This is a genomic window from uncultured Cetobacterium sp. (assembly GCF_947072685.1).
GTDB lineage: Bacteria > Fusobacteriota > Fusobacteriia > Fusobacteriales > Fusobacteriaceae > Cetobacterium_A.
The window spans coordinates 1-55039 of the sequence record NZ_CAMTIK010000013.1; the positions used below are offsets into that span (position 1 = coordinate 1).

Below are 55039 nucleotides of genomic sequence, written 5' to 3' on the forward strand. Positions count from 1 at the left end.
CATTACCAAAAAATGGACAAGCCGTCAAAGAGAGTGGGGACAAATGATTTCACAACTCCAAATATATTTTGAAGGAAGAATTTAAAATTAATAAAATTAATTTTACACCAAAATATTTAAAAATTGATATTTAAAAAGGGATGACTTAAAAAAATCATCCCTAAAAATATAAAAATCACTCTAATTTTTTAGAGTTTACACAAAATTTGAAGAAGACTCTCATTTTTTGCGTAGGACTTTTTAGTCAGCCTCTTTATTTTAATAACAACAAATCTCCTTGTGTTGGAAATATATAATTAACTTTATATATATTACTTTCATTCAATTCTTTTTTTATACGTTCTCTCATATCATCATTCTTTTTTAAACTTGGTTTTATATGTGTTATAATAATATTTAAACCTTCTAAATTTTCAATTCCAGAATATTTCGCTAAAATATCTAACTCCTTGTTTATCCACATCGGTGTTAAATGCCCAAATAAAGCCTCATCTTTTTTTGAATTGTCAAATGATACCTCTATCATTATTCCTTTGATTTTTTTATTTTTCAAAAGTGGGCCCAAAGCTCTATATGTCTTCTCTAACTTATCTGTTCTTTCTATCTTATCAGGTCCAACATCTCCAAAATAAGCCAAGTAATCTCCTTCATTTTCGATTAAAAACATTGATGATTCATAATTACTATGACTTAACGGAAATGTTTTAACCTTTAACTTTGTATTTTCTAAAACATATTCCTTGTTTAAGTCTAATACCTTATAAGTATACTGATTTAATTTAAATCCTTCTCCTTCATTCGCAAAATTTGGCCAAATTTGCCAATTAAAAATATTATTTTTCATTGTTTCAACGGTACTGTTTAGTCCATATATATTTTTCTTGGTATCCTCTGTTGAAGATATCACCAATCCTGAAATATGATCAAGATGAGCATGAGATATTAAATATCCTTTAACTTTTTCTCTAAATATATAACCAATATCATTCCACTCTGTTTCTTTTGGAATAATCGTATTTTTAAAACTTCCCTTCTCTAAACCCACTTTTATTCCCGGAAGAATCGTCCCTGCATCTAAGGCTATAAAATTTTCATCCCCTTCACCTTTCAAAAGATATCCTGACACATTCCCATCCATAACCCCACCATCACTTCCTAAAGTTACCAATTCAAACCCTTGTCCATAAATTGATAAACTCAGTATTAGTTGCGATATCAATAATATTTTTTTCACAAATTCCCTCCATTTTTTTATCTTTTTATTTTTCACACAATTCTGTAGACAAAATATTTTAACATTATTAAAGGAAATTTCAAACCTTTTAAGAAGAATAACTCTAGAAAGATTATTAAACTAAAAGTGAGGTGTTTTATTATGGAAAAAAAAATCCCTGAAACTAAGATTCCAGATATATTAGAACCAAATGTTGAGGCTGAAGCTAGTGAAGTTCGTGATGAAGAAGATAGAGAAAACGAAGAAAAAGAATAGAAAAAAAAGAGTGGCATAAATTTTGCCGCTCTCTTTTTTTAATAATATATATCTATAATATTTATTTCACTTGTACTGTTCACTCTATACGGTATTAACCATGAACTAAATCCTGAACTTACAACTGTATGAGTTCCACCAAAGTTTTTATATCCATGATAATTTTTATACATTCTTTTTACAATTAAATTATACGGAAAAAACTGTCCTCTATGTGTATGCCCACAAAGTTGTAAATCTATTTTGTTGTCTATTGCCTCATCTATAGATATCGGATTATGATCCAATACAACTGTTGGAAAATCCATATCTATTTTTTTTGTCAAATATGCCAATTTTTTTCTTTTTTTATTTGTAATATCATCTCTACCTATAATATTTAGACCTTCTACATTAAAAACATCATCTTTCATGACTTTAATTCCTAAAGATTTTATGTACTTTATATTCTCATGAATTCCACCATGGTACTCATGATTTCCTACAACTGCGTAGATACCCAATCTTGGAGTAATAGCCCTAAAGCTATTTGTAAAATCTGATTTAATGTCCCTACAACTAAAATCTATTAAATCTCCTCCTATCAGTAATATATCTACTTCCTGCTCCTTTATTTGTTCTAAAGAGCTCTCTATTTTTTTTTTATTTGTCAGTGCCGAAAGATGTATATCTGAAATAAAAGCTATCCTCATTTTTTTGTTTTCTGATTTTTTTTCTAAATGTATTTCTTCTTTTATAATTCTAGGTTTAGAAAAATTATTATATGCATATATAAAAAATATAGGTAAAATAATTAAACTTAAAATCAATATATTTAACTCAGACAACTCATAAAAAAAATAATTTACTATCCCCAATACTATCAATAAAAAAAACATATAATGTGCTAAAAATATATAATTTCCTAAGAATCTTCCTAAAAATATATTTCTTCTAAAAAACGATCGTCTAATATACAGTATTGGAAGTATAGCTAATAAAAAAGCTAAGTTTATCAAAAACAATTGTTCCATATTTATCTACTCCTTATATAAAATGACCAACTAAAGATTTTAGACCCATAAGAACTAAAATCCCACCTCCTAAATACTCTGTTTTATAACTTATTAAATGCCCCACTCTATGCCCTAAATATACTCCTATGGAAGCTATTAAAAATGTAACAGCACCAATAACCTGTATTGAATAGTATATATCTAAGTTTGAAACCAATGAAAATGAAAACCCTATAGCCAATGCATCAATACTCGTTGCAAAACCTAAAATTAATAGATTTGAATTTGAACTGCACTTCCCTTTAACTTCACACTCTTCATCTTTCCATCCGTCATAAATCATTTTTCCACCTATAAGTAGAAGCAATATCGTTGTTATTATATAATCATATTGTGATATTTTATCTGCAAAAACTCCTCCTACTCTCCAACCTATGTACGGCATTATTGCTTGAAATCCTCCAAATATCAAAGCTATTTTCAAAATACTTCTCTTCCGTAATTTTTTTATTGCTAACCCTTCAGTTAAAGAAACAGCAAATGCATCCATTGCTAGTCCAATTGAAATTAATATTAATGATATATTATCCATCTCTCCTCCAAAATTTATTTGTGTATATTATACTCTCATTTTTTATTTTCTCAAATCAATTTTTTACCAAACAAAAAAACTTCCCTTGGAATTAATTGAGAGAAGTTTTTTTGTTATTACTCTAATTTCACAAAACTAAATTTATTACAGATAGCATCCCTATTACCCATAGAGTAGTATTTATTTGTTTAATTTCACCCGCTGCTATGTGAGTTACTATATATCCAACAAATCCAAAACTTAATCCTATACTTATACTATAAGTCAATGGCATCATAACTATCGTTAAAAAAGCTGGGGCCGCAACCTTTATATCATAAAAATCTATCTTCGCTATAGACTTAAACATAAATACTCCCACAAGAACAAGTGCTGGAGCTGAAGCATAACCTGGAACAATTCCAACTATTGGTGTAAATAGCAGTGCTAATAAAAACAACATACTTGTAACTACCGATGCCAATCCTGTTCTTGCTCCCGCTGCAATTCCTGCTGCTGATTCTGCAAATGAAGTCACTGTACTTGTTCCTAGAACTGCTCCTATCAAGGTGGAGGATACATCTACTTGCAACATTCTTTTTAGCCCTTTTGAACCTTCATCTCCCTGTACAAGCCCCATATTTTTATAGCAAGCCATCATGAATCCCAACGAATCAAACAAATCTATAAACATAAATGAAAATATCGAACCTATCAAAGATATCTTTAAAGCTCCTAAGATATTAATTTTCATAAATATCGGATTTATAGATGGTGGCATTGATATTATTGATGCTGGGGTATCGACTATTCCAAAAAACATTCCCAGAACAGTTGTCACAGCTATGCTTATAAGTATACCCCCATTTATTTTTCTAACCTCACATATCACCATAATACACAGACCTAAAAGACCCAAAACTGTAGGTAAAGAAAAGGCTCCCAATCCAACAAATGTAGCTGAGTTACTAACTATAACGCCCATGTTTTTCAAACCAATAAACGCTATAAAAAGTCCTATTCCAGATGTCGCTGCAGTAGATACTACTGTTGGAATTGCATTCGCAATTTTTTCTCGTATTCCACCAAGAGTCATTATTAAAAAAAACAATCCTGATAAAAAAACAACACCTAACGCGTCTTCCCAAGGTACACCTTGACCTAGTACTAAAGTATATGTGAAAAATGCATTTAATCCCATTCCTGGCGCCAAAGCAAATGGCGCGTTTGCCCAAAATGCTGCAATACCTGTTCCTATTGCAGTTGCCAAGCAAGTTACAGTTATCAATGCCCCTTTGTCCATCCCTGTTGCTGAGAGTACTTCTGGATTTACAAATACAATGTACGCCATTGTTAAAAACGTTGTAATTCCACCCATTATTTCGGTTTTTATGGTACTTCCTCTCTCCTCTATTTTAAAAAATTTATCAAAAATATCTAACACTGTATTTTTCTTAATTCCCACTTTATCCATCTTATATTTCTCCTATCCTTATAATATCTCTACAATTGGAAATCTATTCGGTAAATTTATATTTGCTCTCTCTTTAATTTCAATCGATTTTTCTTTTACTTTTTCTAATAGATCTTGTTCATCTATAACTAAAAGTGTTCTCTCCTTCATAAGCCATTTCCCATCACAAATTGTTGACTCAACATTTTCACTAGACATTGTATAAACTATATTTGCCACTGGATCATGCAAAGGTAAAGAATGCAATGAATTTGGATTTAAAATTACTAAATCTGCCTTTTTTCCAATCTCTAAACTCCCAATCTCCTTATCTAAAAGTGCACATTTAGCTCCATTGATTGTTGCCATTTCTAAAACTTCTTCAGCTGGAAGAACTTTTGGATTTAATGTTCTTCCTTTATGTATAAGCGATGTTAAATACATCTCTCTCATCATATCCATTCTGTTATTAGATGGCGCTCCATCTGTTCCTATGGAAACTTTTAACCCTTTTTCTAACATTTCCGGAATTCTTGCAAACCCTAAAACAACCTTCATCGCTGCCGCTGGATTATGAGAAACTTTTACATCATAAAGTCTAAATAAATCAATTTCTCTATCAGTTAACCAAACCGTATGTACTGCAAGTAAATTTTTACCCAAAGCTCCTAATTTATGTAGATGTTCAACTGTTGAATTCCCTCTAGTCTCTTCTATAAAACTATTTTCGGCTGCAATTTCTGCTATATGCATATGTATACCTGTTTCTAACTCATCCGCCATTTTTTTAGTTTTAATTATCAAATCATCTGAATTATTAAATATTGTCCTCAGTCCAAACCATATTTTTATTCTTCCATCTGCTGTATTATGATATTTATCAAACAACTCTTTTTGAACATTTAATTCTTCATCAGCTGTCTTTACCCAATTTGAAGGTAACCCCTCTCCTTGATCCATTACAGACTTAGAAAGTCCAGCTCTAAGCCCCATAGTTCTCACAGCTTCTGCCATCGCTTCTACATATTGACCCCCAGCTTCTAAAAAAGTTGTAACTCCCGATTTAATCATTTCTGCACAACATGCAGTTGAAGATATTAAAGATGCTTCATAATCAAAATTACTTTCATATGGCCATACCCTCTCTCTCAACCAAGTAAGTAAATCTACATCGTCTGCGATTCCTCTTCCAAGTTGCTGAGATAGGTGAACATGTGTATTTACAAAACCAGGTAGTATAATTTTCCCTTTTGCATCGTAAATTTCCGCATCTCTTTCAATTAAATTTTGCTCAACTTTCCCAATTGCTTTTATTATATTTCCTTCAATTAATATTGAACCATTATTAAATATTTCTCTTCTCTTGTTCATAGAAATTATGTATGCATTTTTTATCAATATTTGTTTCACAAAACCCCTCCAAATATACTTAGTGTAATAAAAAAAGTGTAAACTCTAATCTAGGATAGAATTTACACTTAAATTAATTCACATAAAAATAGATACCACTTCTCTGTGACATTTATAGTATAAGTTCTACCCATAGCGTCTTTATTTAAGGCAAAGACGTAGAAACTATTGGACCATATCTCCAAAATATATGAGTAAACTTTTTTATTCTTTTAATTAATTTTATCACAACCTCATTAAAATTTCAATTTTTTTCATGTTTTGATAAGATTTTTTCTTTAAAAATGGTATAATCTACTTAGAATTTTACAGGAGGTTTTGTATGAAAAAAAAATCACTTCTTTTTATATTTTTTATTTCAACCTTTATTTTAAGTAGTTGTAGTGCACTTATGACCTCTATTGGAGATAATAAAATACACAACGCTATTGAAGTATATAAATATAAAGGGCTCACTACCGATGGTATGCTAGATCTTATCTCTGGTTTAGATTATTCTCCTAATTCAATTATTGGAATAAATGAATTTAAAAAGCAATACCAAGAGATTACTTCTATTAAAAATAAAATTTTAATTAAAACAAATTATACTGAAGCTGATATTAATGCCTTAAAATTATATTTACTTACAGTTGAAGAGTTTAAAAAAATTAATCCTAAAATTCCAACTATACATATTGATTATATATCTTTTAGCAACTCCAAATCTAATATTGTCAAAGTCTTTGAAAAGTATGTCGAAAAAGATGAACGTTTTGGACTTGATCGATATGCAAAAATCCAAAAAATTAATTTCTATAAATCTTTATTAAAGTATAATAATAGTTATACCATTTCCAGTATAGTTAAAGACTTCGAAAATCAAGTTAGTATAAATTTATACATACGGAGTTCTTTTAGAGGATTTTCACAACTTGATACACTTGTTAATAATTCGCTTATTTCTGCTGCTGATCGAAATCTCAATAGAGATCTTGGAAACTATACTTTCTTTAAAGGATATACCTATATTTCTCCTGTGAATTCTCATAATTATTTTATTGATATTGTCTTTAACGATATTGATATTGTAACTCTTGAAACATCTACAGATGAAATTAATGGAACAAAAATATTTTCTAAAAGAAAAAAAATATTCATAAGTGGTGTTTATAAAGTATTTAACAGTTCTCCATTCCCTAGTATAAAACCATTTGCTTTTAAAGAAACTTATACTATCAAAACAAAGCAAAATGATAACTCTACTTACTATGAAGACGAAAGAGATATTTTAAGAAAGATCTTAGAAAATAAATTTTCTGATATAATAAGATATGATATAAAAAATCTGAGGCTATAAACCTCAGATTTTTTTAAATTTTATTACTTTTCATTTTATTTTCTTCAAATTCTCTTTTAATCTCTTCAAAATATTCTTTATTTGTTATTATATCATATGCTGATCCTGCAAGAATTTTAGCTCCTAATAAAATAGCTGCATGTGCTTCCTCTGTCTTTCCAGCAGCTAAAAATTCATCTGAATGAGACGAAGTTCCTTGCGGTACAAAAGCAACTCTGATACAAGAACCTGGTACATGGTACATTACATTTCCAAAATCTGTAGACCCTGTCTTTTCTCTTGGTGGAGATATTCTAGGTGCCTTCATAATTTTAGCATTATCCATTAGTATCTGGTTAAGTTTTAATACAGGAATTTTATTATTTAATGATTTTGTTTCTATAACTTCAAATTCTGTTTCTGTCATTAAAGAAGCTCCTTGAACCACCTTTTTAAACCTTTCTATAACATGATTTAAATAAGCTCTATCATATGATCTCAAACTAAACTTTGCTTCTGCATATTTAGGAACAACATTGGCAGGTCCACCCGCATTTGTTATTGTATAATGCATCTTAACCTCTTCCCTAACATGTTCTCTTAAAAATTCTATCCCTTGAAATAGTATCAGAAGTCCATCTAATGCGCTTCTTCCTTTTTCAGGTGCCAGCGCAGCATGGGATCTTACCCCGTGGAATTTAACTGTAAAATTAGATAATGCCAACGATTTTATATCTGTTGTCGTATCTGGAGCCCCATGCATCATGAGAGCTACATCTATGTCATTGAAACAACCATTCTCTAACATCTTTACTTTTGCGCCTATTGTTTCTTCAGCGGGAGTTCCATAGACTACAATCTTATAATTTTCAACTTTTAAATTTTCCTTTAAACTCAAGGCTGCTCCCAGGACACTCGGGCCTTGAAGATGGTGTGCACAAGCATGACCCATTCCTTCCAAAGCATCATATTCACATAAAAGTCCTATTGATGCTCCATCTATCCCATTTTCATAAGTTGCTCGAAAAGCTGTTTCAAAGCCCCCGATTCCCATCTCTATCTTAAATCCATTTTTTTCCAAAATGTCAATTATTTTTTTTGAACTTTGAAACTCCTCTAAACCAATCTCAGGATTGTCAAAAATAAAATCACCTAAAGATGTCAATATTTTTCTTTCTCTATCAATATACTGTAAAATTTGTTGTTTCATTAATTTTCTCCTTCTTTAGAATGGACCATATCCAATCCAATTTGCTATAATTATTAGTACCGACCCAGTAGCTATCCAAATTAGAAATAACTTCCCCATATACTTCATCCAGTCTTCATAAGATACATTAGCTATTGCTAAAAACCCCATAAGTGCGGAAGATGTCGGTAATACATAGTTACTAAACCCATCTCCAAAATTAAATGCTAAAACTGCAGTTTGTCTAGTCATTCCAATCATGTCTGCTACTGGAAGCATTATAGGCATTGTTACTGCTGCTTGTCCACTACCAGATGTAACTAACCCATTTATAAATAGCTGCATCAATAACATTCCAATGGATTGAAGTATCTGTGGTAATGATGCCAACATATTTCCCAAGTAATAAACTGCTGTATCTAAAATTTTCCCATCGTCTAAAATTATTGATATCGTTCTTGCTATACCTATTATTAACGCTCCAAATACAAGTGCTTTCGCTCCATTTACAAATTCCTTTGCTATTGTGCTTGGTGAGAATCCATAAGCTAAACCTCCAAGTATTGCCATCCAAATAAATAATCCTGCACTTTGATTGAGTCCCCAATGCCAAGCTGCTCCACCATATATTAACACTCCAAACAACCCAACAACAATTCCTAGAACTAGATAATGTCTACTCTCTATTTCTGGCATAGGACCATTTGCATTCTCTATGCTGTTTTCTAATTTTTCTAAATCTCTAACTACACTAAGTTCAGGATTTTTTTTAATTTTTTTAGCATAGTTAATTATATAGATATTTGTCACCACTAAAAATACTAATAAACAAAATATTCTGTAGCCTAACCCAGAAAACATCGGTAGTCCTGCTAACGCTTGAGCTACACCTGTTGTAAATGGATTGAATGTTCCTGTACTAAATCCTATTGCTCCACCTAAAGCTACCATTGATATTCCAACAATTGCATCATATCCCATAGATCTTGAAAGAATAATCGCCACAGGGGCAAAACCAATAAATGTATTTACTCCCATGCTCATACAAGCTACTGCAAACACTGTTGTAAATGCAGGTATTATCATCTCTTCTTTGTCAGAAAAAACTTTTGTAACCTTAGAAGTTAATGCTTGAAACATCCCTGTTTTTATAATTACATGGAAAGCTCCTCCAACAATTAAAACTAAAAATATTATGCTACTAGATTTATTTAAAGCATCCACTATTTTGAATGGAATATCCAAAAAATTTACTGGTGTATTTTTTACAAAACTAAATTGATCCGCCACGATAACTGTTTTCCCCGTAACAGCATCTTTTATTCTCGGAAAGTGTCCCGCTGGAACTATCCATGTTAATAAAACTGCAAAAATTATCAAAGAAAAAATAATTACATATGTGTGTGGAAAACTCATCTTTTTTCCACTGTTTGATTTTTTAATCATTATACCCTCCAAAATGTTTTTCAATAAACAGTATTTTTAAAAAATGTTTATTTATATTTTAAATATACTTGTTTATTTTGAAATAGTCAAGTTTTTTTTGAACTTTATGTTCTATTTTTCGTTATTTTTAACTGAATTTTTTATATTTATATATTTAGAAAAATATGTTAAGCTATATAAAAAGAACATTTTAAGGAGATAACCTATGATAGATTCTTTAGAAAAAAGAATAACCAATAAAAATTTTACTAAAACAGAAATAGTTATCGCTGACTTTTTCTTCCACAATGAAAATCGTCTATATTTTTTAACATCTACAGATATTGCTCAAGAACTTAAAGTGAGTGACACTTCTGTAATCCGATTTGTAAAATCATTGGGTTTTAATAACTTCAAAGAGTTTAAAGATAGTTTAAAACAGCAAGTTAGTAATAAAATTTTAACCCCTTCTGAAAAACTCACCCTCAATGAAGAACTTTTAAAAAATAATAATTTAATGGAAAATTTTTTAGAATGTATTAATCGAAATATTCAAGAAACTTTGAATATAAATAATTCAAAAAAAATACAAAAAGCTATTGATATAATTTTAAATTCCAATAAAAAATTTATAGTTGGATTTAAAAGTACTTCTGGACCTACAGCTTTCTTTGGTCTAAGACTTGGATTTATTTTAAAAGATGTTGTCACACATAATGAAAATAATTCTGAGCTCATAAAAAATATAATCGATATCAAAGAGGAAGATTGTTTGCTTTTAATAGCTCATCCTAAATACTCTAAAACCTACACTCTTTTAATTGATTTAGCAAAAAAAACAAATGCTAAAATCATTGTAATTACTGACAAAACAACATCTCCAGTTGCAAACTTGGGAGACCTTACTTTATTTACTGATATAAGAGGTATTAGCTATTTTAACTCTATTATTTCTACACAGACACTTTTAGAATTTTTACTCACTTCAATTAGTAAAAATATTGATGAGAATGGAAAATCTCGATTAGCTTCTATCAACGAACTTTTAAATGAAAACAAATAACTATTATAATATAAACGGAGGATTAAATGAAAAAACTATTACTACTTGGACTTTTAATTGGAAACTTAACTTATGCTAATCACATCGGTATTTCTCAAAATTTTCTAAAAACCCAGTTGACTGATTCTTTAAAAAATAGTACTACATTTGAAAAATTCAAACCTATTCTTGCCAGAGAGGGAGTAATAGGAGAAGTTATCAAAACGTATACTAAAGATGGACTTGAAACCACAAATACTGTGACTGAGGCCAGTTATATTGTTAAAAATACAACTGAAGCAAAGGAAGAATATATTATTCCTAAATCTAAATTTGAAAAAAGATATAAATTTATTAAAAATAAAAATAAAAAATGGGACATATTTCAACCTATTGGGGAGATTAAAGCTGTTAAAGTTAAAAACAAAGATACTTTCTTCATTATTGCTCCTTGGGGTGAGGAAATGATTGTAAAAAATGGAGATTTCCTTGTTTCTCCTTTAGATTATTCCGAAATTTATAGAATTGCAAACAAAGAATTTTTTGAAACTTATCAGGAAAAAAAATAAATTTGATAGTTTTTGATCAATAAAGGAATTTAAAAAATTTAAAGTAGATATATCATAATCAACTATAAACTTTAAAGAGGTGGTCTTTATGTGGAAAAATTTAGGTCCTGTTGTAGCTCTGTATCCAACTCCTACTGTTGTTGTAGGAATGATGGATGAATATGAAAAGGTTAATTGGATCAATATAGCACATATTGGAATTGTTGGCTCAGATTCAATAATGCTAAGTATTCATAAGCTCCATTATAGCAATGAAATTATCAAAGATAAACTTATGGTCTCTGTTAATATTGTTACTGAAGAGATGCTAACAGCTACTGATTTTGTTGGTATGGTTAGTGGCAGAACTGTTGATAAGTCAAACGTCTTTGATTACACTGTTGGAATTAAAAACGTCCCCATGATCAACTTATCTCCTGTTGTTATGGAGTGTGAAGTTATTGATAATTATGAAACCCAAAACCACAACCAATATATTCTAAAAATAAAGCATACCCATGCAAAATCCGAAGTTTTAGATGCTAATGAAAATATTGATTACGATATACTAAAACCCATTCTTTTTGAAATGCCTACAAAATCATATTTTAAAACCGGGAATAAAGTTGGCCACTGTTGGGAAATTGGTGAATGTTTTTCAAAATAATTTTTTTAAAAGGAGATATATATGCCTGTAATTGCTACGTTTAATGAAATTACTATTAAAATGTTTTTTAACGACAAGCTTCCACCACATTTTCATGCTCTTTATGGTAATTCTAATGCTCTTTTTGACTTAAACTCTCTAGAGCTCATTGAAGGGGATTTACCTGACGAAATTGTTGATTTTATTATTGAATGGTCAAAAACTTGCCGAGTAAAACTAATGGACATGTGGATAAATAAAGTATTCATTGAATTACCCTAAACTATAAATTTAATTACGAAACGAGGATTTATGAAAATAATTTTTTCTCCCAGCAAGGGAATGAAATATAGAAAATTTACAAATTTAAATACAGAGAAACAGATGCTTTTCCCTGAAAAAACAGAAAGACTAGTCGATTCTCTGCAAAAGCTATCAAAATCTGAATTAGGAATAGCTCTAAAAATTAAGGGTTCTCTTTTAGATGAAACCTTTATTCGCTATAATAATTTTTATACGCTCCCAAAATATAAAGCAATTGAGCTCTATAATGGTGTGAGTTTTAGCCATTTGCAACCAGAGGAATACTCATTAGAAAATATAGAGTACTTAAAAAATCATCTCACAATATTTTCTGCTCTTTACGGTATTCTCTCTCCTGAAACTTTAATACATCCATATCGACTAGATATGACTGCAAAAATTGAAGATTTCCATCTTTATAGTTATTGGAAATCTTCAATTGAATTTTTTTTTGAAAAAGATGAATGTATTATCAATCTAGCTTCTTCTGAATTTAGTAAGCTACTGGATAGAAAAAGATACCATATTATAGATATCGAATTCCGACAAAGTTATGATGGCCTTCTTAAAAATATAAGTACTGAGGCTAAGAAAATGAGGGGTAAACTACTAAATCATCTTGTAAAAAACCAAATTGTTAATTTAGAACTTTTAAAAAGCTTTTCTCTAGATGGATATTTATTCTGTAAAACACTTTCAAAAGATAATAAACTTTTTTTTGTTAAATTAAAGTAAAAAAACACTCTTATATTTTGCTAAAAACTTAAATTATTCTTGAATTGTGATAAAATTTATGATATTATTTTTAAAATGAAAAGTTCTTAATTTCACTAGACAACATAGTTAAATTTTTTCAAGTGTATTTTAAGAGCAAATATTAAAAAAGTTTCAAACAAAACTTATTTTTATAAGCTTTGTTAAATAGCTACTCATATATATCCGCAATACGGGCGGAAGTTTCTACGACTAACCTTAAATTAGTCACTATGGGTGAAATAAATAGATTTTTATCTAGATTTTTTAGATTATCTATTTTTCACTTGTAGAGAGTGAAAAACAGATAATCTTTTTTTATTCTCTACAATTTTTAATCCCATATATTTGAGTAAAATTTGATAAAAATTTTAGGAGGATTATAAATGAAAAAAAATAGGTCACCTTATCACTTGGATGGAGTTCCAGAACTTAAAACCGCATTACCTTTAGGGCTTCAACATATTCTAGCAATGTTTGTTAGTAATATCACCCCTATTATTATTGTTGCTGGTGTTTTAGGAATCTCATCTGAACAAAAAACACTCCTTATTCAAGCATCTATGCTTGTTGCTGGACTAAATACTCTTATTCAAGCTTATACAATTGGCCCAATCGGAGCTAAACTCCCAATCGTTGTTGGTACAAGTTTTGCTTTTGTTCCTGTTGCTATCTCAATTGGAATGAAATATGGTTTTGAAGGAGTTTTAGGCGCAGCACTTATCGGTGGCATTTTTGAAGGTCTTCTGGGTCTAGTTATTAAAAAAGTTAGAAAATTTTTTCCTCCAATTGTTACCGGAGTTGTTGTTCTTTCAATAGGACTTTCACTTTTACCAGTTGGTATTAACAGTTTTGCTGGTGGAGTTGGAGCTGTTGATTTTGGATCTTTAGAAAATCTATTTATTGGAACCATTGTTCTTGGGACTGTTGTTTTTTTTAAGCAGTTTACAAAGGGAATTCTGAGTACTGGTTCTATATTTATTGGTACTATTGTTGGTTTTATCATTGCTCTTATATTGGGGAAAGTTGATCTTGCACCATTGATGCAAGCTGAGTATTTAACTATTCCAAAACCTATGATGTTTGGTTTTAGTTTTCACTTCGATGCAATACTGGCTATGGTCTTAATGTTTATAGTTTCTGCAGTTGAAACTGTTGGTGATATGTCTGGAGTTACTATGGGTGGGGCTGGAAGAGAAACCACTGATAGAGAACTTTCTGGAGGTATTCTTGCCGATGGACTTGGAAGTGCTTTTGCAGCATTCTTTTCAGTTTTACCAACAACATCTTTTAGTCAAAATACAGGTATTATTGCAATGACTGGTATTATGAGCAGATTTGTTGTTGCTACCGGGGCGATGTTCTTAGTCATAGGAGCTTTTATTCCTAAAATTGGAGCTCTTTTCACAATTATTCCGGCCAGCGTTATTGGTGGAAGCTTAGTTATGGTATTTGCTATGATATCTATAAGTGGAATTAATTTAATTACAAAAGATCCTCTTGTTGGAAGAAATGCAGTTATTTTGGCAGTGTCTTTAGGTTTGGGGTATGGATTAGGAAATGTTCCTGCTGCTTTAAACATCTTCCCAGAAAGTATAAAACTTATTTTTGGTGGTTCAGGTATTGTCGTTTCAGGTTCTATAGCTGTTTTTCTAAATCTAATTCTTCCTCAAGAGGAGAAAAAAGTTGTAGAAAAAACTGCATAAATTTTATTTAATTGGAGGTTTTAATTTGTTTGCTTTTTCAAATTTTTTTTTAGCACCATCTCTTGATGTTGCCTATTCAGAATTATTAAAAAATAAAAAAAATATAATTCTTGGCGGAACTTCTTATTTAAGAATGGGAAATACTTCTTGGAATACTGCTATTGATATTTCTAACTTAAATCTTAACTATATTGAAGAAAAAGATGACTTCATTACTATTGGTTCTATGACTAATTTTAGAGATCTTGAGACAAATCATATTTTAAATACTTATTTTGGTAACATTTTTAATATAGCTCTTAAAGATATTATTGGCGTACAATTCAGAAAAAATGTTACTGCTGGAGCAACTGTTTTTAGTAAGTATGGTTTTTCTGATTTGATTCCTGTTTTACTTGCTCTTGGAACTAAAATAAAGCTTTTTGCTGGCGGTATTGTTACTTTAGAAGATTTTCTAAAAGAAACCACTGTAAGACAAGATATCTTAGTGGAGGTTTTAATTCCTAAAATTAAAACTGTATGTTCTTTTCAAACCGTTAGAAAAAGTAAAACCGATTACTCTATTATAAATTTAGCCATTTGTAACAATAAAAACAACATATCTATAGCTGTTGGCTCTAGACCAGGAAGAGCTGTCCTAGCCAAAGAAACCATGAGTATCTTGAATAATAGTGATAACCTAGAACTTTCTATCATTGATGCTTTAAAACATATTAGTGAGGAGATATCTCTAGATTCAAATATGAGAAGCTCTAAAGTTTATAGAGAACTTCTTTTAACCGCATTATTAAAAAAAGGCATTCAGGAGGTTTTAAAATAAATGTTATTAACTACTACTATAAATAATAGAAAAAAAGAACTACTTATAAAAGATGATGAATATTTAGTTGATACTCTTAGAAGTGCAGGATATTTAAGTGTTAAAAAAGGGTGCGATACTGGCGCTTGTGGTCTTTGTACTGTTCTCTTAAACGACTCTCCTATTCTATCTTGCAGTACACTTTCTGCTAGAGTTGAAGGTAAAAAAATCTCTACTATTGAACATTTCCCAAAAGAAGCTAAACTTTTTGCTTCTTTTATGACTCAAGAAGGGGCTGAACAATGTGGCTTTTGTTCACCAGGTTTCACCCTTACTGTTATTGCTATGATAAGAGAGTTAAAAAATCCAAGTGATGATGATATTATGCACTATTTAAATGGTAACTTATGTAGATGTAGCGGATATGTTTCACAACTTAGAGCTATAAAAAAATTTATGGAGGCGATTAAAAATGAAAATTGTTAATACCTCTGTTCCAAAAATTGATGGTATGGGACTTGTTAGTGGTTCGCCCTCTTATACTGACGATTTAGTTTTGAATAACAATGTTCTTATTATAAAGCTTTTAAGATCTCCACACGCTTTTGCTAAAATTAACTCTATCGATACTTCTATCGCTCTTAAAGTTCCAGGAGTAGAAGCGATCTATACCCACGAAGACACTCCTAAAACACGATTTACTCTTGCTGGACAGGGCTTTCCTGAACCATCACCCTATGACAGAAGAATACTTGACGAGTATGTTCGATATGTTGGTGACCCTGTGGCTATTATTGCTGCTGAAGATGAAAAATCTGCTGAAAAAGCTATGAAACTTATAAAGATTAACTATGACGTTTTAACTCCTATTTTAGATTTTGAAAAAGCTATCGATTCAGATACAATTATTCATCCAGAGGATGTGCATACAAACTTTGAGATAGGTTATGAAAAAGAAAGAAATATAGTTTCAAAAGCCTATGATGAAAAACCTGGTGTGGATGAAGGGTTTGCAAATAGTGATATTATTTTAGAAAGAACCTACTACACACAACCTCAAATTCATGCCATGATGGAAACATATAGATCATACAGCTATTTTGATTCTAATGAAAGATTAACTACTATTACCTCTACACAAATACCTTTTCATGTTAGAAGACACCTTGCAAGGGCTTTAGATGTTCCTAGTAGTAAACTTAGAGTTATCAAACCTAAAGTTGGAGGTGGCTTTGGTGGTAAACAAACTGCTGTATGTGAAATATATAGTGCTTTTGTTACGCTAAAGACAGGAAAACCTTCTAAAATTATATATAATAGAAAGGAAACCCATACTTGTACAACGACAAGACACGCTATGAGACTTGATGTTAAAATTGGTGCCGATTTAGAAGGAAACATCAAAGCTATTGATATAAACACTCTATCAAACACAGGGGCCTATGGCGAACACGCTCCCACAGTTACATCTCTGGTTTCATATAAAACTTTTCCTCTTTATGAAAAAGTTCCAATGAGATTTAATGCTCACATAGTCTATACAAATACTATGAATGCTGGAGCTTTTAGAGGTTATGGAGCTACACAAGGAACTTTTGCCGTAGAGTCCATAATCAATGAATTAGCACATAAGCTAAACCTTGACCCATCTGAAGTCAGAATGAAAAATTTAGTTGAACCTGGAGAAGGGAAGTACATAAGTAGTGGCGATATTAAAAAGTGTGTAGAAATTGGAAAAGAAAAATTTAACTGGAATGAAAAATTCATTCCTAAAGAAGTTGCTTCTAACAAGATTAGAGCTGTCGGAATGGCTGTTACTATGCAAGGTTCTGGAATAGCAGGCATTGATACTGCTGCAGCTACAATTAAATTAGGTGATCGTGGAGATTTTACTCTTATGATTGGTGTTACTGAAATGGGACAAGGATGCGATACAATCTTAACACAAATCGCTGCTGAAGTTCTAGAAATTCCTATGAGTAAAATTGTTATTCATACTGCTGACACCGATATTTCTCCATATGACCCTGGGGCTTATGCTTCAAGTGGAACATATGTCACTGGAAATGCAGTGATCATCGCTGCTAATAAGATGAAAGAAGAGATTTTAAAAGGCGCTTCTAAAATGTTTAATGTTGATATAGATTCTATTGAATACCTAGGAGACACTATTAAATTTGAAGATAAAATTATCTCTTTAGAAGAGTTTGCTCAACGTTCAATATCTTTTGAAGGTATGAATCAAATCACTACTACTGGAACTTGGGGCGGTGATACTTCACCTCCACCTTTTATTGCAGGATTTGCCGAAGTTGAAGTGGATACCTTAACCGGAGAAGTTGTGGTTACTGACTATCTTTCTGTTGTTGATTGTGGAACTCCTATAAATCCTAACCTTGTTAAAGTTCAAGTTGAAGGTGGAACTTCTCAAGGAATAGGTCTTGCACTTTTTGAAGATATAAAGTATGATAAGAAAGGAAGAGTTATCTCCGATTCATTTATGCAATATAAGATACCTTCTAGAATAGAATGTAAAAAAATTAGAGTTGAATTCTCAAATTCATATGAAAAAACAGGTCCTTTTGGAGCTAAATCAGTTGGTGAAGTAGTTATTAATACTCCTGCTCCAGCTATTATAGATGCCATTTATAGAGCCACAAAAGTAAGGGTTAGAGACCTACCCGCAACTTCTGAAAAAATTCTTATGGGAATTCTAAATATATAGGAGTGATTATGGTTGAACTTTTTAATATTGATAAAGGGGATATCGTTTCTATTACGGGAGCTGGCGGAAAGACATCTTTAATGTTTTTTTTAGCAAATTCTCTTTCTGAAAAAGGAACTGTTCTTATCACAACAACTACAAAAATTTTCAAACCAAAAGATACAAAGAAAATTAAATTAATTTTTATAGGTCCTGAGGAGATTCACTCTATATCTCCTCAGGATAATTATATATATCTCTATTGTCCAAATATTATAGATAATAAAATACAAAGTGCTTCCTTTGAAGACGTTAATAAATTAAAGAGTAAATTTGATTATATTCTTATTGAAGCTGATGGGAGCTCTGGTAAATCTTTGAAAGGATGGAAAGAAAATGAGCCACAAATACTTAGTATATCAACTAAAACTATTGCTGTTATTGATATAACTACTTTAGGGGAGGTCAAATCTGAATCAACTATTCACAGATTTAATTTATATACAGAGCAATTTCTGCAAAACTCTACTTCAATCACCAAAGAGGATATTATTAACTATATTGATAGGGAGGTCTTTTTTAAAAATTCTAAAGGTCAAAATATTATTTTCTTCAATAAAATTGAGTCTCTTAAATTTTTTGAATATTTTTTTGAGATTGCAAATTCTATAAAAAGTAACAATATCTATTTTGGTTCTGTCTTTAACAGCTCTATCTCCAAATTTAAAAATATTACCGCTATTATTTTAGCGTCTGGATTTTCAAAGCGTTTTGGAACAAATAAACTGGATATAAAATTAAAAAACAAAATGACTCTTTTAGAGCATGTTCTCTTTAATGTTACACAACTACAATTTAAAGAGAAAATGCTTATTGGAAAAGATTATCTATACCTAAATCTTGCTCATACTTATGGTTTTAAATATCTAGAGAATATTTTTTCTCACTTAGGACAAAGTCAAGCCGTAGTTTTAGGTACTAAATTTGCTACTCTCGATGGTTTTATTTTTATTCCTGGAGATATGCCTTTTTTAACTAAATTTTCTCTTCTTAAAATCATTTGGAAATTTCAAATACACAATAAAATTATTGTTCCATTTGTAAATAACCAAAAATATGCACCTGTTTTATTTCCTAAAAAATACTCTAAAAATTTATTGGAGCTCAAAGGTGATTCAGGGGGAAGAGAGATTCTAAACAAAACTTGTTTTATTAAATGTACGTTTGAAAACTCAATTGAGTTTTTTGATATAGACACAAAAGAAGATTTAAAATTATTAGAAATATCGGAGGAAATTTTATGAAATTATTAAAAGAATATATTGAAAAATATGGAGCTGTTACTGATAGTTCTATTCTTAAAGTGGATAGTTTTATCAACCACCAGATTGATCCTATTCTTATGATGGAAATCGGTGAAGAGTTCAAAAATCGTTTTAGCGATAAAAAAATTAATAAAGTTTTAACTATTGAAGCTTCTGGTATTGCTATTGCTATTGCTGTTGCTTATGCTTTAAAAGTTCCCATGGTTTTTGCTAAAAAGAAAAAACCTTCAACTATGGGAGAGGCTTACAACGCAACTGTTCACTCTTTTACAAAAAAAACTGACTATAATATAACTGTTTCAAAAGAGTTTTTAACTTCTCAAGATAATGTCTTAATTGTCGATGATTTTTTAGCTATGGGAAATGCCATTATAGGGCTTAAAAATATTGTTGATGAAGCCGGCGCTACTGTTGCTGGTATTGGTATTGCTATTGAAAAAGGATTCCAACCTGGAGGAGAGATATTAAAAAAGCAAGGGCTACATCTTGAGTCCCTTGCTATAATAGATTCTTTAGAAAATAATCAAATCACTCTTAGATAAATTTATTTAACTAAGGCTGGTAAAAGACCTAATATTGTAAATACAATTACAATCATTAGGTTTTTTTTTATCTCTTTTCTATAAATTTTAGATTCATTTAAAATGTTTTTATTTTTATAATCTCTGCTCCAATTTATATACCCAATCGTTGAAGCTAATAAAAATCCTATTGTGAAACATAATAGATCTGCAAAATCATAAGTGCCTATAAAAGTCCCATGTCCACCATAGCTATTTTGAAAAAACTCTAGGCCTATCATGAAAAAAAATATTATATTAAATACCTTCTGAGCAGTTTTGTAAAAAATTCTATTATGAAGCATCGCTACACCAAATGAAAAAATCCACAATCCATCTGGCAAAGAATAAATTATCCAATTTGGAATATATTTTCTATAGACCCACACACTTTTCCTTATATCCTCCACTAGATAGTTCAAATGTGCAACTTCTATAAATTTATAATAAAACAGTTTTCTACTTCTAAACAAAAGGTATATTATAACCCCAAGTGAAAAGGAGAATAATACTAAAACAATTTTATTTAGTAGCCTCTTTTCCATAAATACCTTTTTCATTTAGATATCTCACCACTTTCTCCACTCCCACTTCAAGAGTTTCATAAAATATTTCTGTATCATATTCATATTTTTCAATACTTTTTTGATAAAGAGGATCGTAATAATCAGTCATCAATACTTTTGATAGTTCATCTATTTTAGACTCATTTAATAGTTTTGTAAACTCATCATACATGCTATTATCTATATACCTTTTAACTCTATCTAAACAGCTTTGTAACTCCTCTATTTTAGCTCCTGCATAATCCTCTCTGATTATATCCACTCTTTGCTCTATTGTTGTATCTAGAGATAAATGTGTCGCATTTGCAAGCGATGTGAAGACTGATTCAGGAACATATACATTTCCTATTCTTTTACTTTCACTTTCTGCTAAAACATAGTCAGGTCTATTCTTATATAAATAATCAAAAATCAAAGATTCAAATCTTTTTTGGCTCTGTGCTCTTTTCTCACAAACTCCTCCAAAAAAAGACCCTTTATGATCTGCCATTTTCTCTAAATCTAAAACAGAATATCCCATTTCATCCAATCTTTGTAAAACTTTTGTTTTTCCTATTCCTGTTTTCCCATGTAAAACATAATATTCTATCCCTTCATTCAATTTTGGAATCTCTTCAAGTATATACTGTCTGTATCCTTTATATCCTCCTTCTAATTTCCAAGTTGTATATCCCAAAGCAGAAAAAAGTGCAGACATAGATCCACTTCTCATCCCGCCACGAGCACAATAGAATGCCAATCTTCCTTTTGCATGTTTCTGAACCTCTCTAAATATATCTGGCAGTCTTTTAGCAATAGCTTCAACTCCTAGTTCCTTGGCTTTTTCAGGAGAAACTTGTTTATATGCTGTTCCCACATCTACTCTCTCATCATCCAACAGTAAAGGAATGTTTATAGCACCTGGAATTGGTTCTTCTTCAAACTCTTTTGGAGTCCTAACATCTATCAATGTGTAATTTCTTTCTTTCAAAAGTTGTTCATATGTTACTAAAATCATTTTTTCCTCCATTTTACATATATTCATTATATTTTACTATGAATTTTAATAAATTTGAATATTATTTATATAAAAATTATCTTTATTATGTTAAAATCTAGTAAAACTAAACTTTATTTAGAAAGGAAGTTATGAAATTAAAAGCAAAGCAATTATTAAAAACAATATACGGTTATGATAATTTTAGAAAAGGACAGGGCGCTATAATTAATTCCGTTCTTTCTAAAAGAGATACTTTAGGTGTTATGTCTACAGGTGGTGGAAAATCTATATGTTACCAAATTCCAGCTCTTCTATACCCTCATCTAACACTTGTTATCTCTCCACTAATATCTCTTATGAAAGATCAAGTAGATTCTTTAAAGTATCTGGGTGTACATGCTGGATTTTTAAATTCTACTCTATCTAGAGATGAATACATTAAATTAATTCACGGTATAAAATCTAAAAAAATAAAACTTCTATATATTGCTCCTGAAAGACTTATGAATGAAAATTTCATCTCTTTCATAAAAAATATTCCTTTATCTCTAATTGCTGTTGATGAAGCTCATTGTATCTCTCAATGGGGCCATGATTTTAGAAAAAGTTATCTTGAAATCCCTAATTTTTTAAGAAAAATAGAGCAACATCCTCAAGTTTTAGCCCTTACAGCTACAGCCACTTTAAAAGTTAGAGAGGATATTATTGAAAAGTTAGAACTTCGAGGTCCTAAAGTTCATGTTGATGGGTTTGATCGAGATAATATTACCTTTAAGGTTGAAAAAAATATAGTTCCTGAAGCTTTTATAGTGGAATATTTAAAACGCAATGAAAAAAAATCTGGAATAATCTATGCGTCCACTAGAAAAGAGGTTGACAATCTTTATAGTTATTTACAGCTCAAAGGATTTAATGTTGGAAAATATCATGCTGGATTAGAAGAAAAAGAACGCTCTATCTTCCAAGATGAATTTTTAAAAGACAACATTAACATTATGATTGCCACAAATGCTTTTGGAATGGGAATTGATAAATCTAATGTCAGATATGTTATTCACAGAAATATTCCAAAAGATTTAGAAAGCTATTATCAGGAAGCTGGAAGAGCTGGAAGAGACGGTGCTCCTTCAGAAGCAATTCTTCTATTTTTAGAAGAGGATGTGTCTACGCAAGAGTTTTTAATAGAACAAAATGAAGACAGTACTAAAGATTTAAAAATTAAAAAAAATAAAAAACTTGATCAAATGGTTGACTATGCTTACTTAGAAAGTTGTTATCGAGAATATATTCTAAAATATTTTGGAGATAAACGAATAAAAAATTATTGTGGTAATTGTGGTAATTGTAAAAATTTTAAAGATGTAAAATCTTTTACCTTGGAGGGACAAAAAATTTTTTCTTGTATAGGAAGAAGTAAAGAGTCTATTGGTATATCCACTCTTACTAATATTTTAATGGGAAAAGTTGATACTAAAATTGAGAGAAAAGAATATTTTAAACTCTCAACATTTGGTATTATGTCTGACTATAATCGAACTTGGTTAGAGGAATTTATTTACTATCTAATCTCTGAGCAATATCTACAGCAAAGTGCTGGAAGCTTTCCTACTTTAAAATTAACATCAAAAGCTTTTGATGTTTTAAAAAATATTAAAGCAATTTTTAGAAAAACAAATGAATCTGTCACATTTGATTATTTTGAGAATCCTCTCTTTGAAACATTAAATATTTTGAGAAAAGATATATCTGAAAAAGAAAATGTTGCACCATATATAATTTTTTCTGACTTAACTCTTTTGGAAATGGCAGAAAAAAAACCAAAAAATCGTTGGGAAATGCTAAAAATAAGAGGTGTTGGTAACCAAAAGTTTAAAAACTATGGAAATATTTTTTTAAAAACAATAAATGAACTTACGCCACAAGATTTAGAGATACTTCATGTTGAAAATATTATTGATGAAAAATATTTAGGCGAATTACAATTAGAAGATTTAAAAACATCTTTAAATCTAAATATTACAACAGAGCAATTGAAAGAGATTTTAATAAAAACTCTTTTTACTAACTAATACGAGGTGAATTAATGTTATTTGAATTTTTTATAGCTAAAAAACATATTTTCGAACATAAAAAACAAAGTTTTATAGGTCTACTAGGTATCGCAATTGGAATTATCGTTCTTACAGTTTCAATTGGAATCTCGAATGGACTAAATAAAAATATGATTGAAAGTATTCTTTCTCTTTCCAGTCATATCACTGTCATCGGTAATGAAAATATTAAAAATTTTACAGAATTAGAAAACATTTTTTTAAAATACCCACAAGTGAAAGGTGTTATTCCGAAAGTTTCTACTCAGGGGATTATAAAATATAATGGTATTTTAGGAACTCATGTTTCTGGAGTTAAACTAGAAGGTATGGATTTAAAACAAGCCATTCCGGCTCTTAACTTAGAAAACAAAATAAAACACGGTAGTGTAGACTTAGATAATAAAAAAGGCATCTTAATCGGTGAAGAGCTATTTAATCGACTGGGTGCACGCCTTGGTGACCCTATAAGTGTTATCTCCGCAAATAATAAGGAGTTAAAACTCGAAATCATGGGTACTTTTCAGAGTGGATATTATGATTATGATCTATCTATGGTTATTCTCCCTCTAAAAACAGCACAATACATAACTGAAAGAGACAACACTGTTAGCTCCTTGGATTTAATTTTAAAAAATCCTTATACTGCTGAAATTATTTCTAATAAAATTTATGAAGATACTGGTCTTTATAATAGAACTTGGGGAAGTTTAAATCAAAATCTTTTAAAAGCACTCAATCTTGAAAAAACAGTGATGGTTATAGGTTTTTCACTTATTGTTCTTATTGCAGGGTTTGTAGTTTGGGTTATTTTGAATACAATGGTTAGAGAGAAAATTCGTTACATTGGAATTATGAGGTCTATGGGGATATCTCACAGTAGTATTGTTAAAATTTTTTTAATACAGGGTATAATTCTAGGATTTATCGGAATTATTTTAGGAGTTTTTATATCTCTGTTTCTTCTTTGGTATATAAAAACTTACTCACTCCCTGAAATATCATCCATATATTATTTATCTAAAGTTCCTGTTGAACTTTCAGCTAAAGAACTTTTTATTATAATCGCCGCAAATATAGTTTTAATTTTTTTATCTAGCATTTTTCCAGCATATAAAGCTGGCAAACTTAAAATAGTGGAGGCTTTAAGACATGACTAAAAAAATCATACTAGAATTAAAAAATATTTGTAAAAATTATTCTACCAAAACCGAGACTCTTGAGATTATTAAAAATTTAAATCTTCAAGTTGAAGAAGGAGATTTTATATCTATTCTTGGCCAATCTGGTTCTGGAAAAACTACACTTTTAAATTTAATCGGCCTTTTAGATTCTGCCACTTCTGGAGAAATTTATATAAATGGAGATGAAATTTCTGTCAATAGTTCTTCGATAGATTTAATACGAAATAAAATGATTGGTTTTGTTTTCCAATTTCATTACCTACTTCCTGAATTTACCGCTCTTGAAAATGTCATGATCCCTGCATTAACTCAAGACTTTAATAAAAAAAAAGAAATAGAAAAAAAAGCTCTTGATCTTTTAAATGATGTGGGTCTTTCTCATAGAGCTGCTCATAAGCCTAACGAACTCTCTGGTGGAGAAAAACAAAGAGTCGCAATAGCACGTGCCTTGATCAATGATCCTAAAATTTTGCTTCTTGATGAGCCTACTGGGAATCTAGATAATGAAACAAGTGAGAAAATTTTTAATATTTTCAAACAAATTAATGAAAATAAACGTCAAACAATTATAACAGTAACACATTCAAGAGAGCTTTCTGAAATTTCTCATAAAAAATTATTTCTAAAAAAAGGAATTATTGTTTAGTGAAAGTATAGAAGGTTAACAGGAATACCTATAATCCATAATAAAGGGGTGGTTTGTATGAAAATAAACTATAACACTAACGGAGACCTTGTTATCACTGATGCTATAAAAGCTCACTGTGAAAAAAACTTTTCTAAATTAAAGAAATTTTTTGATAACATTTTAACTGTTAACGTAACTTTATCTGCTACTAAATCTAAAACTGGACCTCTACAAAGAGTTGATGCTAGAGTTCACCTTAATGGAAATGTTATAAAAGGTGTTTACACAGATGATGATCTTTATAATGCGATAGATCGTGTTACAGATATTCTGTCTAAACAAATTAAAAAACACAAAGAAAAGCTTAGAGATAACAATCATACTATCCCCACATTTGCTGATGGCAAAAAAATAACTTTTGAATCTTCAGATAACTCTATTACGGTTGAATCTACTAAAAGGATTGCAAGTGTAACAGTTAATCCCAGACCAATGGATATTGAAGAGGCCATCTTACAGTTAGAAGCTTTGAATAAAGATTTTTATGTTTTTACAAATTCAGAGACTGGAGATATGAATATTGTTTATAAAAAAAGAAATGGAGATTATGGGCATGTAGAACCCGCTCATTTTTAATCTCTTAGAACCCTAGTAGCTCTAGGGTTCTTTTTTTATTTTGTAAAAATAAACAGGTTTATTTTATTTGTTAAATATGTTAAAATATTATTATTGTGAATAAATTTATTAGATATAATAGGAGGGAAAATTGAAAAAAACAGATATTAAGATTGTCGACATTAAAAAAAGTTTTGATGGTGTTGATGTTCTAAAAAATATTAACTTAGAAATAAAGGACGGAGAGTTTTTTTCTATTTTAGGACCATCTGGTTGTGGTAAAACTACACTTTTAAGAATGATAGCAGGATTTATTTCTCCTGATAGTGGTTCAATCTATCTAGGAGATAAAGATATAGTTAATCTGGCCCCAAATAAGAGAAACGTCAATACAATATTTCAAAAATATGCATTATTTCCACATTTGACAGTCTATGAAAATGTCGCTTTTCCACTTAGATTAAAAAAAATGGATGAAGCTACTATTGATTTAGAAGTTAAAAAATTTATAGACTTAGTTGATTTGAAAGATCATATCTATAAAAAACCTAACCAACTTTCTGGTGGACAGCAACAAAGAGTTTCAATTGCTAGAGCTCTTATAAATAAACCCGGTGTTTTGCTTTTAGATGAACCTCTATCGGCTCTAGATGCTAAATTAAGACAGAATCTTCTTATTGAATTGGATAATATTCACGACGAAGTTGGTATAACATTTATATTTATTACCCATGACCAACAGGAAGCTTTATCCATTTCAGATAGAATTGCAGTTATGAATAATGGAGAAGTTTTACAGGTTGGAACTCCAGCCGAGGTTTATGAAGCTCCAGCCGATTCTTTTGTAGCTGACTTTATAGGTGAAAACAACTTCTTTAATGGTCAAATTTCAGAAATTTTTGACAATACGTATGCTAAATTAAAAACTGAAAAATTAGGAGAGCTAGTCTTTGAATTAGATAAACCTGCAAAAGTAGGAGATAGAGTGCAAGTTTCTATTCGACCAGAAAAGATACGAGTTTCTAAACATGTTCCGACTGGACTCACTGAAAAATATAATGTTTTAAAAGTTTACGTTGATGAATTAATCTACTCAGGATTCCAAAGTAAATATTTTGTTTGGATCAATGGTGATAAAAATCTATTATTTAAAGCTTTTAAACAGCATGCTGTTTATTTTGATGAAGATGACAACGATACAATACACTGGGATGAGGATGCTTATATTTCTTGGCATGCCGATGATAGTTTTTTAGTTGAGGTGATATAGTTGAAAAGAAAAGCTTCTGGGAATTTATATAGTATTCCACTTACCCTTTGGATGTCTATTTTCTTTGTTATTCCTATGTTAATTGTTCTATCTTATGCATTCTTAACTAAAGGAACTTATGGTGGAGTTAAAATGATTTTCACCTTAAAAAATTTCAATGTATTTTTTGATCCTATATTCTTAAAAGTTTTATTTAGGACCGTATATATTTCAGTTATTGTTACAGTTTTTACTGTTGCTCTAGCTATTCCTACAGCTTATTTTATAGCTCGATCAAAATATAAGCAAGAGATGTTAATTCTTGTTATTATTCCATTTTGGACTAATTTTTTAATAAGAATCTATGCTTGGATTTCAATTCTGGGTTCTAATGGTTTTCTAAATACAATTCTTATAAAATTAGGAATTATTGAAACGCCTTTAAAGCTTCTTTATAATACTGGCTCTGTTGTTCTTATAACAGTTTATACAAGCCTTCCTTTTGCAATCCTTCCACTTTATGCAATTATTGAGAAATTTGATTTTGCATTGGTCGAAGCTGCCAGAGACTTAGGTGCTACTAATAAACAAGCTTTTTTTAAAGTGTTTTTACCTAACATAAAATCAGGAATTGTTACCGCTATTTTATTTACATTTATTCCTGCTATGGGATCTTATGCTGTGCCAAGACTTGTTGGCGGAACACAAGCTACTATGTTAGGGAATATAATAGCTCAACATCTAACTGTAACTAGAAATTGGCCTTTAGCTTCTGCTATATCTGCTATGTTAATCTTGGTTACATCTGTTGCACTTCTTATATTTATGAGAAATGAAAAAAAATCTAAGGAGGCTAGTGATGAATAAAAGAAGGACTTCTTTATTTTTTTTCATTCTATCTATGGTATTCTTTTATCTACCTCTACTTATACTTGTAGCTTACTCTTTTAATGAAGGAAGGTCCAGCACTTGGCAAGGTTTCTCTTTAAAATGGTATAAAGAATTATTTCTATATTCTGATAACATATGGAAAGCTTTCAAATATAGCTTAATTATAGGTATTATTTCCAGTACTGTCTCTACACTTATTGGTACTCTTGGAGCAATTGGTCTTCATTGGTATAATTTCAAGCATAAAAAATATTTAAAGGTTATAACTTTTTTACCATTAGTTATCCCTGATATAATATTAGGAGTTTCTCTTTTGATTATGTTTGCTACCATTAAGCTTGAATTAGGACTTACAAGTATATTTATAGCTCATACAACATTCAATATCCCTTTCGTATTGTTTATTGTTCTTTCAAGACTTGGAGAGTTTGATTACTCCATTGTAGAAGCTGCTTATGATTTAGGAGCTAATGAGATGCAGACACTAAAAAAAGTCATTCTTCCTATGCTTACTCCCGCTATAGTTTCTGGGTTTTTAATGTCTTTGACCCTCTCATTTGACGACTTTGTAACAACTTTCTTTGTTGCTGGTCCTGGGTCTTCTACATTACCACTTAGAATCTATTCTATGATTAGACTCGGAGTTTCTCCTGTGGTGAATGCGCTGTCAGTTTTACTTATAGTTTTATCAATTGCACTTACACTTTCTACAAAAAGTTTACAAAAGTACTTTGTAAAATAGGTTTTTATATAGTATAATACAATCAGCAAAAACAGGAGGGCTAAATATGAAAAAATTCATTAAATTACTATTCGTTTTAGTATTTTTAGTTGTTGTTGGAGGTTGCTCTTCATCAACTACCAGTACACAAGCAGTAAAATATAACGATATTAGAGCTACCTTTGTAACATCTCAAGGAGATATTAGTTTCTACCTATATCCAGAAGCTGCTCCAATTACAGTAGCAAACTTTATAAACCTTGCTAAAAGAGGATTCTACGATAATACTAAAATTCATAGAGCTGTTGAGAATTTTGTAGTACAAGGTGGAGATCCTACAGGAAGAGGTGATGGTGGTCCAGGATACGCTATCCCAGATGAGTTCTCTAAGTGGCTAGACTTCTATCAGCCAGGAATACTTGCTATGGCTAATACAGGTCCTAAAACAGGTGGTTCGCAGTTTTTTTTCACACTGTACCCTGCTGATTGGTTAAATAACAAACATACAATTTTTGGAGAATTTATTGAAGACAAAGATTTTAATAACATTAAAAAATTAGAAGTTGGAGATGTTATTAAGGAAATTAAATTCACCGGGGATGTTGACTTATTCCTTTCTCTTCATAAAGATCAAGTTGAGGAATGGAATCAAACTTTAAATAAAAATTTTCCTGATTTAAAAAAATATCCTATAAAAAATAGAAGTGAATTTAGTGGAGAAGTTCAAGCTTATTATGATGAACTGAAGGGAATCTATACTAAAAAAGATGATCGAAATTCTGAAGAAAAAGAATGGGCTATTCCTAGATTTATAAGAGCTACTGAAAAAAAGATTAAAGACATCAACAATTAACCATAACTGCTTAACTTGTTAAGTAATTAAAAAGATACTTTTTCATTATTCATGAAAAAAGTATCTTTTTTTTAAATAAAATATAAATAGGAGATTCCTGCATCCAACGACACAGAATTCTCCTATTATTCAACTACTATTTAACTCTTCTAATCATATCCATCTCTTCAAATCCACCTTCTATAACAACTCTTACTATAGAATTAGGGTTTGCAGCTTCAACCTCTTCTTCTCCTAATTTTGAAATCAAGGTCATTTTAGGCATTATAATCTCTCTAGGTTTCCCATTTGGAGTTATAATTTCTAAACTTTCTCCAGAAAGAACTCTGTTTCTGATTCCTAGAATATACTCATTCTCACCTAGTTTTTCCTCAATTTTAGCTACTAATTGATGTGTTTGGCTATATGAATTTCTATCGTTGTAATTATTAGCCTCTTCTCCTGGTTGTCCATGATAGAATCCTTGAGTATATGATCTATTTGACGTAGATTGAATCTCTTCCATCCAAGTTGGATCATATTCATAATTTCCTGAATAATATTTATTTATAGCATCTTTATATACTTTTACAGCATTCGATACATAATAAATTCCTTTCATTCTTCCTTCAATCTTTAATGAATCCACACCTAAATCCAATATTTTATCTATAATATCTATAGTACATAGATCTTTTGAGTTAAAAATATATGTTCCTCTCTCATCCTCATAAACTGGCATGTATTCATTAGGTCTTGTCTCTTCAACTAGATTATACTTCCATCTACAAGACTGTGCACAATCGCCTCTATTAGCATCTCTTCCAGTCATATAATTGCTCAATAAACATCTTCCTGATATTGACATACACATAGCTCCATGTACAAATACTTCTAACTCTATATCCGGTACTTTAGCTCTTATTTCTGCAATATTATCTAAAGAAATCTCTCTTGCTAAAACAACTCTTTTTGCTCCTAAGTCTTTCCACATTTTTACTGAACGCCAATTTGTATTACTTGCTTGAGTACTTACACTTATATTTAGGTTTGTGTTTTCTTTTACAACCTGAAATACTCCTAAATCTGCAACAATAACTCCATCAACACCAATCTCTTCTAGATAATTGACATAATCAGGTAATATCTCTAACTCATTATTGTGCGGGATTATATTTAACGCTACATAAACTCTTTTTTCCATTGAATGTGCATATTCAACAGCCTCTTTTAACTCTTCATCATTAAAATTATGACTTCCAGCCCTTAGATTAAACATCTTTCCACCTAAAAATACTGCATCTGCTCCATAGTGGAAAGCCATTTTCATTTTTTCCATATTTCCTGCTGGAGCTAATAATTCTGCTCTTTTCATTTTTATTTTCACCTTTCTATTCTACCTTAGTCGTATAATCTGCAAACTTTGTAATCTCATGGAAAAACTTCAAGCTTACAGCTCCGACTGGTCCATTTCTTTGTTTTCCAATAATAACTTCCGTTATACCTTTTTGTTCACTGTCATCGTTATAATAATCATCTCTATATAGAAATACAACCATATCAGCATCTTGTTCTATTGCTCCAGATTCTCTTAAGTCGGATAATATAGGTCTTCTATCCGCTCTTTGTTCAGGAGCACGCGATAACTGAGATAGGGCAATTATTGGTATATCTAACTCTCTTGCTATCCCTTTTAATGATCTAGATATATCTGAGATCTCTTGCTGTCTATTATCTGATTTTCCACTGCTTCCCTTTATCAATTGAAGGTAATCAATTACGATAATATCCAATTTACCTGCGGCTTTAAGCCTTCTCGCTATTGATCTTATCTCTAAAACATTTACGTTGGGAACATCTGCTATATTTATCTCGGCATTAGCCAATTTTCCACTAGCAATTCCTAGTTTTCCCCAGTCATCTTCACCCAAAAATCCATTTCTTATCTTTTGAAGTCCTATTCCTGCTTCAATAGCTAATAGTCTTTGAAGTAATTGAGAACTAGACATCTCCAAACTAAAAACTAAAACTCCTTTTCCACTTTTCATTGCTGCATTTAAAGCTAGATTAAGGGCAAATGCAGTCTTTCCCATCGAAGGTCTAGCTGCAAGTATTACTAAGTCTGATGGGTGGAATCCACTGGTCATCTCATCAAAATGTTTAAATCCAGTTGAAATACCGGTAGTTACACCTTTATTTTGTAAAAGCTGTTCCAACCTTTCAAACTCATTTGTTACAACCTCTTTTAAACTAACTATATCTTTTGACTCTTTGCTTTCCGCGACTTTAAAAATCATTCCTTCAGCCTTATCTAAAATAGTATCCACGTCCTCATATCCTTCATAAGTCATTTCAACTATTTTAGTACCTATATCTCCTAATTTTCTTAAGGTTGCTTTTTCTTTTATTATCCTTGCATACGTTAAAATATTTGCTGCTGTAGGAACCTCTTCTATTATTTCATAAAAAATAGATTCTCCACCAATATCATCAAATTTATCTCTTCTTTTTAATCGATCCATAACAATAATTGGATCAATTGTTTCTCCTGAGCCATAAACTTCCTGCATAACTTCAAAAATTATTTTATGAGCCATCTTATAAAAATCACCAGAGTGAACAATTTCTATCACTTCACTAAATATATCTGGCTTTAAAAATATACCTCCTAGAACTGATCTCTCAGCCTCTAGACTACTTGGAATTTTTCTCAGTTTTTCTATATCTTCCATATTTCACTATCCTTTTACTACTACTAAAACCTCAGCTTTTACTTCAGTGTGTAACTTTACGATTGCTTTATGCTCTCCTAAGCTTTTAATAGCGCACTCTATTTTTTTTCTATCTACATCTAACCCAAACTCTTTTTTTATTTCAGCAGAAATTTCTTTGTTTGTAATTGCTCCAAACAATTTCCCATTATCTCCTATTTTACCATTTATAACCAGTTTTTTAGACTCTAATAATGCTTTAATTTCAATAGATTTATTCTTATTTTCTTCAGCTTTTTTAGCATCTTTTAATTTTTTATTTTCAATTTTTTTCAATTCTTCTGCCGTAGCTATAATTCCTTTGTTATTTTTTAATAGGAAGTTTCTTGCATATCCTTCTGAAACACTTACAATTTCTCCTTTTCTTCCTTGACCTGCCACATCAGCTGTTAATATTACTTGTAATTTTGACATAAAATCCTCCTAATAACTATTTTTGTTTTTTTATTTGTATTTTTATTCCACTCCCTAAAGCTCCAAAAATAAATGCAAACTCTGGAGACATAAGTGTTAAAAATATACCTATGATAAAACTAATTTGTTGTTTTTTTATCTTTTCATTTAATACTTTAGTAACAACTTTTATAAAATATAAAGAATACACTATTTTTAGAATACTCATTCCATTCACAATTAATATATTATCTAATCCTGAATATTTTTCTAGAAAAAATAATATCACATAGGGAATTAACCATAGATATGATACTTCCCAATTTATAAAACTCTCTTTATTTAAAAAATAATATGTAAAAAATACTGTCATATTCATATATACAAATACTAAGTATGAAAAATTTTCTTTTATATATGTAAAAGCCATATCAATTTCACTCTTAGAAAATTCTGTTTTTTGTGTATAGAGTGCTTTTAATTGCTCTAAACTAATATTTAAACTAACTCTGTTAAAATACATATAGATACAAACTAATCCACCTACAATCAAACTTATTATAAATATTCTATCAAAATATTCTACTTTATCTCCATACTTTTTAAATAACAAGTATAAAATTTCTATCGATACAAATACTCCTACATATGTTATTAAAAATTTATAGTCAACCCACCCTATAATGGCAATCGCAACAATATTAGCTATAATTTTTGTCTTCAAGTCAGCATTTTCAAGTTTTTTTATCTTATAGAAAGGTAAAAGCCAACTTAAAAGTGGCATTGATGTTGAAACTAAAAATAGTGCTGCTATAATAATTCCGGTTATAAAAAACATTTATCCTCCTAACTCGTCCAGGATAATTATACCATAAAGGTAGAGATTTGTTAATACTATATTATCTCTCCTCCAAAAAAATCAATTATCTTTTTTGAAAAATCATCTCCTGTTACTTTTTCCTTATTTTTTACTTCTTGTAACTCGTACTTTACCATCACTTTTGCACTTAAAACTTTTCTGACAACATCTAAGAACAAGCTCCTATATGGCTCTGATTCCATCATACTTTTAGCAAAACTTTGGTCATTTTGAAAACCAACTATCACTACATTTTCTCTAAAATCTTTTGGATATGCCTTAACTAAAAATGCTCCAAAAGTTAATTTAACTTTTTTTGCTTCTGTTATTATCGTTTCCCAAGATTTTTTTATATCCTCAAAAGTTATAGTCGTAATTTCTTGTGTATCTGTCACAAATATATCTTCAACATTTGTAAATTCTCTTTCCAATGGCTCTCGAACTTTTTCAATTACTTTTTCAATAATAATTTCTCTTTGATCCGTAATCTCCGTTAATTTATTTAAAATAACGTATCCTACCAATTTTTTGTCCTCTTCATAACGAAACTTTGATAAAACTTCATATATCACATCAATTATTTTAAGGCCTTTTTCAACATTTAAATCACCTTTTAATATTCTATCTTTAGATCTTTTAGCCAAATCTTTAAAAAATAATTCAATATCTATTGAGTCTTTCCAAATCTCTTCTAACAGCTCTATTCCTTCACTTTGATTTTTATTATTTACAATTTCAATAAAGTTATCTATAATTTTAACCGGTGTTATACCTAAAACACTCTCTGTTTTTTCTATTAAAATCTCTTTGTTTTCTGTATTTACAATCAATCTTTCTAAAATTGAAATAGAATCTCTCATACTTCCACCTGAGCTCTCATAAATAGCTACTAAGCTCTCTTCATCGATAGAATATCCTTCATTATCAATAATAAAGACCAAGTGCTCTCTCATATCCTTATAATTGACTGTTTTAAAATCATACCTCTGACATCTAGAAACTATTGTTGGAAGTATTTTATCTGGTTCTGTTGTTGCTAAAATAAATAACACATGCTCTGGCGGTTCTTCTAAAGTTTTTAAAAGAGCGTTAAAAGCCTCTTTCGTTAACATATGAACTTCATCTATTATATAAACTTTCTTCCTTCCTTTAGTTGGGCTGTAGTTTATTTTTTCTTTCAGTTGCCTTATTTCATCTATTCCTCTATTTGATGCCGCATCTATTTCAATCAAATCTAAAAAATTTCCTGCAGTAATTTCTAAACAATTCTCACACTCATTGCATGGGTTATCAGTTATTCCATTTTTTAAACAATTCAACCCTTTTGCCATAAGCCTAGCAATAGATGTTTTTCCAACTCCTCTAGGTCCTGTAAATAAATATGCATGTGCTAATCTATTTGTTTTTAAAGAATTCTTTAGCGTTTTAACGATCTCCTGTTCACCAGCAATTTCATCAAATCCTTTTGGTCTATACTTTCTATATAATGTTATATGCATTTTTCCTCCTAAGGCCTAAAGTCTTACTCCAAGCCATAGTTATTCATCTTCGTTCTCAGTGTATTTCTAGTAATTCCAAGTAGTTCCGCTGTTTCAACTTTTTTACCACTTGTTATTTCCAGTACTTGACGAATCAGTTCTTTTTCTACTTTAGATATTATAATCCCATAATAGTTATTTTGCTTATTATTTTTTAAACCTAATAGTTCTCCTTCAATCCAATCACTTAATATCCAAGTTTGATTATCCCCTTTTCTTTTAGAGATTTTATTCCCTGTAACATTTCCGGGTAACTCTTCTACTAATATTGAACTTCCTCTACAAAGAGCAACAGCTGATTTAATGGCATTTTTTAATTCATTGACATTTCCTGGCCAATCATATCTCATGATTTTTTTCATTGCTGGCTTACTTACACCTTTTATTGATTTATGTAATTCATCATTACAACCAACTAAGTAGTGATCTATTATAAACGGAATATCATCTTTTCTATCTCTTAGTGGTGGGATAGTTATCTCTAAAATTTTCAGTTTATTATATAGTTCATCTATAAATAACTTTTTATTTATAAGTTCCTCTAAATTTTCACTTGTTGTCGCTACAATTCGAACATCAATCTTAACAGGTTCTGATCCCCCCATTCTAAAAAACTCTCCCTCTTGAAGAAGGTATAAAATTTTAGATTGCATATCTAAACTTAGAGACTCTATATTCCCCAAATGTAACGTTCCACCATTAGCCTTTTCTAAATCTCCTATTTGAGAAAAAGCTGCTCCTTCGAAGGCTCCTTTTTCATATCCAAATAATTTTCTCTCTAATAAATCATTTTGAAATGATGTACAATTTAAACTTAAAAATGCTTTATTGCTCCAATCACTAAACTGATGTATAGCCATTGCTACACTGCTTTTTCCAGTCCCTTTTTCTCCAACAACCAATACTGGAACTCTACTATTAGAAACTCTTCCTATCATCTTGTAAACTTCTACAATCTCTTTAGTTTGCCCTATTAATTTGTCTCCAGTATTTTTATTTTTATCTACTCTTTCAGCTAAAAGCTTATGATCTTTCACGGCTTTTTCCAAAATTTTATTAATCTCTTTTGGACTAATCGGCTTTAATATATAGTCATATGCTCCTGCTTTTATGGCTCCAGCAACTAATTTTAAATTTGAAGTTTCTCCCAATATAACAATAACCGACCTTTTGTGAGTTTCAATAATTTTTTTTACTAAATTTACCAATGCTTCTTGCTGTAAATTAGTTTCATCAATAACTATAGCTTCATATTTTCTTTCCTTTAACAAATCCATAAAAGATGTTATATTTTCAGCAAATCTTAACTCATTCTCAAAATTACTTTCTAATTCATCCCTTAATTCATTCTCTAATCTAAATCCTAAAAGAGTCAAATCTTTTCACCACCCTCTAATTTTTACTTCTAATTAGAAGTACCCAGTAATTTAAAGCTATACTCTAATGTTACATTCCCTTTGATATTTAATCCATTTTTACTCAGATATATTCTCCAAGTTCTTGCAATCTCTTCAATAGCCTCATTTATTTCTGGAACTCCACTTCCTTTTTCTATGAATACAGATGAAACTCTGCCCATTTCATCAATTTGTATTTTTAATAGTACCTTTCCTTGCATCCCTTTCAGCTGAGCTGATTCTGGATATTTGGGTTCTCTGTTCTCTTGATCCCATTTTGCAACTACGTCTCCATCTTCAACTCCCAGTTTATATCCACTTGGAAGCCCATCGGCACCTTTTTTCTCCACCATAGATTTAAATCCTAGTTCTTCTTCTCCATCCCCTTCAAAAGCTATATTTTTATTGTTTTCCATTTCAAAATCCAAAGTTTTATCTAAAACACTTGTCTCTTTTTCAATAGAAATATCCTTTTGCGAATTAAGTATAGATGCTTTTTTTACTTCTTCCAAACTTTTTTTATCTAACAACTTTTTTTTCAAATCACTATTAGTTTCTCTAGTTGAAGTTTTATCTATTGCTAGTAACTCCGTTTCTCTCTTTGAAAAATCTTTTGCTAAATCTTCTAAAGTTATTTTTTTCGTTTCTTTTTCTACTGGACTTACATCTTTTTTTATTTCCTTTATTTCCGCTACTTTTTTACTCTCTTTTTTATCATCTTTTGGTTGAGGTGGTTTTTTCTTAGGTTCAGCTTTTGTAGTTGTTTTTTTATTATCTTTTTCAAGAGTAACCAATCCTATTTTTAATTTTTTATCAACAATCTTATCTATCCTAAATCCCGGAATGGAAAAAAGAATTATTATATTTATAATAATCGATGCAGCTAAAATTTTAAAATCATTATTTTCTCTTTTCATAGACCCATACACCTACTTTCCAGGAGAAGCTGTATCTATATCTAAAGAACTAGCTCCTGCCTCTTTTGATGCAGTCATGACATCTACAATCACTCCATGACTAACACTTTTATCCGCACTTATGATTACATTTTTATCATCCGACTCCATAAGTTTTTGTGCTAGTGCATTTTTTAAGTCTTTAGCACTTGTTCTTTCTCTTTTATTCTTCCCTTGATCTTTGTAGCTTATAAAGTATTCTCTATCCTTTGTTACTATCACCTGTAATTCATTTACTGGCTTTGTACTTTTCACAGTTGAGGTTGGTAAATCTATTTTTATACTGCTGTCCACATCCTCAAATGTTGTAGCAACTAAGAAGAAAATTAATAATAAAAAGACTACGTCAATTAAGGGAGTTAATTCAAGGATCAAAGAGTTTCCATTTCTTCTTTTAATTCTATTAAGCTTCATTCTCCCCCTCCTTTATTTTCTAAAGTAGTTTATTAACTCCGCACTACCTTTTTCCATATCATTTATTTGATCATCTATCTTCTTATTGAAATAATTATAGAAAATAATTGACGGGATAGCTACAAATAATCCTCCTGCTGTTGTTAATAAGGCTTGAGATATCCCACTTGCCAACACTGATGGATCCCCTGTTCCATGAAGAGAAACAGCTTGAAACGCCTTTATCATTCCTGTTACAGTTCCTAAAAGTCCTATTAATGGAGTTGTATGTGCTACAACTGAAAGTAACCACATATTTCTTTCTAGTCTTGGTATTTGAGCCAACGCAACCTCTCTTGCTTTCTCTTCGAGTGTTTCAACATTAGAACTTCTAGTTTTATACCAATAAATTAAAACTTCTTTCAATACTTTTGATGTTGAACTCTTTTGATTTCCCAAACTTGTTATTGCACCTTTAATATCATTTTTTTCAATTGCTTGACGTAAAATAGGTCTTATTCTTGACATATCTACATTTTCGTTAGTTTTAAAGTAAATTGCTCTCTCTATTATTACATAAACTCCTAATATTGACATTAAAACTATAAAATACATAAGTATTCCACCATTTACTAACCAGTACATTATAGACCTCCTATATTATCTCTTTATTATTTTTATAACGCTATTCCAAGTGTCACCAAAGCTACTACACCAATAATATATTTCCATATAGGCGTTCCGCTATCTGTTTCTGTTAAACTTTTATTCATTGATTCATTTGATTCATTTAGTTGAATTATTTGTTTTTGATCTTTATATTTATCAGCTGATATATTTTTATCATCTAATTTTATAACTTTTTTTTCAATGTTTACATTACTTTCTTTTGGATAAACTTCTAATTGTTCTTTGTTAACACCTGTTACTTGTTTGTCAATAATAACTTCCTCGTTAGCAAACACCCCTAAAGATAAAGTCATCAACCCTATAACTACTAATTTTTTCATAAGTTTTCTCCTCCATTAAAAAAATCTTTATATTTTTCAGAAAGATTTTTATTCTCTTTCTTTAATTCCTCATAATATTTTTTAGCTATCTCATTTTTATCAATTTTTAAATTTAAAAAAATTAATTTTTCTAAAAAATAAGGTTTATTTTTGCTTTCAGTTTTCAATAGCTCGTCATATTGAGTTATTGCTTCTTTATATTCACCTAAACTCTCATAGCCTTCTGCTGATCTTATTTTTGATTCCAGTGCATATTCGCTTGTCGGATACAGGACATATAGCTTCGTGTAGTTTCTAATTGCGTCTTTTGCTGCTCCATTTTCTTTTTGAATATTAGCAACTTGGTATAATGCTCTATCTTTATAACCACTATTTTCTAATCCTAAAACTAAGTTATAGTTCTCATTAGCCTTAATATAGTCTTTTTTATCGAAATAATAATCTCCCAATCCCAATGCTGCAAAATCTTTATAATCAGAAGTTGTCATTAGCTTTTCTAATTGTACCTTGTACTCTTCTGTTTTATTTTGTCTATTTAAATGTTTTGCTAGATAATATGTTTTTTTATCATCATTTGTTATTTTATTTATCCAATCCATCTCATTCTCAAAATTTTTGCTATTTTGAGCTATGTCGAGTATTTTTATAAGCGATTTTTCTTTTAAGGCTTCATCTTTTGTTTCGTTATAAAGTCTTTTATAACTACTCAAACTATTCCCAGTTTTCCCTTCAAGCCCATAAAGCTCTCCCTCCATCAAAATTATATTATCTTTTAATTTTGAATTTGGATAATTTTTTACAAACTCTTTACTTTTCAACTCAAATTCATTTAAATTTTTCATTAAATAAAGAGATGATATTTCCCAATAAGAACCTTTTTCTCTGTACTCAGAATTTTTTGATTCCACCGCACTTATTCTATAAGCTTCTATCGCCTGAGGATATCTTTTTTCACTATAATATGTTTCTCCTATTTGAAACTGTGCATAGTCTCCCATATTTGAAACCAACTTTAATTTTTCAAAATATTCTCTAGCTTTTTCAGGATTATCTATTCTAAAATAACTTATTGCAACTTTATCTACAACATCTTCTAAAGCATATAAATTATCCCCAGCAATATATTCCTCTCCAGAATTTATCACATCTGAATATTTTTCCCATAAAAAATAATTCTTTAATGCATTATACTTTGCCTTTTCTTGAAGTGCTTTTGGGACTTGTGTATCTATAGACGAAACTTGGTTAAAATATACTTCCGCTTCATCGTATCTTCCCATTCCCATTGTTGCAATTCCTTTTAGATATGTATTTTCAGATGATGCATCTTGTATATTTAAGTATTGCATAACCTCATTATATTGCTTCTGTGCTATCATAACATCTATAAGATTTGAAACTATATTTGAATCTCTATCTGTCAATAAATAGTTCTTGTAAATTGTGATAGCCTCTTCACCTCTAGCATCATTTATAAAATTATCCGCCATAAGTATTGTTATATTTTTTTTATATTCTTGATCTGTTGGGTATTTGCTGTTAAATTCATTTATTAATGTCATCAATCTATCTTTATTTTTAAGTTTACTCAGGGCCACAATCAGTTTATAAAGTGTCTCTTTATTTGGATTTAAATTATAATTTTTTTCATAAAATGATTCTGCAATCTTAAAATCTCCCTCTTCAAATGCTGAAGTTCCTATTAAATTATTAATAGCCAACTCCTCTTCTTTTGAAAGATTTAATCCTGCTGCTAAATTTCTATTTCCAAGCACCCATTTATAATTTTTATTTAAATACTCTATCGACATTTGATAATAAATGCTCTCATTTTTATATTTTGTTGTATATAATCTTCTAAAATTTTCTAATGAAGTTTTATAATCTTTTAATCTATATTGAGATAACGCTATCCCATATAAGACATCAACATTTTTATTTTGTATTCTATTATAATATTTTAGGGCCATGTCATTTAATCCTCGAACTAAATAAAAATCTCCAAAACTTTTCAAGGCTACATCATTTAATTTTTGATCCGAAGACAAACTAGATAAAATAGCTTCTGCTTCTTTTGAATTTCCTTGCTTTAAATATATCTCTATCATCGTTAAAACTGATAAAGTTTTATATTCTGAATCTTCATTACTGCTTTTTACCTTCATAAAATAATTTAAGGCCTTGCTATTTTCATTAGTCTTATAATATGAAGACCCATATAAATAGTTTACTAAATTTTTATTCACTCCTACTTTAGCACCTCTGTAATATTCATCTAAATATACGATAGTTTTTATATATTGTGAATTATTATATGCTGCTAAAGCTAGGTTTAATACCACATCTTCATAATTTTTTCCCTGTAGTGTTAGAGCTGTCGATAGTTCTTTTTGAGCCCTAATATAGTCTTTATTTTCCATATAGCCTTTTCCTATTGACAGAAGCGCCTCTTCATAATCATTTTTCCCCTCTGGAGATACTTTGTCTATCAGGTTTGCAGCCTTGCTTGCCGTTGTAAAGTCTTTCAATCCCACATATGACTTTGTCAAATAAAGATATATGTTATTACTTTCCTCTTTTTTTAATTTCAACTCTTTTAAGCAAGCATTAAAAGTATTTATAGCCTCTTGATATCTTCCTTCCACATAATAGACCTGTCCCATTCTAATCTTTATATTTTTAAGATATTTTGAACGTGGATACTTATTTAAGAAAGTATTTGATTCTTGAAGAGCCATCGAATATTTTTTTTGAATAAAGAGTTCATCCAAAAATTTTATATCTTCTTTTTCTGAAGCAAATAATCCGGAACATATTAGGAATCCTGCTATCAATAATTTTATTTTCTTCACTTTCTCCCCACCTCTCTTAAAACTTCTTTTAATTTATTTGCAGAGATTTTTGTATTTTTACAAGGAGTATCTACAATCTCATTAAAAACTCCATATACAGGAATAGGATAACAATCTCTAATCCCTGCTATTAAATCTCTTTTACAAGCTACCGCAATAACTAATTCCGGTTGATATTCTTTCAAATATAACCTAGCTAAAGTTCCACCTGTAGCTACTTTTATATCTATATTTCCAAATTCTTGTTTTAGGTTTAAAATCTCAGAAATATCACAAAGACCACAGTTTTTACAATTATTAATATTGTTGGTAATCTTTAAATTACATTCATAATTTTGAATACAATGTGGTAATAATATTGAAATTTTGCTTACTATTTTTTTTTGGATTTTTTTTAATACTTTTTTGTTATTAAAATCTACAAATTTTTTTGCACTATTATTATCACTCAGATTTTTACTTACTCTATCTCCTAATAAATACTCCAAGTATTGAAGATGATAGATAATTTTCTCTATATAAAATTTGCTCATTATTTCTCCTTAAATGAAAAAATATTATCCAAATTATACCACAAATAATTGTGTTTGCAAAATAAAAACTAGCTACACAGTGAGCTAGTTTTTAAGAATCTAATCTTTCAAAGCTAAAGGCATCACAATATAAGTATAATTATCTTCATACATATTTCTTGTCCTTACAGCACTATTTGATGTTGTAAACTCTAAGCAAATTGTATCTTTAGCGCTTGATTGAATAAATTCCAATAAAAACTTTACATTTAAAGATATTTTTAAGTTTTCACCACTATAATTCACTTTAGATATTTCCTTTGCTTTTGCTATTTCTCCTACCCCTTCAATGTCTAAAATATCTTTATCTAATGCAAATACTGCACCAAATTTAGATTCTGAATTATTTTTTACAAATATCTGAATTCTTTTTAACATTTTTTCGAAGGCAACTCTATTAATTTCAAGTTTTTTATTATATCCACTTGCTTCTAGTATTGTTTTATAATTTGGGAAAGGTAAGTCAATAACTCTACTTACTATAGATATCTTTCCTAATCTGAAATAAAGTTGTTTATTTTTTTGAGTGAATGCGATCTCCTCTTCATTCCCATTTCTTAATAACTTAGACATAGCATCTATTGTATTAATAGGTATACTAACTTTAAATACACCTTTATTTCCTATATATTCATTTTCTAAGTAAGTCAATCTATATGTATCCGTTGAGATAAACTTTATTTTTTCCTCTTCTATTTCAACCCTAATACAATTTATTGATAGATTATCACTTGACATCGATGCAGAAAATTTAACCTTATCAAAATTATCTGCTAAATCTAGCTTTTTTAATTTAAATTCAAACTCTTCATCTTCTATCTCTTCGTCTTGAATTCTTGGGAATTCTTCGGCATTCATAAGAGTAAACTCCGATGATGAATCTGGTGTCTCAATAGTTAAAATATCATCTTCAATATTTAAAACAATCATTTCATCTTTTATCTCTTTTAAATATTCCTCAACTAAATTGTGTTGGAAAACTGCCTTTCCTTCATTTACAATTTCACATTCCATCTCTGTAGATATTGTTAGTTCTAAATTTGTTCCACAAAACCATAGCTTCCCATTTCTAGTTTCTATAAAAACATAAGAGATAATTGGTCTAATTTTATTTTCATTAATTGCTTTTTCTACAATTTTTATTTTTTTTAAAAACTCTAACCTATTAACTTTTAAAATCAATTTTGCCTCCTTGTTTCAATAGTAATAGTTTCCTTTTAACAAGTCACTATAACGCATTCTTAATTTTTCTAAAGTTTTTTGTTCAATCTGTCTTACTCTTTCTCTCGTTATACTAAAACTTTGTCCTATATCTTCAAGTGTATGTATCTGATTTCCATCAAAACCAAATCTCATCTTTAAAATTTGTTTCTCTCGTTCATTCAATTTATTCAAAATCTCATTTATTTGCTCTGTACTTATATCCCTTATCAATTTATTTTCTAAATCATTGTGTACTTCGCTCGCAATTATATCTTCCAAACAAATGTCCTCTCCAATTGGAGAACTTAATGATATAGTTTCTTGAAATTCAAGCATTAATTCTTGAACTTTTTCAAGAGGATAACCTATCCCTTCAGATATTTCAAAAATACTTGGATAATCTCCCCTTGCCATAACACAATCCATTATAAACTTATTAGTTTTATTCAACAGATCATGTTTATATGATGGTATTCTAATCTCTCTACCTTTACTTATGATAGCCTTACTGATGGCCTGTTTTATCCACCAAACTGCATATGTAGAAAGTCTATATCCTTTTTCTATATCAAATTTTTCTATTGCATATATAAGACCAAAATTTCCTTCACTTATTAAATCAATAAAACTCATTCCTTTATTTCCATACTTTTTGGCTACATTAACTACCAATCTTAAATTACATACAATCAATCTTTCCCTTGCTTCAACGTCACCATTTTTAGCCCTTGTTAAAAGTTCAACTTCTTCATCTTTTCCTAACACTTCATACTCTTTTATGTCTTCTAAATAAAATGAAACTAAATCTCTTTCTGTCATATACACCCCATACCTTCATTAGTTGTCTTTTACTAAGTTGTGAATCTGTGTGTTGCTAATGTGTTGATTTTTTAATTTGATTTATGTTGTTAGATATAATATTCAATTGTCTTATAACCTTTTGTATAAATTTTATGTATAACTAATCTTTAATAAAATTCTTCTTTTAATTCTCTTGTCATCAACTCTTTTACTTTTTCCTTTGTGTCTGCTCCCTCGTATATTATCTGATAAATAGCTTCGACTATTGGCATACTTATCTTCAAGTCTAATTTCTTATTATATACAGCTTTTACTGTTGCTACACCTTCTGCAACCATAACCATACTATCTAAAATATCTTGAATTTTATCACCTTTACCTAGTCTCTCTCCTACGTATCTATTTCTACTATGTCTACTAGCACAAGTTACAACTAGGTCCCCAATCCCAGTTAGTCCTGAAAAAGTTAACTCATCGGCTCCCATAACTTTTCCAAATCTTATCATCTCTGCTATTCCTCTGGTTATTAAAGCAGCTTTTGCATTATCTCCATAACCTAGCCCATCAGCTATTCCTGCTCCTATTGCCAAACAATTCTTGACAGCTCCTCCAAGCTCAACTCCTGCCATGTCTTTACTTACATAAACTCTAAAGTTTTCCGTATTAAATAACTCTTGAACTTTTTTTGCATTTTCAAACTCTCCAGCTGCAACTATTGTTGTTGGCAATTCTTGCGCTACCTCTTCCGCATGTGTTGGTCCAGAAAGTACAATTATATTTTTATGATATTTTCCTTTTATTTCATCTTTTATTACATTCGATAGTGTTTCTCCAGTTAAAACTTCTAATCCTTTTGCAGTATTTATAAGAATCATTCTATCCTCTATTTGAGAGGATAGTCTAGTTATAACTCCTCTTAATACTTGAGATGGAACAGAAAATACTACGTATTTAACTCCCGCTAATAGTCCATCCACTTCAGATGTCACTGTCAATCTCTCTGGAAACTTTATTCCCGGAAGTAATCTGCTATTTTCTCTTTCTGTATTAAGTTTTTCAGCAATCTCCTTATTATGTTCCCACATAATAACTTCATGACCTTTTTTAGCTAAAACCATTCCTAAAGCCGTTCCCCAGCTACCTGCTCCTATTATAACTACTTTTTCCATTTAATTTATCTCCTTACTTTAAATTAAATTTGTTTTCTTTTCCATCCATAAGTCTAGCTATATTAGCTTTATGTTTATATATCACAAATATTCCAACAACTAGGGATATTACTACTAGTGGGATTCTTGTTGCGGAATCTCTCACTGGCATAAAAAACGCCAATATTGGTAATAATGCTGAGCAAATAACTGATCCTAAAGATATATATCTTGTTATTCCTACAGTAATTATAAAAACTAAAACTAATATTCCTATCACTTTTGGCATTAAAAAAAGAAAAACTCCTAAACTTGTTGCAACACCCTTTCCACCCTTAAATTGTAGAAAGAATGAGAATGTATGTCCTAAAATTGCGACTAAGCCTAGTAAAATTATTTCTACTCCACCAATTCCAAATATATTTGCTAAATATAGTGGAATATATCCTTTTAAAGCATCCATTATCAGAACCATTATACCATACTTTGGTCCTAAAATTCTATATGCATTTGTTGCTCCAGAATTTTTACTCCCATGTTCCCTGATATCTATATTTTTTGTTCCCTTCCCTAGCCAAACTCCGCAAGGTAATGCTCCAAATAAATATGCTATAACAATAAAAAATAAAAATTTTATCATAAATCCTCCTATTTTTTAACCAATCTACCTACAACTTCAATATGGCTTGTTTGTGGGAACATATCCACAGGTTTAACTCTTTTCAATTCATATCCTTCTTTTTCTAAAATTTCTATATCTCTTGCAAATGTTGATGGGTTACATGAGATATAAACAATCTCTTTTATTCCTATTTTCGATATATTCAAAAGACTCTCCTCATCTATTCCCTTTCTAGGTGGATCCAATATTATTGAGTCTATCTCTTCTTTTTTCATCAAATTCACTATCTCTTTATTCACATCTCCACAAATAAATTCAACATTTGATATATTATTTTCTTTAGCAGTTTTAATACCATCTTTAACCGCAGACTCAATTATTTCTATAGAGTAAACTTGCTTTGCCTTTTTACTTAAAATCATTCCGATAGTTCCTGTTCCTGCATAAGCATCAACTATATTTTTATTTTCGATATTTTCGAACATATTTATAGCCAGATCATATAATCTTCTTGTTTGAAGAAGATTTATTTGAAAAAATGATGTTGGTGAAATATTAAAGTGAATATTTGCAATACTCTCTTTTATAGTTTCTTCTCCAAAGAGAAGTATATTTTTATCACCAATGGCCACGTTTGTTCTTCGACTATTTAAAGATATATATACCGACGTTATCTCTTTAAATTTATTTTTTAACTCCAACAAAATATTTTTCAATTCTGAATCAACTCTTGTATCGTTAACTATCAAAACAAGCATTGCTTCGCCAAAAGAGTTCGTTCTTACCATTACGTGTCTCAACAATCCTCTGTGCTTTTTCTCATCATATACACTTATCTTGTTTTTATTCAACAACTCTTTTAACTCACTTATAAGCTTATTTCCTAAAACAGAATTTAACATGTTGTCTTCCACTTGAAATACATCATGACTTTTTCTTTTAAAAAATCCCGTGATAATTTCTTTTCCTTTTAACGAAAAAGGCTCTATTACCTTATTTCTATAATTTTTTTCAACAGGTGATTCAAAAGTATCCTCTATTAAAACATCTGAATTCTTTCCAATTCTTCTAACTACGTCTTCTACCATCTCTTTTTTATATTTCAATTGAGATTCATAGTTTAACATTCCAAAATCACAACCTTGAAAATCTTCAAATGTTATGTGAGATAGGTCTTTTATTCTTTCTGGCCCAGGAATTAAAATCTCTTTTATCAAAGCTCTACCATATGACTTTTTCAACGATATTATTTCTACTTTCAAAACATCTCCAGGTACAGACATTGGAACAAACATTGCAAACTCATTATTATAATATCCTAATCCTTCTCCACCATAAACAATTTTTTCTATTTTTACTTCGATAACTTGTCCTTTTTCTAATTTCATATTACTCTCCTATCTTTTTAAAAAGAGTTTTCATCAATTTTAAAGAAATTAATCTTTTCTGATATGATCATATTTTTATTTTTATTCATCTCTTTTTCTATTTTTCTCAGATCCATAAGTAAGTCATATTCATATATTCTCTTACTTTTTTCTTTTTCTAACTCTTTTACTTCTCTTTCTAGTTTTAGATTGTTCTTTTCTAAATAAGAGATTTCTCTTATAAGATATCCATAAAATGACCAGATTAAAATTATTCCAACTACTCCTAATAAAATATTTTTCCTGTTCATATATTTCTCCTTATAACTTTTCTATAACTCTTAATTTTGCTGAATGAGCTCTGTTATTAAACTCTAACTCTTGTTTTGAAGATATTATAGGTTTTCTATTTACAAGTTTTCCTTTCGGAACTTCATTACAAACACATATAGGTAACTCTTTCGGACACTTACATCCAGTACATAAATCTCTAAACATATTCTTTACTATTCTATCCTCTAGAGAATGGAATGTTATTATTGCTAAACGTCCACCTTTTTCTAATGAATTAAATGATTTTGTTATTGCATTTTTTAAAACATCTAATTCTCTATTTACCTCTATTCTTATAGCTTGAAAGACCTTTTTTGCTGGATGCTTTTCACTTCTAGGAGGGTATGCTTTTCTAATTACATCAACTAATTCTCCTGTAGTTTCAATAGGTTTTTCCTCTCTTCTTTGACAGATTAATCTAGCTATTTTTCTAGAGAATCTATCCTCTCCATATTCAAAAAATATTTTAACAAGTTCACCCTCTTCATAGTTATTAACTACTTCATATGCCGACAGTTCAGAACTTCTATTCATTCTCATATCTAATTTAGTGTCATATCTATAAGAAAACCCTCTTTCTGGATCATCCAATTGTGTTGACGAAACCCCAATATCCATTAAAATACCAGTTACTTTATCAGCACCTGCCATATAAAGAACAGTATCAATATTTTCAAAATTGTTTTTAAATACAGACCACTTCGACCCATATTTTCCCAATCTATTTTTAGCAAACTCTATAGCTTGTTCATCTTGGTCTATAGAGATCAGTCTTCCATTGTCTCCAATCTCTCTTAAGATTCCTTCAGAATGTCCTCCACCTCCAAGTGTACAATCTACATAAACTCCATCTTTATCTGTTATTAAATTTTCCAAAGTTTCATAATATAAAACCGGAATATGGTATTCACTCTCTAATTCGTGCATTTTGTTCCTCCTACAAAAAATAGAGAAGCCGGTGGCTTCTCTATTCTATTTATAATAAATAAAAAATAATATATCTTACAATTTTCAATGCAAAGTAAGCCAGTAGTGGTGATAAATCTATTCTACTATTTCCCAAAGGAATTAGTGTTCTAAATGGTTTTAAAATTGGTTCAGTTACACTATAAACGAAATTTGTAAAATCATTTCTCGAATATGGTGCTAACCAAGATATAACTATTCTTATTAAGATCAATATATTTATAATTTCAAATGTTAAATTTATAGCTCTATAAAATAAACCCATTGTCCACTCCTTAATCTTCCCCTAGGAAATAATGTTTTGCTTTCACTGAATATTCCCATCCTGACCAAACTGTTAAAATCACAGGTATTAAAGTCATATAAAAATAAATCTGCTTATATAATACTGCTTGCTCTGGAGTTTTTCCTAATCCTAAAAACAGCATTATCATAATTACTATCATTTGTGTCGTTGTTTTATATTTACCTAAAACACCTGCCGGAATAACCTCTCCTTTAGCTGCAGCTATCGTTCTAATACCACTTATTAAGAACTCTCTTGCTATTACAACTATTGACATCCAAGAAGGAATATAATCTAATTTAACAAAAATCACCAATGCCGATATCACAAGTATCTTATCCGCTAAAGGATCCATTATTTTCCCTAAGTCAGTTATTAAATTATATTTTCTAGCTATGTATCCATCCAACCAATCTGTCAGTGATGCAAAAATAAATATTCCAAAAGCGACTAGTCTATATAGATTATGATCTGTTGCAGTGGCTGATTCCTGTAAAAAATATATAAAAGGTACTGCTAATATTAATCTAGTTGCTGTAAGTTTATTTGGCAAATTCAAGATTGTCTCCTCCTTATTTTTACACTATTTAGCTTCGTTTTCTACAATTGCTCCTATATAATCATATTCAAAATTTTGTTCTATTTTTACTTTTACTATTTCACCTTGTTTAGCTGTCCCGTCATTAGTCAAAACTTTTCCGTCTATATCTAGAGCTTGTCCTCTCGTTCTTCCCTCTAACATAAACTCACTCTCTGAAGAGATTCCATCTATCATAACTTCTACAACTTTTCCTATCATAGCTTTATTTTTAATCTCAGCTATGCTCGCTTGTAAATTTGTTAACTCTGCCCATCTTCTTTCTTTAATTTCTTCAGGAACTTGATTTTCTAAGTCATGAGCTACAGTTCCTTCCTCTCTTGAATACTTGAATACACCAACATAATCAAATTTAAATTCTTCTACAAATTCTTTTAACTCTTCAAAGTTTTCTTCAGTTTCTCCTGGGAATCCAACAATCACTGTTGTTCTGATTGATGCTTCAGGAATTTCCGTTCTAATTTTATCTAAAATTGATTTTATGTGATCTCCTGATTTTGCTCTTGCCATATTTTGTAGAATATTTCCTGAAATATGTTGAATTGGTATATCAAAGTATTTACATACTTTTGGTTCATTTTTTATAACTTCAACTAATTCATCTGTCAGTGAATTAGGGAACATATAATATGCTCTTATCCACTCTATACCTTCTACTTTTGCTAGAGCTTTTAATAGATCAGGTAAAGCTTTTTTCTTATATAGATCTATTCCGTACTCTGTTGTTTCTTGAGCTAACAGATTTATCTCTCTAACTCCATTTGAAGCCAAAGCTTTAGCTTCTTCAACGATATCTTCTATAGTTCTACTTCTTAAATTTCCTCTTAGTTGTGGAATTATACAATAAGTACATCTTCTATTACAACCTTCGGCTATTTTTAGATAAGCTGTATGAGGATTTGTTGTCAATATTCTTTCTGTTCCTGCATCAGCTAAAAATTCAAAAGTTTCACACCTTACTATTTTTTCATCTTCTAAGATAGTATCAACTACCTCTTCAATTTTATGTATCTCTCCTGTTCCTATAACTGCGTCTATTTCTGGAATTTCCGCAATCAGTTCATCTGCATATCTTTGAGCTAAACAACCCGCAACAATTATTTTTTTTACATTTCCTGTATTTTTTTTCTCAACTACTTCTAATATAGCTTGAATAGATTCTTCCTTTGCATCTCCAATAAATCCACAAGTATTTATAAGAACTACATCTGCTTCTTCTAAATTATTAGTTATTTCAAATCCTTTTCTTGCTACCATCAAACCTATTAAATGCTCGCTATCAACTAAATTTTTGCTGCATCCTAAACTTATTAAACCTAATTTCATTTTTACCATCCTTTTTCTATGTTACCAATGGAAAATAACACAGAGGTTGAAGTCCTCTGTGTTATCCTCCTTAATTAAAATTATTCAGCTGCCATTTCCTGTAATAATTTTTTTCTACTTAAACTAATTTTTCCATTTTCAGTTGATATAACTTTCACTTCAAAAGTATCTCCAACCTTTAATACATCTTCTACATTAGCAACTCTTTCTAATGCAATTTCTGAAACATGTAAAAGTCCTTCTTTTCCTGGTAAAATTTCCATGAATGCTCCAAATTTAGCTATATTAACTACTTTTCCAGTATAAACTTCTCCAATTTCAACATCTTTAACATATCCATTTACTAGTTGAATTGTTTTCTCAAGAATATCTAATCCTTGGCAGAAGATAGCTACTTTTCCATCATCTTCGATGTCTATAGTTGCTCCTGTTGCTTCAATGATTCCTTTGATATTTTTTCCACCTGGTCCAATTAAAGCCGCAATCTTATCTTTTGGTATTGTCATTTGATGAATTCTTGGAACTGTTGGTCCTAATTCATTTGTTTGTGATATTGCTCCATTCATTACATCTAATATCTGAAGTCTAGCATCTAACGCTTGTCTAAGAGCTATTCTCATAACATTCTCATCTATTCCAGCTATTTTCATATCCATTTGTAATGCTGTTATTCCAGTTTTTGTTCCTGCTACCTTAAAGTCCATATCTCCTAAATGATCCTCAAGACCCATTATGTCTGTCAACACAACATAGTCGTCTCCCTCTTTTATAAGACCCATTGCAATTCCTGCAACATGCTCTTTTATAGGTACTCCTGCATGCATCAATGCTAATGATCCACCACAAACTGATGCTTGAGAAGATGATCCATTAGATTCAGTTATCTCAGATACTAATCTTATTGTATATGGGAAATCATCTGTTGAAGGCATTACATAACTAAGTGCTCTTTCAGCTAACGATCCATGCCCTAGCTCTCTTCTTCCAGGAGCTCCCATTCTTCCACACTCTCCTACTGAATATGGCGGGAAGTTGTAATGTAGATAGAACTTTTTATAGAACGATTCATCTAATCCATCTATTAATTGCTCATCCTCTTTAGTTCCTAATGTAGCAACAACTATAGCCTGAGTTTCTCCTCTTGTAAACATTGCTGATCCGTGAACTATTGGTAACACTCCTACTTCAGCGTCTAGTTGTCTAATTTCTGTTGTCGCTCTTCCATCAACTCTATGCTTATTATATAAAATAGCATCTCTCACTAATTGTTTCATTAGGTCATGGTAATACTTTGCAAATTCAGCTACAACATTAGAAGGAACCTCTTCTTCACCGAAATTCTCATTTACAAATGTTTCAAATAAAGTTTCCTCCAAAGTATCTATTGCCTCTTGTCTTGCATGCTTTCCTATTGTTAGCACAGCTTCCTTCAAATTAGCTTTTCCATTTTCATCAATAAAGTTTTTAACTATAGGCATAACCTCTGGAGCTTCAAACTTTATTTTCTCTTTTCCTACTAACTCTTGAAATTCTTTTTGGAATTGACATAATTTTTTAATATTTTCGTGAGCAAACATAATTGCTTTTAACATTGTTTCTTCATCTAGTTCTCTAGATCCTGCCTCAACCATGTTTATAGCATCCACAGTTCCTGCCACTGTTAAATCTAAATCACTCTCTTCCAATTGTTCTGGAGTTGGATTTAATATAAATTCCCCTTTTATTAAACCTACAACTACTCCTGCTACTGGTCCCATAAATGGAATATCAGATATTGTCAACGCTACAGATGATCCTACAATCCCCATAAAATCAGGAGTACATACCCCATCATAAGAAAGTGTTGTATTTACAACTTGAACATCATATTTAAACCCTTCTGGAAACATTGGTCTTATTGGTCTATCTATCAATCTTGCTATTAGTGTAGCATTAGTTGATGGTCTAGACTCTCTTTTATTGAATCCTCCTGGGAATTTTCCTGCTGCATAATATTTCTCCACATAATCAACTGTTAATGGGAAAAAATCTATCCCTGTTCTAGGGGCTTTACTTCTATTTACCGTACTTAGTAATATTGTATCTCCATACTGAATCATAACCGCACCATTTGATTGTCTAGCTACTTTTCCAGTCTTTAGAGTTAATTGTCTTCCGCCAATTTCTAAGCTTAAACTTACTTCATTGAACATTTAACGTCCTCCTTTTAAATTCATAGAGGATAAATATCGCAAATAATAAGGAACTAAAACTAAAATTTATTTAGCCTTAATCTCTTACTACTTACCTTATATTTATCCCCTTTATTTTCATATTAAAGTATATCATTTTTAGTACTAAAAATCAAAATATATTTACTCTGTATTAATATTGTGAATTATTCCTAAAGCTATTCCCATAGTCACCATTGCACTTCCACCATAACTAAAAAATGGCATTGGTAAACCAAAAACAGGTAACAACCCCACAGCCACAAAAATATTTATAATAACTTGTGTTATTATCTGTGCCCCCATACCTATAGCTAAATATTTTCCAAAATAATTCTTACTTTCTCTACCAGTAATAACAATTAAATGATACAACATATAAAATAAAGCAATAACAAAAACCATTCCTAAAATTCCAAATTCTTCACCAAAAGTCGCCATAATGAAGTCTGTATGAATTTCTGGTAAATAACTATATTTTTGAACTCCATTAGCATAGCCTTTTCCAAAAAAACCACCACTTCCAAAAGCGTATACTGATTGTTTTACCTGATATCCGAATTCATCTGAATAATTTCCGAAAAACAAACCATCTATATAACTTTTTATTCTCATTATTTTATATGAAGCTGTTTCGATAGAAGAGTATTTATAAATATATGCTATACCCACACTTCCCAGAAGAAGTGCCAAAGATCCTACTCTAAGAATCCATTTAGTTTCAAATTTTGTCATAAATATCATAAATATCCAAATAGCTAAATAATGGATTGCTGTTCCCATATCTTTTTGAGCAAGTATTAAAGCTCCATAAACAAGTAAATAAATAGATGCATTTATTAGAATTGTCCCCTCTTTAAAATCTCTATCTTCTGCTTTCGCTAAACAGTTTGCAAGGTTTATAACAAACGCACATTTTAGTATCTCAGCTGGCTGTATAGATATACTCCCTAACGAAATCCATCCATAGGCTCCATTTATTTGTGGAATAAATGGTAATCCTATCTTCCCACCAATATACATTCCTAATAAAATAAAAATACTTATAAAAAATACTCCTATATTTACTTTCCTATTACTTAACACCTTATAATTCAAAGGAAATCTCTTAATTTTCCCTAAATTCCCTATCATAAGATATAAAAAAAAGAAGGCTAATATATATATAAAGTGTTTTTTTATATTTTCTGGCTTCATATAAAAAGCAGCACTGATCATATTTATGGTACTCAAGACCATTAAAATCACTGTTATAAACAATATTGACATTCTTCTTTTTTTAAATCTTATCGATTTTTGATTTGATTTTTCTTGTTGTTTTTCTAAGTTTTCTTGAAAAAATTTTCCTGTCGTATTTTTCACCTTCATAATCAATCTCCCCATTGAATAAACTTTACAAAAAATAAAAAAATGGCGCTTCTTGCTGGGCTCGAACCAGCGACAACAC

General features: G+C 30.1%; 53 protein-coding genes and 2 riboswitches. Of the genes, 20 read left to right on the top strand and 33 right to left on the bottom strand.

Translation table 11 applies throughout. The features are described 5' to 3' along the window. Nucleotides 1–253: 253 nt before the first annotated feature. The 5 genes from Q0V67_RS06075 to Q0V67_RS06095 form a co-directional block, all read right to left on the bottom strand. Nucleotides 254–1234: a 3',5'-cyclic-nucleotide phosphodiesterase gene (locus Q0V67_RS06075; RefSeq protein WP_297598018.1), complete on the bottom strand. Its 981-nt coding sequence runs from the start codon at nt 1232–1234 to the stop codon at nt 254–256. A gap of 293 nt (nt 1235–1527) precedes the next feature. Next, entirely contained in the window at nt 1528–2502 is a 975-nt protein-coding gene (locus Q0V67_RS06080; protein ID WP_297598020.1) for a metallophosphoesterase, read from the bottom strand. Between the two features lie 13 nt (nt 2503–2515). After that, nucleotides 2516–3076, bottom strand: a complete 561-nt coding sequence (locus Q0V67_RS06085) for a manganese efflux pump MntP family protein (protein WP_297598022.1) — start codon at nt 3074–3076, stop codon at nt 2516–2518. 127 nt (nt 3077–3203) lie between these two features. Next, nucleotides 3204–4529 (bottom strand): NCS2 family permease, encoded by a 1326-nt coding sequence (locus tag Q0V67_RS06090; protein ID WP_297598023.1) that lies wholly within the window; start codon nt 4527–4529, stop codon nt 3204–3206. A gap of 18 nt (nt 4530–4547) precedes the next feature. After that, nucleotides 4548–5918, bottom strand: coding sequence for an amidohydrolase (locus tag Q0V67_RS06095; RefSeq protein WP_297598025.1), 1371 nt, complete (start codon nt 5916–5918; stop codon nt 4548–4550). Between the two features lie 113 nt (nt 5919–6031). Next, nucleotides 6032–6132: riboswitch (purine riboswitch) on the bottom strand. Between the two features lie 108 nt (nt 6133–6240). Between Q0V67_RS06095 and Q0V67_RS06100 the strand changes: the two genes are divergently transcribed. After that, complete coding sequence (locus Q0V67_RS06100) at nt 6241–7257, top strand: hypothetical protein (protein ID WP_297598027.1); 1017 nt, start codon at nt 6241–6243, stop codon at nt 7255–7257. Between the two features lie 13 nt (nt 7258–7270). Here the strand turns inward: Q0V67_RS06100 and Q0V67_RS06105 are convergent, their stop codons facing one another. Further along, a complete protein-coding gene (locus Q0V67_RS06105) occupies nt 7271–8446 on the bottom strand; it encodes a M20 family metallopeptidase (RefSeq protein ID WP_297598029.1) in 1176 nt (391 codons plus the stop codon). A 15-nt stretch (nt 8447–8461) separates the two neighbouring features. Beyond that, on the bottom strand, nt 8462–9871 hold the full coding sequence (locus Q0V67_RS06110) for an AbgT family transporter (protein WP_297598030.1): 1410 nt from the start codon (nt 9869–9871) through the stop codon (nt 8462–8464). 205 nt (nt 9872–10076) lie between these two features. Between Q0V67_RS06110 and Q0V67_RS06115 the strand changes: the two genes are divergently transcribed. The 11 genes from Q0V67_RS06115 to Q0V67_RS06165 all read left to right on the top strand — a co-directional run bounded on the left by Q0V67_RS06115 (nt 10077) and on the right by Q0V67_RS06165 (nt 20218). Continuing rightward, the gene (locus Q0V67_RS06115; protein WP_297598032.1) at nt 10077–10913 is read left to right on the top strand and encodes a MurR/RpiR family transcriptional regulator; all 837 of its coding nucleotides are present in this window, start codon (nt 10077–10079) and stop codon (nt 10911–10913) included. 26 nt (nt 10914–10939) lie between these two features. Next, entirely contained in the window at nt 10940–11461 is a 522-nt protein-coding gene (locus tag Q0V67_RS06120) for a hypothetical protein (RefSeq protein ID WP_297598035.1), read from the top strand. Nucleotides 11462–11549: 88 nt separating this feature from the next. After that, the gene (locus tag Q0V67_RS06125; RefSeq protein WP_297598092.1) at nt 11550–12107 is read left to right on the top strand and encodes a flavin reductase; all 558 of its coding nucleotides are present in this window, start codon (nt 11550–11552) and stop codon (nt 12105–12107) included. Between the two features lie 21 nt (nt 12108–12128). Then, complete coding sequence (locus tag Q0V67_RS06130; protein WP_297598037.1) at nt 12129–12368, top strand: DUF4160 domain-containing protein; 240 nt, start codon at nt 12129–12131, stop codon at nt 12366–12368. A gap of 30 nt (nt 12369–12398) precedes the next feature. Continuing rightward, nucleotides 12399–13124, top strand: a complete 726-nt coding sequence (locus Q0V67_RS06135) for a YaaA family protein (protein WP_297598039.1) — start codon at nt 12399–12401, stop codon at nt 13122–13124. Between the two features lie 174 nt (nt 13125–13298). After that, nucleotides 13299–13396: riboswitch (purine riboswitch) on the top strand. A 132-nt stretch (nt 13397–13528) separates the two neighbouring features. Then, nucleotides 13529–14848 carry a nucleobase:cation symporter-2 family protein gene (locus tag Q0V67_RS06140; RefSeq protein WP_297598041.1) on the top strand — a complete coding sequence of 440 codons (1320 nt, stop codon included), beginning with the start codon at nt 13529–13531 and terminating at the stop codon, nt 14846–14848. A 25-nt stretch (nt 14849–14873) separates the two neighbouring features. Continuing rightward, complete coding sequence (locus tag Q0V67_RS06145; protein ID WP_297598043.1) at nt 14874–15668, top strand: FAD binding domain-containing protein; 795 nt, start codon at nt 14874–14876, stop codon at nt 15666–15668. Then, nucleotides 15669–16133, top strand: coding sequence for a 2Fe-2S iron-sulfur cluster-binding protein (locus Q0V67_RS06150; RefSeq protein WP_297598044.1), 465 nt, complete (start codon nt 15669–15671; stop codon nt 16131–16133). Beyond that, nucleotides 16120–18372, top strand: a complete 2253-nt coding sequence (locus Q0V67_RS06155; RefSeq protein ID WP_297598045.1) for a molybdopterin cofactor-binding domain-containing protein — start codon at nt 16120–16122, stop codon at nt 18370–18372. Before Q0V67_RS06150 ends, Q0V67_RS06155 begins: the two co-directional genes overlap by 14 nt. An 8-nt stretch (nt 18373–18380) precedes the next feature. Further along, complete coding sequence (gene yqeC, locus Q0V67_RS06160) at nt 18381–19655, top strand: selenium cofactor biosynthesis protein YqeC (RefSeq protein ID WP_297598047.1); 1275 nt, start codon at nt 18381–18383, stop codon at nt 19653–19655. Further along, nucleotides 19652–20218, top strand: coding sequence for a xanthine phosphoribosyltransferase (locus tag Q0V67_RS06165; RefSeq protein WP_297598048.1), 567 nt, complete (start codon nt 19652–19654; stop codon nt 20216–20218). Before yqeC ends, Q0V67_RS06165 begins: the two co-directional genes overlap by 4 nt. Before the next feature lie 2 nt (nt 20219–20220). Here the strand turns inward: Q0V67_RS06165 and Q0V67_RS06170 are convergent, their stop codons facing one another. Further along, nucleotides 20221–20796, bottom strand: a complete 576-nt coding sequence (locus tag Q0V67_RS06170) for a hypothetical protein (RefSeq protein ID WP_297598050.1) — start codon at nt 20794–20796, stop codon at nt 20221–20223. Continuing rightward, the gene (gene mnmH / locus Q0V67_RS06175) at nt 20759–21799 is read right to left on the bottom strand and encodes a tRNA 2-selenouridine(34) synthase MnmH (protein ID WP_297598052.1); all 1041 of its coding nucleotides are present in this window, start codon (nt 21797–21799) and stop codon (nt 20759–20761) included. Before mnmH ends, Q0V67_RS06170 begins: the two co-directional genes overlap by 38 nt. 131 nt (nt 21800–21930) lie before the next feature. Here mnmH and recQ point away from each other — a divergent pair, with 131 nt between their 5' ends. From recQ to Q0V67_RS06215, 8 genes are all read left to right on the top strand, one after another. Next, complete coding sequence (gene recQ, locus Q0V67_RS06180) at nt 21931–23850, top strand: DNA helicase RecQ (protein WP_297598053.1); 1920 nt, start codon at nt 21931–21933, stop codon at nt 23848–23850. 14 nt (nt 23851–23864) lie between these two features. Next, nucleotides 23865–25031 carry an ABC transporter permease gene (locus tag Q0V67_RS06185; protein ID WP_297598054.1) on the top strand — a complete coding sequence of 389 codons (1167 nt, stop codon included), beginning with the start codon at nt 23865–23867 and terminating at the stop codon, nt 25029–25031. After that, nucleotides 25024–25701: an ABC transporter ATP-binding protein gene (locus tag Q0V67_RS06190; protein ID WP_297598055.1), complete on the top strand. Its 678-nt coding sequence runs from the start codon at nt 25024–25026 to the stop codon at nt 25699–25701. The genes Q0V67_RS06185 and Q0V67_RS06190 overlap by 8 nt, the downstream gene beginning before the upstream one ends. A gap of 57 nt (nt 25702–25758) precedes the next feature. Further along, nucleotides 25759–26319, top strand: coding sequence for a ribosome-associated translation inhibitor RaiA (gene raiA / locus Q0V67_RS06195; protein ID WP_297598056.1), 561 nt, complete (start codon nt 25759–25761; stop codon nt 26317–26319). Between the two features lie 130 nt (nt 26320–26449). Next, entirely contained in the window at nt 26450–27568 is a 1119-nt protein-coding gene (locus Q0V67_RS06200; RefSeq protein WP_297598058.1) for an ABC transporter ATP-binding protein, read from the top strand. Continuing rightward, complete coding sequence (locus Q0V67_RS06205) at nt 27569–28414, top strand: ABC transporter permease (protein ID WP_297598060.1); 846 nt, start codon at nt 27569–27571, stop codon at nt 28412–28414. Then, on the top strand, nt 28407–29180 hold the full coding sequence (locus tag Q0V67_RS06210; RefSeq protein ID WP_297598062.1) for an ABC transporter permease: 774 nt from the start codon (nt 28407–28409) through the stop codon (nt 29178–29180). The genes Q0V67_RS06205 and Q0V67_RS06210 overlap by 8 nt, the downstream gene beginning before the upstream one ends. Nucleotides 29181–29226: 46 nt before the next feature. Then, nucleotides 29227–30012: a peptidylprolyl isomerase gene (locus tag Q0V67_RS06215; protein ID WP_297598063.1), complete on the top strand. Its 786-nt coding sequence runs from the start codon at nt 29227–29229 to the stop codon at nt 30010–30012. Nucleotides 30013–30148: 136 nt separating this feature from the next. Here the strand turns inward: Q0V67_RS06215 and Q0V67_RS06220 are convergent, their stop codons facing one another. From Q0V67_RS06220 to Q0V67_RS06335, 24 genes are all read right to left on the bottom strand, one after another. Then, complete coding sequence (locus Q0V67_RS06220; protein WP_297598065.1) at nt 30149–31366, bottom strand: U32 family peptidase; 1218 nt, start codon at nt 31364–31366, stop codon at nt 30149–30151. A 16-nt stretch (nt 31367–31382) separates the two neighbouring features. After that, nucleotides 31383–32723, bottom strand: a complete 1341-nt coding sequence (dnaB, locus tag Q0V67_RS06225) for a replicative DNA helicase (protein WP_297598067.1) — start codon at nt 32721–32723, stop codon at nt 31383–31385. 6 nt (nt 32724–32729) lie between these two features. Beyond that, nucleotides 32730–33176 carry a 50S ribosomal protein L9 gene (gene rplI / locus Q0V67_RS06230; RefSeq protein ID WP_297598069.1) on the bottom strand — a complete coding sequence of 149 codons (447 nt, stop codon included), beginning with the start codon at nt 33174–33176 and terminating at the stop codon, nt 32730–32732. 16 nt (nt 33177–33192) lie between these two features. Continuing rightward, the gene (locus Q0V67_RS06235; protein WP_297598070.1) at nt 33193–33993 is read right to left on the bottom strand and encodes a hypothetical protein; all 801 of its coding nucleotides are present in this window, start codon (nt 33991–33993) and stop codon (nt 33193–33195) included. 56 nt (nt 33994–34049) lie between these two features. Continuing rightward, complete coding sequence (dnaX, locus tag Q0V67_RS06240; protein WP_297598071.1) at nt 34050–35513, bottom strand: DNA polymerase III subunit gamma/tau; 1464 nt, start codon at nt 35511–35513, stop codon at nt 34050–34052. A gap of 23 nt (nt 35514–35536) precedes the next feature. Beyond that, nucleotides 35537–36928: a sigma-54 dependent transcriptional regulator gene (locus tag Q0V67_RS06245; protein WP_297598072.1), complete on the bottom strand. Its 1392-nt coding sequence runs from the start codon at nt 36926–36928 to the stop codon at nt 35537–35539. Nucleotides 36929–36957: 29 nt separating this feature from the next. Then, entirely contained in the window at nt 36958–37866 is a 909-nt protein-coding gene (locus Q0V67_RS06250) for an energy transducer TonB (protein ID WP_297598073.1), read from the bottom strand. Nucleotides 37867–37878: 12 nt separating this feature from the next. Then, on the bottom strand, nt 37879–38319 hold the full coding sequence (locus tag Q0V67_RS06255; RefSeq protein ID WP_297598074.1) for a biopolymer transporter ExbD: 441 nt from the start codon (nt 38317–38319) through the stop codon (nt 37879–37881). Nucleotides 38320–38331: 12 nt separating this feature from the next. Continuing rightward, nucleotides 38332–38943, bottom strand: coding sequence for a MotA/TolQ/ExbB proton channel family protein (locus Q0V67_RS06260; RefSeq protein WP_297598075.1), 612 nt, complete (start codon nt 38941–38943; stop codon nt 38332–38334). A gap of 32 nt (nt 38944–38975) precedes the next feature. After that, entirely contained in the window at nt 38976–39308 is a 333-nt protein-coding gene (locus Q0V67_RS06265) for a hypothetical protein (RefSeq protein ID WP_297598076.1), read from the bottom strand. Further along, nucleotides 39305–42160 (bottom strand): tetratricopeptide repeat protein, encoded by a 2856-nt coding sequence (locus tag Q0V67_RS06270; RefSeq protein WP_297598077.1) that lies wholly within the window; start codon nt 42158–42160, stop codon nt 39305–39307. The genes Q0V67_RS06265 and Q0V67_RS06270 overlap by 4 nt, the downstream gene beginning before the upstream one ends. Next, entirely contained in the window at nt 42157–42693 is a 537-nt protein-coding gene (locus tag Q0V67_RS06275) for a DUF116 domain-containing protein (protein ID WP_297598078.1), read from the bottom strand. Before Q0V67_RS06275 ends, Q0V67_RS06270 begins: the two co-directional genes overlap by 4 nt. A 99-nt stretch (nt 42694–42792) precedes the next feature. Then, nucleotides 42793–43914 carry a DNA polymerase III subunit beta gene (gene dnaN / locus Q0V67_RS06280; protein WP_297598080.1) on the bottom strand — a complete coding sequence of 374 codons (1122 nt, stop codon included), beginning with the start codon at nt 43912–43914 and terminating at the stop codon, nt 42793–42795. Between the two features lie 15 nt (nt 43915–43929). Then, nucleotides 43930–44754, bottom strand: coding sequence for a sigma-70 family RNA polymerase sigma factor (locus Q0V67_RS06285; protein WP_297598081.1), 825 nt, complete (start codon nt 44752–44754; stop codon nt 43930–43932). 149 nt (nt 44755–44903) lie between these two features. Further along, on the bottom strand, nt 44904–45905 hold the full coding sequence (locus tag Q0V67_RS06290) for an NAD(P)H-dependent glycerol-3-phosphate dehydrogenase (RefSeq protein WP_297598082.1): 1002 nt from the start codon (nt 45903–45905) through the stop codon (nt 44904–44906). A gap of 13 nt (nt 45906–45918) precedes the next feature. Then, a complete protein-coding gene (gene plsY, locus Q0V67_RS06295) occupies nt 45919–46524 on the bottom strand; it encodes a glycerol-3-phosphate 1-O-acyltransferase PlsY (protein ID WP_297598083.1) in 606 nt (201 codons plus the stop codon). Between the two features lie 8 nt (nt 46525–46532). Continuing rightward, nucleotides 46533–47894, bottom strand: coding sequence for a 23S rRNA (uracil(1939)-C(5))-methyltransferase RlmD (rlmD, locus tag Q0V67_RS06300; protein WP_297598084.1), 1362 nt, complete (start codon nt 47892–47894; stop codon nt 46533–46535). Nucleotides 47895–47911: 17 nt separating this feature from the next. Further along, nucleotides 47912–48184, bottom strand: coding sequence for a hypothetical protein (locus tag Q0V67_RS06305; RefSeq protein ID WP_297598085.1), 273 nt, complete (start codon nt 48182–48184; stop codon nt 47912–47914). A 10-nt stretch (nt 48185–48194) separates the two neighbouring features. Then, the gene (gene rsmH, locus Q0V67_RS06310) at nt 48195–49133 is read right to left on the bottom strand and encodes a 16S rRNA (cytosine(1402)-N(4))-methyltransferase RsmH (protein WP_297598086.1); all 939 of its coding nucleotides are present in this window, start codon (nt 49131–49133) and stop codon (nt 48195–48197) included. A 49-nt stretch (nt 49134–49182) separates the two neighbouring features. After that, complete coding sequence (locus tag Q0V67_RS06315; protein ID WP_297598087.1) at nt 49183–49437, bottom strand: YggT family protein; 255 nt, start codon at nt 49435–49437, stop codon at nt 49183–49185. Between the two features lie 10 nt (nt 49438–49447). Beyond that, nucleotides 49448–50017, bottom strand: a complete 570-nt coding sequence (pgsA, locus tag Q0V67_RS06320) for a CDP-diacylglycerol--glycerol-3-phosphate 3-phosphatidyltransferase (protein WP_297598088.1) — start codon at nt 50015–50017, stop codon at nt 49448–49450. Between the two features lie 24 nt (nt 50018–50041). Beyond that, a complete protein-coding gene (gene rimO, locus Q0V67_RS06325) occupies nt 50042–51382 on the bottom strand; it encodes a 30S ribosomal protein S12 methylthiotransferase RimO (protein ID WP_297598089.1) in 1341 nt (446 codons plus the stop codon). 80 nt (nt 51383–51462) lie between these two features. Then, on the bottom strand, nt 51463–53574 hold the full coding sequence (gene pnp / locus Q0V67_RS06330) for a polyribonucleotide nucleotidyltransferase (protein WP_297598090.1): 2112 nt from the start codon (nt 53572–53574) through the stop codon (nt 51463–51465). A gap of 162 nt (nt 53575–53736) precedes the next feature. Continuing rightward, complete coding sequence (locus tag Q0V67_RS06335; RefSeq protein ID WP_297598091.1) at nt 53737–54960, bottom strand: FtsW/RodA/SpoVE family cell cycle protein; 1224 nt, start codon at nt 54958–54960, stop codon at nt 53737–53739. Nucleotides 54961–55039 lie beyond the last annotated feature (79 nt).

Bases quoted from the DNA above. Each gene is read 5' to 3' on its own strand.
- Q0V67_RS06080 (WP_297598020.1), bottom strand. From the start codon at position 2,502: ATGGAACAATTGTTTTTGATAAACTTAGCTTTTTTATTAGCTATACTT.
- Q0V67_RS06085 (WP_297598022.1), bottom strand. From the start codon at position 3,076: ATGGATAATATATCATTAATATTAATTTCAATTGGACTAGCAATGGAT.
- Q0V67_RS06090 (WP_297598023.1), bottom strand. From the start codon at position 4,529: ATGGATAAAGTGGGAATTAAGAAAAATACAGTGTTAGATATTTTTGAT.
- Q0V67_RS06100 (WP_297598027.1), top strand. From the start codon at position 6,241: ATGAAAAAAAAATCACTTCTTTTTATATTTTTTATTTCAACCTTTATT.
- Q0V67_RS06105 (WP_297598029.1), bottom strand. From the start codon at position 8,446: ATGAAACAACAAATTTTACAGTATATTGATAGAGAAAGAAAAATATTG.
- Q0V67_RS06110 (WP_297598030.1), bottom strand. From the start codon at position 9,871: ATGATTAAAAAATCAAACAGTGGAAAAAAGATGAGTTTTCCACACACA.
- Q0V67_RS06115 (WP_297598032.1), top strand. From the start codon at position 10,077: ATGATAGATTCTTTAGAAAAAAGAATAACCAATAAAAATTTTACTAAA.
- Q0V67_RS06120 (WP_297598035.1), top strand. From the start codon at position 10,940: ATGAAAAAACTATTACTACTTGGACTTTTAATTGGAAACTTAACTTAT.
- Q0V67_RS06125 (WP_297598092.1), top strand. From the start codon at position 11,550: ATGTGGAAAAATTTAGGTCCTGTTGTAGCTCTGTATCCAACTCCTACT.
- Q0V67_RS06130 (WP_297598037.1), top strand. From the start codon at position 12,129: ATGCCTGTAATTGCTACGTTTAATGAAATTACTATTAAAATGTTTTTT.
- Q0V67_RS06135 (WP_297598039.1), top strand. From the start codon at position 12,399: ATGAAAATAATTTTTTCTCCCAGCAAGGGAATGAAATATAGAAAATTT.
- Q0V67_RS06140 (WP_297598041.1), top strand. From the start codon at position 13,529: ATGAAAAAAAATAGGTCACCTTATCACTTGGATGGAGTTCCAGAACTT.
- Q0V67_RS06150 (WP_297598044.1), top strand. From the start codon at position 15,669: ATGTTATTAACTACTACTATAAATAATAGAAAAAAAGAACTACTTATA.
- Q0V67_RS06155 (WP_297598045.1), top strand. From the start codon at position 16,120: ATGAAAATTGTTAATACCTCTGTTCCAAAAATTGATGGTATGGGACTT.
- yqeC (WP_297598047.1), top strand. From the start codon at position 18,381: ATGGTTGAACTTTTTAATATTGATAAAGGGGATATCGTTTCTATTACG.
- Q0V67_RS06165 (WP_297598048.1), top strand. From the start codon at position 19,652: ATGAAATTATTAAAAGAATATATTGAAAAATATGGAGCTGTTACTGAT.
- Q0V67_RS06170 (WP_297598050.1), bottom strand. From the start codon at position 20,796: ATGAAAAAGGTATTTATGGAAAAGAGGCTACTAAATAAAATTGTTTTA.
- mnmH (WP_297598052.1), bottom strand. From the start codon at position 21,799: ATGATTTTAGTAACATATGAACAACTTTTGAAAGAAAGAAATTACACA.
- recQ (WP_297598053.1), top strand. From the start codon at position 21,931: ATGAAATTAAAAGCAAAGCAATTATTAAAAACAATATACGGTTATGAT.
- Q0V67_RS06185 (WP_297598054.1), top strand. From the start codon at position 23,865: ATGTTATTTGAATTTTTTATAGCTAAAAAACATATTTTCGAACATAAA.
- Q0V67_RS06190 (WP_297598055.1), top strand. From the start codon at position 25,024: ATGACTAAAAAAATCATACTAGAATTAAAAAATATTTGTAAAAATTAT.
- raiA (WP_297598056.1), top strand. From the start codon at position 25,759: ATGAAAATAAACTATAACACTAACGGAGACCTTGTTATCACTGATGCT.
- Q0V67_RS06210 (WP_297598062.1), top strand. From the start codon at position 28,407: ATGAATAAAAGAAGGACTTCTTTATTTTTTTTCATTCTATCTATGGTA.
- Q0V67_RS06215 (WP_297598063.1), top strand. From the start codon at position 29,227: ATGAAAAAATTCATTAAATTACTATTCGTTTTAGTATTTTTAGTTGTT.
- Q0V67_RS06220 (WP_297598065.1), bottom strand. From the start codon at position 31,366: ATGAAAAGAGCAGAATTATTAGCTCCAGCAGGAAATATGGAAAAAATG.
- dnaB (WP_297598067.1), bottom strand. From the start codon at position 32,723: ATGGAAGATATAGAAAAACTGAGAAAAATTCCAAGTAGTCTAGAGGCT.
- rplI (WP_297598069.1), bottom strand. From the start codon at position 33,176: ATGTCAAAATTACAAGTAATATTAACAGCTGATGTGGCAGGTCAAGGA.
- Q0V67_RS06235 (WP_297598070.1), bottom strand. From the start codon at position 33,993: ATGTTTTTTATAACCGGAATTATTATAGCAGCACTATTTTTAGTTTCA.
- dnaX (WP_297598071.1), bottom strand. From the start codon at position 35,513: ATGCATATAACATTATATAGAAAGTATAGACCAAAAGGATTTGATGAA.
- Q0V67_RS06250 (WP_297598073.1), bottom strand. From the start codon at position 37,866: ATGAAAAGAGAAAATAATGATTTTAAAATTTTAGCTGCATCGATTATT.
- Q0V67_RS06255 (WP_297598074.1), bottom strand. From the start codon at position 38,319: ATGAAGCTTAATAGAATTAAAAGAAGAAATGGAAACTCTTTGATCCTT.
- Q0V67_RS06260 (WP_297598075.1), bottom strand. From the start codon at position 38,943: ATGTACTGGTTAGTAAATGGTGGAATACTTATGTATTTTATAGTTTTA.
- Q0V67_RS06265 (WP_297598076.1), bottom strand. From the start codon at position 39,308: ATGAAAAAATTAGTAGTTATAGGGTTGATGACTTTATCTTTAGGGGTG.
- Q0V67_RS06275 (WP_297598078.1), bottom strand. From the start codon at position 42,693: ATGAGCAAATTTTATATAGAGAAAATTATCTATCATCTTCAATACTTG.
- Q0V67_RS06285 (WP_297598081.1), bottom strand. From the start codon at position 44,754: ATGACAGAAAGAGATTTAGTTTCATTTTATTTAGAAGACATAAAAGAG.
- Q0V67_RS06290 (WP_297598082.1), bottom strand. From the start codon at position 45,905: ATGGAAAAAGTAGTTATAATAGGAGCAGGTAGCTGGGGAACGGCTTTA.
- plsY (WP_297598083.1), bottom strand. From the start codon at position 46,524: ATGATAAAATTTTTATTTTTTATTGTTATAGCATATTTATTTGGAGCA.
- rlmD (WP_297598084.1), bottom strand. From the start codon at position 47,894: ATGAAATTAGAAAAAGGACAAGTTATCGAAGTAAAAATAGAAAAAATT.
- Q0V67_RS06305 (WP_297598085.1), bottom strand. From the start codon at position 48,184: ATGAACAGGAAAAATATTTTATTAGGAGTAGTTGGAATAATTTTAATC.
- rsmH (WP_297598086.1), bottom strand. From the start codon at position 49,133: ATGCACGAATTAGAGAGTGAATACCATATTCCGGTTTTATATTATGAA.
- Q0V67_RS06315 (WP_297598087.1), bottom strand. From the start codon at position 49,437: ATGGGTTTATTTTATAGAGCTATAAATTTAACATTTGAAATTATAAAT.
- rimO (WP_297598089.1), bottom strand. From the start codon at position 51,382: ATGAAATTAGGTTTAATAAGTTTAGGATGCAGCAAAAATTTAGTTGAT.
- pnp (WP_297598090.1), bottom strand. From the start codon at position 53,574: ATGTTCAATGAAGTAAGTTTAAGCTTAGAAATTGGCGGAAGACAATTA.
- Q0V67_RS06335 (WP_297598091.1), bottom strand. From the start codon at position 54,960: ATGAAGGTGAAAAATACGACAGGAAAATTTTTTCAAGAAAACTTAGAA.